This is a genomic window from Xenorhabdus doucetiae, from assembly GCF_000968195.1.
Lineage (GTDB): Bacteria > Pseudomonadota > Gammaproteobacteria > Enterobacterales > Enterobacteriaceae > Xenorhabdus > Xenorhabdus doucetiae.
Genome location: NZ_FO704550.1, coordinates 1,729,308 through 1,786,978, shown reverse-complemented (window position 1 = coordinate 1,786,978; position 57,671 = coordinate 1,729,308). Strand labels below are relative to the sequence as shown.

The following is a 57,671-nucleotide window of genomic DNA, read 5'->3' as shown; positions in this document are numbered from 1 at the left end:
TCCAGTAATACATCGGGAGATGGATAAATTAACGTCGCGCCAACAACAAAACTAGCAAATAAATCCTCCACACTGGGATCGAAATTCAAATCAGTCAGCCCAAGCACTCTATCAGCCGCTGTCAGCGCAGTTTCTTGAATAAACCAATCCAACAGGTTGGCCACTGACTCATTGCGAATAGAAATTCCCTTCGGAGTCCCCGTCGTTCCTGATGTGAAAATGAAATAGAATTCATCTTCAGGTTGTCGGTTAAGCCATAAAATGGGTTTATCTTCGGTTGGCTGTAAAATATTTTCCTCAATATCCAGCAACAAATAATTTGTCCCTGCGCCAAGCTCCTGATTAAACGCAGTCCCACACAAAACAATGTTGCAATTCGCAAAGTCCAATAATTTTTTCTTGCGTTGCAAGGGATCTTTCGGATTGATATAGCAATAGCTGCCACCGCTGAACAAGATCGCCAGTATTGCTTGAGTCGATAACAAGCCCTTCTCAAGATGAACAGCCACTCGGTCCCCAGGAATAAAACCTGATAACCGTAATCGTTCCTGTACCGCACTCATCGCCTTCAGTAATTCACGATTACTGATTTTATGCTGGCCGTCGATCAAACTGATTTCCTGGAGAGACCCGCCAAGGCGTTGATAAATTCCTGTCAGCAGCGAATTAATATCCGGGGTGTGTTCATTGATCTCTCCCATGCTCAACGAGGTTTTTTCCGGCTCTTTTGCATTCAGCTTTAAAAAGAGATCTTCAATCAATGTATCCGTCATGCTGTTAATCAGATCTTCTGCCAAAGATTCAAAGGCATTAAACGCTGTTTTTACCGAGTCCAGCGCGCCCTTAAACATCTCTCCGGTACTTAGTTCCACCAGCCATTGTTCCATGCCGGACACGGTTAATGTCAAACCAAAATGCGTCGTTTCTTCACTGTATAAATCCGTCAGGAATGCACCACAACTGGCATCTTTCAATGACGCATCAATGGGATAGTTATCAAAAACAACAATGGAATCATACAGTTCATCATTTATTCCCGCTTCCTCTCGGATTAACAAAGGCGGCGTTTTTTCATATTGTTGCGCCTGTTGTAAAGCCTGGAAAACAGAACGCAAAGCGGCTTCTGTATTCCACTGACCTTCAAGCGTCAAGATAAGGGGAACGGTATTAATAAATAAACCTAAAGGCTGACGATCAACACCTTGTGTCAAAGCTCTTCCTCTGCCGGAGAACGTGCATCCCAACGAAATCGTTTTCTGGAATGTGAACTTAGCCAGTGTCAATGCCCAACACAGGTAAATAAAACTGGCCGGAGTCACACCCGCACGATGGCAAAGTGACTCGATCGCGACTCTACGCTCCTCGCCCCACAGACTGTTTACACAGAGCCTTTCATTTGTTTTTCTTGCAACTTCATTCTGCTCATCGGCTCGGAACAGGGGTTCTGCCAGTAGTTTTGTCGTTGCAGAAGCTTCTCCGTTAGGCAGGCGCTGAAAAACGTCCCGCCAGTATTCGCGGCTGTGTATCAACGCTTCCGGGCTTAACCCTTGCCAAAGTTGTTGTGAATAACTCCGTGTATCCAAAGGCACAATTTTTTGCTGACGCAATCCTTGTAACCACAGAGAAATCAACAATGAACTGCTCCAGCCATCCATCAGAATATGGTGGAAAGAGAAAGCCAGACTTAACGTTCCCGCATTGACATCATGGAATCCGACAATACGAAAGACTTCTTTATTCAATTCAAAAGGCGTGGCCTTGGAGTATGCCAGCCAATCAAGGCAACGCTGTCTGCATGACAGGTACGGCGTTGTCGAGTCAACACGAACATATTCGAACGGAATGCGAGGCAAGGCGTAGATAATCTGATGAGGAATACGAATACCTTCCCAGACAAAAATCGACCTTAAAGCAGGTTGTGATTGCTGTATATGCTGCCATACCTCAAGCAGCGTTTCTTCATCGGCATTCACCTTCACACTAAACGCCACGCCAATGTGATAAGCGCTATTTCCATCTTTTAAAGCGTGAAACAATAACCCATTCGCCTGAGGTGTTGCTTCCAGCAATTCTTCAAGATAATTATTGTCGAATGTCGTATTCGTTGAATCAATAACCGTTTTCAAAGCGCCCTTAATGAGGGGATCAAATTCCGACTGAGCAAGCTGACAAAGCGGAAAATCGGCAGGAATCAATGGTTGTTCCGAATAATGTTCAACCTGTAGATCTCGCAATACATTATTTTGAGTATCACACCAAGCCAATAGCTTTTCGTTCAATTGTGCTAAGTAATGATGAGCATTATCACTGTCAGCGTCAGGCATACCCAACTGCAATTCAACCAATACACCGCCGGATTCAAGACAATCACGAATCAGGATGTCAAAGTCAGCCGTACTCTTTTCATCCGGATGCCGGAAACCACCCGACAAAGTTTGATCCAAACTGAAATGGCTCCACGTTCTGCTCCCATCTAACCCGAAGCCAATATCGTTAATGCAAATCAATGGTCGTTTTCCGATGTTATTCAGACCGAGTTGCGCTTCCCAGCTCTGCTTATCTTCATACAGACCCGACTTTAAGATCCGTAAAAAAGCGGTTTGGGAACATGGCGCTGATGGTTCTACAGGCACCTCAAGCGTCAACTGATTAAAACCGGTAAACCAACCCACCGCACTTGCCATTTCAGCGTTCCAGGCAGTCGGTATTCCGGCTTCAGAGAATAGACGGCCGTGATTTTCTAACAAAACGACAGGCTGTGAAGGCAATATTCCGTTATCCTGCATAACCTCCATCAAAGCAGCCACAATCAATTGCGAACGTTCAGCCTTAAAACGCTGTTCAATCAACTTAAAATCATGACTACAAATTGACAATGCCAACGTCACAGGAACAGCCGCAGGGTGATGAACGGTGTTAACGCATGGCGCATTGCCCGCACTAGAGGCATGTTCACTTAACCATTTGCCCCACAGGAAGGCACCTTGTTCTTCGGCTGCTGCCTTCACCGTATCGTGCTGGGATGCAGTTTCATGGATGGCTTGATCCAGTTCATCCAATAAGAAAATCCATGAATGCACATCACAAATAAGGTGATGACAGACCCAAATCAGATAATTTTTTTGTGAAACTGCATCAAATACAACTGCCTGTACACTAGGTTGCGCTTCCAGACTCACCTGACTTTGTAGTTGATTCAGCCGGTCTTCAAGCGATTCACCGGATGCCAGCGTTTCACCTTCTGTCAACATATCACTGTCAGGTTTTGACGGTTCGAAATAGAATTCAGTCAACGCCTGATTTGCTCTCAAGGAAAAAATTTTATGCTTTGCTTTAACAGCTGAAATAGCTGCATTTATTTCCTTAACAGAGAGGACAGATTTCAATTCGAGTACCATTCCCTGCTGCAACCGATTGCTATATTTAAAACCTTGTTGCCGGAACCAACTGACGCTGGGTAAGTCTCTAACCCAGTTCGCTTCTGTTTCTTCTGATATTGCCGAATCAGTGGCGTCTTTTTCCGACTGATCAATACAGGCCTTTTCAAGTACAGAGCCTAAAGAATTCAACGTTAACAGTTCACTTGCACTAATTCGGATACCTTCTCTGGTTAACAGTGCGACGAGTCTGATGGCTTTGATCGAGTCGCCTCCCTGCTCTAAAAACGACGTGGTGAAATCGACGGATTGTGGCCAGATAGGTTTCAGAAACTCTGCGTTCAACCAGACAGGAAGCTGATAGCTGCCCGCTACTTTCTGGCCTTGTTCATTAACCGAACTGAACAAAGAAGAACCACTTTCCATCAATTTTGTTTTAGCCGCAACAGCTAAGGCGACTGTGTCAACTTTACCATTGGCATTAATCGGCCAGGGCTGAACAACACAATACAACGTTGGCATCCAGGCATCAGGGATTTTTGCTTTCAAGCGAAGTTGAAATTCAGAATTGTCATGGGGTATAGGTTGGCTACTGCACAAAGCAATTGTTTCATATTTTTCAATGCCATCACTTTCATCAACGACCAATTTCAGTGCTTTCAGCTTCCAACTGTCATTATCGTTCCTATCAAGACTGACCAGTATGTCCTCTACCGCCTTCTCTATTTCCGCCGGATGAATCCGATAACCACGCACCTTAAATTCATCATCAATACGCCCAAGACAATGGAATACACCTTGTTCATCCTGTAACCCTAAGTCGCCGGTGCGGTACCAACGACTAACGTCATCAACACTATGCACAAATTTTTCTGTTGTCTGGGCAGCATTGTTGAGATATCCATCAGCCAGTACAGGGCCTCCAATCCAGATTTCTCCTTTAAATCCACGGGGCATCGTTTGCCCCCACGAATCTTTGACTGCTATCTCTGCTTTGCCCAGCGCCTGACCAATAGGCATCACCGCCGCGTTTATCTTATCGTTTCCGTCAAGATCGCTTTCTTCCCTGCTGATTGAATATATACAGCATCCCACTGTTGTTTCTGTTGGCCCATATTCATTAATCACTTTGCTACCAGCGGGAAAATAACTTAGGGCTTTCTTCACCAAAGAGGTGGATAAGTTTTCTCCGCCTACAATAAACGTTAACGGATGACTTCGCACAGGACTGTTTTCAATCAGCAGTGAGAGGTGTGATGGAGTGCATTTAACGCTGGTTAATGACTCATCAGCGAGCAGGATTTGCAACAGTTCAGGATTATCACGAATATCTTGTTCATGAGCCTGGATAAAACCACCGGATAAAACAGGCACCAGAAGCGTTGTTTGTGTTAAATCGAAACCAAAGGAGGTAAATAAAGGTGCGTTGAAGGGGGTTTCCGCAGCATAAACTTCCTTCGCCGCGAGTGCATAATTTGCCAAAGAAATCGGGGAAATCACCACACCTTTAGGCTCTCCCGTCGAGCCAGAGGTATACAGGATATAAGCAGGGTTATCGTGGATGGGTTCTGTCCCATTTTCTGCACTTGATGCAATTTCAAACCCTGTTTTATCTAAAGCTGTTTTACCTAAGGCTATTTTATCTAATGGAATGGGTAATAAAGGTAAATTCAGCATTTTTGCAATGCTATTGTCCACCTCTGTGTAAATACAAAGAGATGCCCCAGAATTACAGGCAATAGCCGATAATCTGGCTACAGGCATAGTAGGACAAACGGGAACCACGGTAATATTCTCAATCAGACATGCCAGATAAGCGAGGGTGATTTCAGGGGTACGTCTTCCCACAATGAAGACTGGGCCGTGTGTATCATGCCCGTTGAACCTATCACGCAACTTTAACCTGAACTGGTTAATCCATTGCAAACCCTGACGATAAGTCACAACATCAGCCGCCTGTTTGAATAACAGGTTATCGGCATAACACTCAAACGCATTGTATAAATGAACGCCAATCGGCGTTGTTGAAGGCGCTTTCCAAGAATCGGTTTCTTGCCTGTTTTTAATTAATTGTTTCTGTTCCGTTTCTTGTTGTTCTGCTTCTTGTTGTTCTAATACGGCGAAGGCGGCTTCCATTACATAATCAGTGACTATTCGTAAAAATTCGTGACACTGTTCTAATGACCATATCCTGCGGAAATCGGCTTCAAGCTTAAAATCCCCTTCTTCAAAGCGATCGTGAATATGTATTGTCGCGAAAAGTGCCTCTACCGCTTGCATGTGTTCAATCGATACTTCTGCGCCTAAAACATCTTTCCGAAATATACCGGTTTGGTAAGAAACCCCAAAAGCGGGAGTAATCCTCTTCCAATCCTGTGACGCAAACTCACTCCAGCGAGCACCTGGTGCATAACGTGAATGAGCCACAGCTTTTTGCAAATGTTGTTTAAGAGCATGATAGCAATCCACCACGCCCTCACCCGTTTCACGAAATACAGGAATTAAAACAGGTGCCACTGCCATAGCGGCGGAACGTTTCTCTTCACTACTCCAACGGTTGAGCATAGGCGCCTGTAATAAAGCCCCGTTGCCATCTTCAATGACCATTTGCGTATAGGCGACAGCCGCGAAAAACAATCTAAAAATAGAGCCGCCCGATTTTTTAAACTGACGCAAAGTATCGTTGTGGGTTTCACTCAGTTTGTAATGTACACGTCTGGATCGGGGCGTTAATGTACGATAATCACCAATCGGGTACCGACACAATATTTTGTTGGCATTGGATGATTCCGGCCCGTCAGATTTCAGCCCATCAGATCCCCACCCGTTAATCGTGCTGTCACTAAAAATACTCCGCCAATATATTTCATCTCTTTGCCTGCGCCGGGAGTTTTCATAATTTTGTTCTCCTTCAGCATTAACCGAAAATAAAAGAGGTTCCGTATTCGGCTCTGCTTTCTCCAGTGTCCTCATCAGATGTTCTATCAGTACTGAAAACCCTTCACCATCCATAGCAGCATGATGAGCCTTAATAAACCATCCTGTTTGCCCTTGTTGGAAATGCACGGCAAAAATTCGCACCGGCGTCAATGACAAATTTTCTTTTATCAACATTTGGCGGTCTGCCCAACTCTCAAAAGCCTGTTCAGAGTCCGGGTAGTTGCTGAAATCGACTTGGACTACTTCGGAATGGGGTGTTAACCGACGTATGCCATGCCAATGTGTTGCCAAATCATTCATTTCTACATTATCAGTCTCAAAACCGATGTGAAATATATCCATTGAGTTCCGAACAGTTTCAGCTGCTCGCACGAGTCCATTCAGAGGAATGCTTCCATTTAAACGCACTGCAACACCCAAATAAAACGGACAGCCAGTCAGATGAAACGCTTCCATTTTGAAAACAGCTTGCTGTGATCTTGACAACTCAAAAATCGTCTTCTTCATGGTTTAAATACTCGTTTTGGTGAAGAGCAGACACTACCTATGCTTGATGCAATTTCACTATCAGGGTTTAACGATCAAGGTCTAAAGATCAAGGCTTAAGGCGTTTCATTTAATCATCGTAAAAAATGCCCAATACGGTTCCAATAACATCCAGATACACACTGATGAAAATGCAATATTTCAAAAAAATAAAGCAGGGAAATAATAAATCCATCTTGATGGTACAACAGATATATAAAGTTAATACCAGTTATTATCTTTATAAAGGATGGTTTTTATTGCAACTGAGTTTTTTCATCTCCCTTGATATAAATGAAAATTTTTGCTTACCTTAATTAACAATACTGCCAAATAAAACACAAATTATCATTAATGGACTCCATTACCCTGCAATCATAATTTGTTGCTCCCTGACAATTTAATGACACTGACATTTTTTATAACAAACCATCTTGGATTCGCATAGTAAGTGCAATTTCTAAGAAAGGCGGTCAGTTGCTATAGTAGGCATCTTTCTCGCCAAAGGAAAATGCACTATGGCCTATACGCAACTGACCGAAACAGAAAGATACCAGATTTTCGGCTTAAAAGAAGCCGGTTTTACACAACGTTTTATTGCAACGTCGCTTAATCGGGCCCCATCAACAATTAGCCGGGAATTGAGACGAAACCGGGAAGCCGAGAAATATGAACCTGAACAAGCTCAGCGTAAAGCATTAGAACGCCGTCATTCTAAGGTAAAAGCCGTAAAAATCACGCCAGAGATAACAAAGTGGATAAAACAGTTAATTTGGCAAGATTTAAGTCCGGAACAAGTTGTGGGTTATCTCAAGCGGGAAGCGAAAATCTCTTTACATCATGAAACAATTTATCGATTGATTTATAAAGATAAAATAAATGGCGGTGATTTATGGCAACATCTTAGGATAGCGAAAAAACCGTATCGTAAACGCTATGGAAGCCATGAGCACAGAGGAAAAATTAAAAACAGAGTCAGAATTGATAAGCGCCCAAAAATTGTTGATAAAAACAACGTATTGGGGATTGGGAAGGGGAACTATCGTTGGGAAAGAACGTAAAAATGCCTTATTGACTTTAGTTGAAAGAAAATTCTTTATTACAATCATCATTTAAACTTGAAAAAAAAAAAACAAAAGGGGTTGCCAAAGGGGGCAACAAAAATTTTTTAAAATATAAAAACATAAAGTTAAAACAATTACCTTTGATAACGGACTCGAATTTGCCGAACACGAACGGATCGGTAAAAATTTAGAGACAAAAATTTATTTTGCTCATCCGTATTCCCCTTGGGAAAGAGGGATAAATGAGAACATAAATGGATTAATCAGAGATTACTTCCCAAAAGGAACCGATTTTAATAAGGTATCAGAGCGGGAGGTTAACCTTGTGGCAAACCGACTAAATAATCGACCACGTAAGACACGAGATTATAAAACACCGAATGAGTTATTTACAGGAACCCCAACTCATTTACTTCGTTCATTACGGTGTTGCGCTTAATATGCGAATCCAAGCATATTATTTTATCCTTTACCAAAAAAACACATAACTCACTAACCCATCGACTAAAGTCGGTGGGTTAGTGATTAACGGACTGAAAGTCCGAATACGCATCGGCTCAACGATGCGTCAATTATCCAGCCTGAAATTATCATTCGGGTTTGGTTCAAAATGATGCTCCAGATAGGCCTTTATCATCTCTTCCGTTAATTGGCCTACCGTCGCACAAAAATAGCCTCTGCCCCAAAAATGCTGACCCCTGTAACGCTTTTTCAGGTGAGCAAACTCTTCAAACAACTTGTTCGCTGTCCTTCCCTTTATTCGCCTCATGATTTCTGAGGGCGCTAAGGTCGGAGGACAACTCACCAGTACGTGTACATGGTCTTTGCTTACGACTCCTTCTATTATCCTGATTTCAAACGCTTCACATGTCTGACGAACTAACTCTCGTACCCGTAGGCCAACTTCACCTATCAGTACCTTGTATCTGTATTTCGTTACCTACACGAAATGATACTCAATCTGAAATACCGTGTGGCTGCCATATCTGTAATCCATATTGCACCTCTCGTGTAACAGAGTATCACAGCTAAAGCTGACCGACTAAAGTCGGTAGTTTTAACCTTTCATATGGAAAAATAAATCCATTTCTTTCAGCCATAGATTAAATAATCTCAACGGGCTGAAAACATCAAAATAGATGCCATATCCCATAAAAGTGATTATTCAGAATTTTTATGATGGAACCGAAGTTAAATCCTGCGAGCTTGCCAAAACACACGACGCCAATAGACATTATCCAGAGAAGAACGTATGACGCCTTTACTGGTGGATGCGTGAATAAACTGATTATGAGTATCATAAATACCCACATGCAGCCCACTTTTTCCACTGCCCGTTTTGAAAAAAACCAAATCCCCGGGCATCAGATCATCTTTACTGATCCGGGTGCCTATTGCGGTCTGTTCATGGGTTGTCCGGGGAAGCCGGATATTAAAGCGATCATAAAAAGTTCGGTAAACAAAGCCAGAACAATCGATACCGCGTCTGTCCATGCCACCATAGTGATATGGCGTACTATGCCATTGTTCAAGTTGATCTTTTAACTGGGCGATAACCATTATCGGATCAGAGAGAGCGGTTTTCAACGCAGGCGAGTTAGGCTGAGAAACCGGGTTGGTACAACCAATGAGCAAGAAGCTCAGTAATAAACATAGGTGCCTTATTCTTATTGCCATGTGCTTTTCCTCAGCCATTATCTTTCCCTTAACCATCATAGATGGAAACCACAAATTTTACCTAAACCATTATCAATGAGATCGCTTTGTTTCCGGTCTGCTGATTAACCAAACACCCAATAAGATGAAAAAAACACCCAACGTTTTTAACAGGGAGAGCGTTTCATTGAACCAAGGCAATAACGCCGCCATTAAGTAAACAAAAACATAACTCAAGCTGATAATAGGATACGCTTTATTCAATGGCAGGTATTTCAACGCGAAAAACCAACATAACATCGATAGCACATACCCCGCCAATCCTGCCATCATCATCAGCAAAGAATTATGATTTGCCCAAAGCCAACCAATGTCCAGCCAATGCATGGATAACGAAAGTTCCGGCAGACGGGCAACGCCCCATTTCAATAACAACTGCGCAACCGTGATCAGCAAGACACTTACCATGCCCCAAAGGTAACCTTTCATTGACTCAAACTCATCAATAAGATGCCGAACATAATGGCACAAACTCCCATCCAGTGCTTTCGCCCCACCTTTTCCTGGTATAAGAATTGTCCAACTAACGTCACTATGACAAAGTTTATACTAAGCATAGGGTAAGCCATGCTCAGTGGCAAAAATTGCAATAATCGCAACCAAAAGACCATCCCCGTGCCCAACAGAAGAATAGCACCAGACAACCATATCGCCACAGATATCTTTTTATGCGGAGTCTCTTTTTTCTGCCAACAAATAACGGCTTGCTTCTGGCATAATTGCCCCGCGCAAGTGAGTAAGCTCACCAAAATCAATAAGAGGATATTGCTGCTCATGGCTGTTTCTTATAAGTCACAAGCACGAATCTATGGTTACGGCGCACAAAATCTGGCTCCGGCAATTCAGATAGTTCACCTTCTGAGGGTAATAGAAAAACAACCGCTACCTGGCCTTTTTTGCGTGCTTCCGCCAGCCATGCAGGAAATGCTTTTTCTGTGATATAGCGGTATTGGCTATCAGGATAAGCAAGCCCATATTCTAATTCTCCCTGACGATCAAACAGATAAATATCACTGCGTTTTAATTCCCACGCAATCGCCGCCCCCACCCCCACAGATTGTGTCAAAATATATTTACTGTCAGCCAACGCCTTTTCGTTTTGTTGAATAAAATGCTGGGGAAGTTTGGAATTTATGGTACTGTCAGGCAATGCACTGCCTATAGACAGGTTGAGCACAATCGAACAAGCGGCGGCCCATAGCCAATGTTTGCCGTCGTGAATGAAACACAGATAACCTATCCCGCCCCAAGCGCCAAAGGCAATAATGCCCACAATCCATTTCAACCATTCGTCGGGCTGATAAAGTGCGGGAGACTTTACGGTTTCCAGAATAAAAAGTACCAGAATGGCCAGTAACCCGATGAAGACATTCACCAGCCCATTCATTTTTAACACTTTTATGTTGCCATTTTTAACACAATCGACACCATATTTTGCCATCATCACGGCTAAAGGGCCGATGAAAGGTAAAACGTAAGTTGGCAATTTGCCTTTTGCGATACTGAAAAACACCAATGGAACAACAAACCAACAAAACAAGAAAAACATTTCCGGATGACTTTTTTTCTCTTGCCAGCTTTTGAGTAAGGCACCTGGCAATAATCCTAACCACGGGATCACGCCTAAGATCACGATGGGCAGGTAATACCAAATAGGTGCAATATGTTGCGCGTTGTCAGAAGCAAAGCGCTGGATATGTTCTACCCAAAAAAAGTAATGCCAGAAATCCGGCTCACGCAAAGCAATCGCAATCACCCACGGCAGGCTGATCAAAACAGCAAAAATCACGGCAAGGGGGCCAAAACGAACCATTTCCCAAAAGCGTTTCTGGTATATCGTGATGGGTATCATCGCAATCACAGGCAGCGCCAAGGCCAGAAAGCCCTTCGTCATAAACGCCATGCCACAGGTCAACCCCAGCACAGACCATGCCAAAACGCGTTCTCGGATCGTCACTGCCTTAAGCGCCCAAAAGCAGCTCACGATCCCGGCCGTCATCCATAAAGAAAACATCGGATCAAGAACACTATAAGTCCCAATAGAGAAGACGATGAACATGGAAATGTAAATCAGGCTGGAAACAAACGCCGTCTGGCGGCATTGCCACATCATCATGGCCAAACGATATAGAAGCCATGCGCTGATTAGGATACTGAACACGGAACCAAAGCGAACAGCAAAATTATTGTCACCAAAAATCCACTGGCTGAGGTTGTTGATCCAATAGCCTGCCGCGGGTTTTTCAAAATAGCGGAGACCCAAGAAGTGAGGCACAACCCAATCCCCACGTTGCAGCATTTCCCGGCTGATTTCAGCATATCGGGTTTCATCCGGCTGCCATAACAGGCGACTGTCCAGAGGCAGTAAGTAAGTAAGAATAAAAAAAAGAGCCATCAGCGCGGCTCCCACTTTATTCATCCGAGTATTTAACATAACTGTGTTATACCTCTTGTTGGCAACCTAACCAGCCCTCACGACCAGGAAAATCCGAACGAACCACTTTCCCAACAGGAAGCGTACTTCTATCTTCCGGTAACAGATGACTTAATTTACAAAACTGAATATCTTGCTGGTGCAGCATGTCCAGCAATGCCTCAAATTGTGAAGACTTCGACATGCCTTCGACTTCGGTGTGGATCGTATAAACAGGGACCCCGTGATCATTTTTAATCGCGCCAAGGATAAAGTGATTAAAATCTGCATCGCTGACTTGTGTGCCAACAACTTCATCATACGTCGGTAATGTGACAGGAATTTGTACCGTTCCCATTTTTCCATCCGGCAAGAGCGGCCTGAATGGGCGGGTTCCCCGGCAATCGCTGTTGTAATCAAAACCAAAATGTTGTTTAACCGCCAGCACGCGCTCATCTGCCCGCCAACCCGCAACGGCTGAACAGATCACGGCTTTCCCGGTGGCTTTTTCCAAGGCATCAATGCCTAATTTGACTTGTTCTGCTAACTCATCCGCCGACCAACGCCCCACGTTTGCCTGCCAACCCTGATGATCCCAGGCATGTAAACCAATTTCATGACCGGCATCCATAGTTTGTTTCATCAGGTATCCGAGATTTTGGGCGATTTTTTTTCCCGGCCAGGCAGTACCCGCCAGCAAGATATCCAGACCATAGAGAGACGCTGCATTTGATCTCAGCATTTTCCAGAAAAATTTCGGACGCAGCAGGCGCCATAAATGACGCCCCATGTTGTCCGGGCCAACACTGAAAAAAAAGCTGGCTTGAATATGGTGCTTTTGTAAAATCTCAAGCAACCGTGGTACACCTTCCTGAGTCCCCCGGTAGGTATCCACATCAATTCTCAAACCCACTTTCTTCATAGGTTATTCCCGCTCTCTTTCCGGTTTTTTCATTGCCGGTTCTCTCATTGATAGTTAGTTTTTCCCTTTGGATTCTTCAATGGCGCCACGAAGAAAGAAATCCAAGGTTTCATCAATGGTTTGCTTCATATCAATGGTGGGTTGCCAACCTAACAGACGCTCGGCATTTTTAATGCTGGGTTTACGGTGCTCAACATCCTGATAACCTTGCCCATAGTAACTGCTGCTTTCAATTTTCTTGAATCCGGCAAATGGGGGGAAATGCCCGCGTAATTCATGTTTCTCAAAACTGTCCAACAGCATTTCAGCCAACTGGCGAATGCTCGCTTCATTGGTTGGATTACCGATATTGATGATTTGACTGTCACATAGCCCATCCCGGTTTTCGATGATCCGAAACAGCGCTTCAATGCCATCATGAATATCTGTGAAACAACGTTTTTGTTCACCCCCATCGACCAGTTTAATCGGGGAGCCTTCCACCAGGTTCAAAATCAATTGGGTAATCGCCCTTGAACTCCCAATCCGCGCGGAATTGAGGTTATCCAGCCTTGGCCCCATCCAGTTAAATGGACGGAATAAAGTAAATTTCAAGCCCTCTTTTGTGCCATAAGCCCAGATAACGCGATCAAGCAATTGCTTAGAGACCGAATAGATCCAACGCTGTTTATTAATCGGCCCGACAATCAGGCGCGACGTATCTTCATCAAATTCCTTATCATCGCACATCCCGTAAACTTCAGATGTCGATGGGAAAATGATCCGTTTATGGTATTTAACACAATAACGAACAATTTTAAGGTTCTCTTCAAAATCCAGTTCAAAGACGCGCAAAGGATTACGGGTATATTCAATCGGGGTGGCGATTGCCACTAATGGCAGGATGACATCACATTTCTTGATGTGATATTCAATCCATTCCGTATGGATGCTGACATCCCCCTCAATAAAGTGAAAGCGGGGATTGCCAATAAATCGCTCAATCGCCGAAGAGCCAATATCCATCCCGTAAATGTCATAATTGCCATCACTTAACAAGCGTTCAGTCAGGTGATTACCAATGAATCCATTGACGCCCAAAATCAGTACACGTTTACGACGACTGACCTGCGTGGTTGCTTTAGGGCCAACATAACCCCCGGCCACAATGCCCATCTCAAGCGCTAACCGATGACCTTGCACATAAAGCCCGGACTCGCCTTGCCCGCTGATAATTTCTAACGCGCCATCACCACAGGCAATCACAAAGGGATCAGTCGAAATAACGGTGCCGGGACGTTTGTCATGGGACAAGTTAAGCGGCCGTGAACGCCAAATCGTCATTTTACGTTCACCCAGAAAAGTAAATGCGCCGGGGTATGGCTCGGTCACTGCCCTGACCAAGTTATTGATCTCTCTGGCGGATTGATGCCAGACTATTTCGCCATCTTCCGCTGCACGGCGGCCAAAATAAGTGGCCTGATTTTCATCCTGTGGCGTTGATGGATAATGGCCTGATTTTATTTGCGGCAGAATGTCATCCAATAATTCAACTGCCGCTTTGCGTATTTTTCCATGTACGATCAGGGAAGTATCATCTTCATCAATCGGTACGGCCTGTTGCGCGATAATATCGCCTGCATCCGGTTTCTCCAGCATTTTATGCAGTGTGACGCCGGTTGTGGTCTCGCCATTGAGTACTGCCCAGTTAACCGGAGCACGGCCACGATATTTCGGCAACAAAGAGCCATGCAGATTAAATGCGCCCTTTTCCGCCAGAGACAAAATCTCCTGACTCAGCATATGACGGTAGTAAAAAGAGAAAATGACATCGGGTTTCATCTCACGAATGCGTTCAACCCACAGCGGGTGATTGACATTTTCTGGCGCAAACACCGATAAGCCCAAATCAGCGCCAAGACGTGCCACAGAAGAGAAAAAGTGATTTTCATTTGGATCATCGGTATGAGTAAATACCGCCTGAACATCAAAGCCCGCTTTTACTAATGCATTAAGTCCGACACAACCAATATCGTGATAGGCAAAAATAACTGCTTTCATTCGCTTTCTTCCTGATTGTCGTTGGTCTTCTCAACTCCGACCACTTTTTGAATAAAATAACGCGGGCGAGCACGAACATCGTTATATATCCGGCCAATGTATTCACCCAATAATCCCATTGCGACAAACTGTGCCCCGATGAACATGAAAAGAATGGCAAACAGGGTAAACACCCCTTCGGCAGCCCACATGGAGCCAAAGATTAGACGCAGGGCAATCAACAATACCGCCAGCAGGAAACCGGTTATGGCAATGATACTGCCCGCGACACTCAATAATCGCAGTGGTGCCGTTGTTAAGCATGTCAGAAGGTCATACATCAGGTTGATCAGTTTCATAAAACTGTATTTGGAATCGCCAAACTCGCGCTCTGCATGGGCGACATCAATTTCTATCGTTTTACGGGCAAAGGTATTGGCAAGGATGGGAATAAACGTACTGCGTTCATGACATTGAAGCATCGCGCGCACAATGTGGCGTCGGTAGGCGCGCAACATGCAGCCATAATCCCCCATCGAACGCCCCGTCGCCTTGGTGATCATTGCATTGATTATTTTAGACGCGGTTTTACGGAACCAGGAGTCCTGACGATGAGCACGACGTGTTCCCACGACGTCATATCCCTCTTCAGCTTTTTTGACTAAACGGGGAATTTCTTCCGGCGGATTTTGCAAATCCGCATCAAGGGTAATGACCAGATCACCGTCAGCTTGATGGAAGCCCGCCATAATGGCTGAGTGTTGCCCATAATTACGGTTAAGCAAAATCGCAATCACATGATTTTCTGGCAATTCAGCGGCCTGAGTTAAGATCTCGGTAGAGCTATCACGACTGCCATCATCAACCAAAATAACTTCGTATTGCTGTTCCAGTGTTTGGCATGCTGCGAGCGTTCTTTCCAATAACCGGGGTAAACTTTCTTCTTCGTTGTAAACAGGAATAACGACGGAAACTTTTTTAATTTTCTCAAATGTCACTTATTTATGCTCCGAAAGAATTTCAGTTATCGCATCCACGACACGATCGACATCGTCATTGCTCATGTCCGGAAAAAGGGGTAATGAACAAAGTGTTGATGAATTCCACTCAGATACAGGCAGGGAAAGTTGTGGATAACGCTCACGATAATATTTCTGTGTATGTGCGGCTCTGAAATGCAAACCCGTGCCGATATTTCTGTCCTTTAGGCGTGCCATAAAAGTATCACGGTCAATACCGCAGATATTTTTGTCAACACGTACCATAAAAAGATGGTGGGAATGCACATGCTGATATTCAGGCACTTTCAGCATTTGCAAAGGTGAATCAATAAGCGCAGCAGAATACCGCGCTACCAGCGCCCGGCGACGCTCATTCATTGATGCCAGTTTGCCCAGTTGCACAACCGCCATCGCCGCATGAATATCTGACAGGTTGTATTTAAAGCCCGGCTCAATCACTTCTGCCTGTGGTTTCCTGCCCTGAATTTGTCTGTCAAAAGCATCAACCGCTAATCCATGAAATTTTAAACAACGAATTCGTTGGGCAAGTTCATCATCATCTGTAACAAACATGCCGCCTTCGGCACAGGTCATGTTTTTAATGGCATGGAAAGAGAAGATTGCCGTCCCCCGCTCTCCGACCCATTCATTTTTATAACGCGTACCGACAGCATGGGCTGCATCTTCAATCAAGGGGATATTGGCTTTCTGAGCCACGGCGCGAAGCGCGTCAAGATCACAAGGCGCTCCCGCATAATGAACAGGAATAATCGCTTTGGTTTTTGGGGTAATCGCTTGTTTGATTGTTTCTGCGCTGACCATCAAGGTATCACGGTCAACATCAACCATGACAGGTTCAGCACCCAACAAACAAATCATATTGAGGGTGGAAACCCAAGTTTGGGAAGGCGTAATGACTTCATCGCCAGGGCCGATGTTTAGCGCCAACAAAGCCAGATGCATTCCCGCAGTCGCAGAGCATAGGGCAATAGCATGTTTGCACCCAAACATACGAGAAAAATCTTGCTCTAACTGATGGTTTTGCGGGCCTGTCGTGATCCAACCTGAGTGTAGAACTTTCTCTATCGCTTCAATCTCTTCACGGCCAATCGCTGGCCGGGAAAATGGCAAAAAACTCTCCATAACCGCCTTATGCCTTTTGTCCCAAATTGTTTTATAATTGATCGATTCTAAATGATGATTTTTTAACAAAACCTCAACGAAAAACAAATTTCGGTCAACCAAACACCAAAAGCAAACAGCAAGCAATGATTATGGCGGATTTCACTTATAGAAATTATACGCGGCTGACCCTCCATAATTTATAGCTGGTATTTCTGAGATGTCCAATATTTACCCCAAAAAACTCTGATAAATTTTGTTTTGTCATGACATTTTGTGGCATACCAGATACTAACCATTTTGCATGCGAAAGCAGCCAGACTTCTGTCGCCTGTTCATACGTGTGGTCAAGATTAGCTTTCCATTGGACACAATGGGAGATAAAAGATAAGAAAAAGACCGCAAGATGCGGCCTTTTTGTGTATTTATTCTTTGGGTAACGCTTTTTCCACCCTATTTTTCAGTTTTTGCCCAGGGCGAAAAGTGACAACACGGCGAGCCGTAATCGGAATATCTTCGCCTGTTTTCGGATTACGGCCTGGACGTTGATTTTTGTCTCGCAAATCAAAGTTGCCAAATCCAGATAACTTCACTTGCTCCCCATTCTCCAAAGAACGACGCACTTCTTCAAAGAACATTTCTACCAGATCTTTAGCGTCACGCTTGCTAATACCCAGTTTTTCAAACAGATTTTCTGACATTTCAGCTTTAGTAAGCGCCATAAGTTCAGTCCCTCAAGGATGCTTTGAATCGCTGTTCTAATGCAGCAACGCATTTGTTGACGGTCGCAGCAATTTCTTCTTCTTCCAGTGTACGCACGGTATCCTGCAAGATTAAGCTAATAGCAAGGCTCTTGTAGCCTTCCGCGACACCTTTACCACAATACACGTCAAATAAGTTTATGCCAACTATATGATTTATGCCAACTTTCTTACATTCAACCAGAACATCTTCTGCGGCTACATTTTCAGGCACAACAATGGCGATATCACGGCGGTTAGATGGGAAGCGAGAAACTTCCTTCATCTCAGGGATTACGCGGTCTACCAGACAGGTCCATAATAACTCGAATACCACGGTACGGCCGTTTAAGTCAAGTTTACGCTCCAATTCTGGATGAACAACACCTATATAGCCAATGTAATTATTTTCCAGATAAATCCCAGCACTTTGTCCGGGATGTAAAGCAGGATGTTCTTCTGCCTTAAAGGAAATGTTAGATAGTTTACCTGTCAGTTCTAAAACAGATTCTAAATCACCCTTCAAATCAAAGAAATCAACTGGATTTTTTTCAATCGACCAGTGCTCTTCGGAACGGTTTCCTGCAATAACACCAGCAAGCATCAATTCCTGACGAATGCCATGTTCTGCATTTTCATCCGGCACAAAACGTAAGCCTGTCTCAAATAAGCGAACACGGTTTTGCTGGCGGTTTTGGTTATAGGCGACCGTCGTCAATAACCCTGTCAACAGGGATAAGCGCATTGCAGACATATCCGCCGAAATGGGATTAGGCAGGATCAACGCGTCTTCCTGTGGGTGCAGGCATTGCTGAACTTTAGGATCAACGAAGCTATAAGTAATGGCTTCTTGATAACCTCTGTCCACCAGCATGGTTTTCACCCGTTTCAGTGGTAAATCAGCTTCACGATGTGAAGTCATTATCAAATCTGCACGCACTGGCACATCAGGAATGTTGTTATAACCGTAAATACGGGCCACTTCTTCAACAAGATCTTCTTCGATCTGCATATCAAAACGCCAGCTAGGCGCAACCGCCTGCCAATGACCATTCTGGACAGTAACCTGACAACCTAATCGGGTCAGGATATCTGTGACTTGTGCATCAGCAACATGATGACCAATCAAGCGATCCAATTTATTGCGAGTCAGCGTTATTGCTGCTGGTTTTGGTAAGTGGGATTCGCTGGTCGCATCAACGATTTCCCCGGCTTCTCCGCCACAAATGTCGATCAATAACTGAGTGGCATATTCCATCGCTTTACGTTGAAGCTGTGGATCAACACCACGTTCAAAACGGTGGGAAGCATCAGTATGTAAACTATAACGACGAGCACGACCGGTAATGGCCAACGGTGCAAAAAACGCACTCTCCAGCATAATATGCTGTGTTTCTGCATTAACACCAGAATATTCCCCGCCGAAAATCCCTGCCATAGCAAGTGATTGCTTTTCATCAGAAATCACAAGTGTTTCAGCAGAAAGTTCGGCTTCATTACCATCCAGCAGCGTGATTTTTTCGCCTTGCTCAGCAAAGCGAACAATAATTGAACCATTCAGACGTTCCAAATCGAACGCATGCAGTGGTTGGCCTAATTCGAGCAAAACATAATTGGTAATATCAACAACCGGATCGATGGAACGAATACCGCCACGACGCAGTTTTTCACGCATCCACAATGGCGTGGTCGCCTTGACGTTCACGTTCTTGATCACACGCCCCAAATAGCGCGGGCAGGCTTCAGGAGCGTCAACGCGAATCGGGAATGTTGCATCTGTCGTTGGTTTAACCGCTTCTATCTTCGGTTCTGTCATGGACAATTTATTGATAACCGCAACGTCACGGGCAACACCCATGATGCTCAGGCAATCGGCCCGGTTTGGTGTAATGCTGATTTCAATCGCGTTATCGTCCAATTTCATATAATCGCGCAAGTCAGCACCAATCGGGGCATCTGCCGGCAGTTCGATAATGCCATCCTGATCGCTGGCAATACCGAGCTCAGAAAACGAACACAACATGCCTTCTGACGGCTCGCCGCGCAATTTCGCTGCTTTAATTTTAAAATCGCCCGGTAACACCGCGCCGACGGTAGCGACAGCGACACGAAGCCCCTGACGGCAATTAGGTGCACCACAAACAATGTCCAACAGGCGTTCGCCGCCGACATTCACTTTTGTCACACGTAATTTATCTGCATTTGGGTGTTGTCCACACTCAACCACTTCACCCACAAACACACCGTGGAATTGACCGGCCACGTTTTCAACACCATCAACTTCCAAACCCGCCATGGTGATTTGTTCAGACAATGCTTCACTACTAATGGCTGGGTTTGCCCACTCGCGTAACCAGAGTTCACTGAATTTCATGAGATATACCCGCCTTATTTGAATTGTTTAAGGAAACGCAAATCATTTTCGAAGAATGCACGCAAATCTGTAACACCATAACGCAGCATGGTCAGACGTTCCATTCCCATACCAAAGGCAAAACCAGAATAGACTTCTGGATCAATACCCACATTACGCAATACGTTAGGATGCACCATGCCACAACCCAATACTTCTAACCATTTCCCATTCTTACCCATCACATCAACTTCTGCAGAAGGTTCTGTGAACGGGAAATAAGAAGGACGGAAGCGTACCTGCATATCTTCTTCGAAGAAGTTATTCAAAAAATCATGCAATGTGCCTTTCAGGTTGGTAAAGCTGATATTTTTATCAACGATCAGACCCTCTACCTGATGGAACATTGGCGTATGTGTCTGATCGTAATCATTGCGGTATACACGCCCTGGTGCAATGATGCGGATGGGTGGCTGACGCTCTTTCATGGTGCGGATCTGTACCCCAGAAGTCTGGGTACGCAGCAAACGTGTCGCATCAAACCAGAAAGTATCGTGATCAGCACGCGCAGGATGATGAGCAGGAATGTTCAGGGCATCAAAATTATGATAGTCGTCTTCAATTTCTGGACCCGATTCAACTGAAAAGCCCAGCTCGCCAAAGAAAGTTTCAATACGTTCAATCGTGCGGGTAACAGGGTGCAATCCGCCGTTTTCCATACGACGGCCAGGCAATGAAACATCGATTTTTTCTGCGGCCAAACGCACATTCAGAATATCGGCTTCCATCTTTGCCTTGCGCACATTCAATGCTTCTTGCACTTCTTGTTTTGCCTGATTAATAACAGCCCCTGCCGCTGGACGTTCTTCGGCTGGTAAGTCACGCAGCGATGACATTTGGAGGGTTAAATGGCCTTTTTTTCCCAGGTATTCAACTCGCACCAAATCCAACGCGGCAACATCCTGGGCTTCTTCCACGGCTGCTTTTGCTCTTGCAACCAGCTCAGTAAGATGTGACATCGTTTTCCTCTTCCTTTGGCCAGATGGCCTTTAGTTGTTATCGATTATGTCCTCATGCGTTATCGATTAATGAGGCCATAAAAATAAAAAAGCCTCCACACCGGAGGCTCAAGCGCTATTTTTCGTTTCTTTTCTTACGCGCAAAGCCCCCTTATTTCAGGCGCTAAAGTAAAAAAAGAAACGAAAAAAGGCTAATTTCATCATGTTGTTCTTTCCCCTGTATCTCTTTTCTTTTGCAATCACCAATCGTAACCGAATTACGATGTGATTTGATCATATATTATAGTCAGCCACATTTTGGAAAAATGTAAAAGAGGGAGCAAGCTCCCTCTTTTAACCTGACTTATGCCAGAGCGCCCTTCGCTTTTTCTACCAGAGCAGCGAATGCTACTTTGTCGAATACAGCGATATCAGCCAGAATCTTACGGTCGATTTCAATCGAAGCCTTTTTCAGGCCGTTGATGAAACGGCTGTAAGACATGCCGTTCTGACGTGCAGCAGCGTTGATACGAGCAATCCACAGTTGACGGAATTGACGTTTACGCTGACGGCGGTCACGGTAAGCGTACTGACCAGCTTTGATAACAGCCTGGAAAGCAACACGGTAAACGCGCGAACGGGCACCGTAGTAACCTTTCGCTTGTTTCAAAATTTTCTTGTGACGTGCACGGGCAATAACACCACGTTTTACGCGAGCCATATACTTCTCCTATCGTCTCTTCTGAGTTCTAATCTAAAAAAATTGCTTATGCGTATGGCAGACAAGCAACAACCAGGCCCAGATCACCTTTGGAGACCATGCCTTTTGGACGTAAATGACGTTTACGCTTAGTTGATTTTTTAGTCAGAATGTGACGAAGGTTAGCGTGCTTACGCTTGAAACCACCGCTGGCAGTTTTTTTGAAGCGTTTAGCTGCGCCGCGTACTGTTTTAATCTTTGGCATTTTAATTTCCACTTCGCATTGTTGATTACAACGAACCAATCAGGCGAACAGGCTCCAGCCAGATTAACTGGAGCCTGTTACTTGTTTTGCCTGACTATTTCTTCTTAGGAGCGAGCACCATGATCATCTGGCGGCCTTCAACCTTCGATGGGAAGGATTCAACCACAGCCAGTTCACTCAGATCGTCACGGATGCGGTTAAGCATCTCAATACCAATCTGCTGGTGCGCCATTTCACGCCCACGAAAACGCAGGGTGATTTTGGCTTTATCGCCATCTTCCAGAAAACGAATCAGGTTGCGTAGTTTGACCTGATAGTCGCCTTCATCTGTACCAGGACGGAATTTAATTTCCTTGACCTGAATAACTTTTTGTTTCTTTTTCTGTTCTTTGACTGACTTACTCTTCTCATAGAGGAACTTGCCGTAATCCATAATACGACAAACCGGCGGTTCGGCATTTGGGCTGATTTCCACTAAATCAACTCCAGCTTCCTCAGCTTTTTCAAGAGCTTCCCTCAGACTGACAATACCAATCTGTTCGCCATCTAATCCAGTTAAACGAACTTCAGAGGCGCGAATCTCTTCATTAATGCGATTTGGGCGCGCCGGTTGAATTCTTTTTCCGCCTTTAATACCTTATTCCTCCAATTGATGAAGATTACGACTGCGTATTTCTGTCAGCAGTTTCTCTGTAAACTCACTGACATCAATGCTGCCTAAATCCTTGCCTCGGCGTGTACGAACGGACACTTTTCCTGATTCGACTTCTTTGTCGCCACAAACAAGCATGTAAGGCACTCGACGCAGAGTGTGTTCACGGATTTTAAAACCAATCTTCTCGTTTCTCAAGTCTGCTTTTGCACGAATGCCAGCGTCTTGAAGTTTTTTAACCAATTCCTGTACATAATCTGACTGACTATCCGTAATATTCATGATGACGACCTGCTGAGGTGCCAACCATGTTGGGAAAAACCCGGCATATTCTTCTGTCAGGATACCGATAAAGCGTTCCAGCGATCCCAGAACCGCACGGTGAATCATTACAGGAACCTTACGTTCGTTATTTTCACCTACGTACGACGCGCTCAGACGTGCTGGTAGTGAAAAATCGAGTTGCACAGTACCACATTGCCACGCACGATCCAAACAATCATAGAGGGTAAATTCAATTTTAGGGCCATAAAATGCCCCTTCACCCGGCTGATATTCAAATTCAATGTTGTTTTGGGTCAATGCTTCAGCAAGATCCGCTTCTGCCTCATCCCATTGTTTTTCCGTACCAATCCGTTTTTCCGGGCGGGTTGATAATTTAACAACAATCTTCTCAAAGCCAAAGGTTGCGTACACATCATAAATCATTTTGATGCAGCTACTGACTTCTTGCAGAATTTGATCTTCAGTACAGAAAATATGCGCATCATCTTGGGTAAAGCCACGTACACGCATCAAGCCATGTAAAGCGCCTGACGGTTCGTTACGGTGACAACTGCCAAATTCAGCCATGCGCAAAGGCAAGTCACGGTAGGATTTCAATCCTTGGTTGAAAATCTGGACATGGCCTGGGCAGTTCATCGGTTTTACGCAATATTCCCGGTTTTCCGATGAAGTGGTGAACATGTTTTCTTTATAGTTTTCCCAATGCCCTGTTTTTTCCCACAGGATACGGTCCATCATGAATGGGCCTTTGACTTCCTGATATTGGTACTCTTTGAGCTTCAGGCGGACAAACGTTTCCAATTCACGGAAAATTGTCCAGCCATCATTATGCCAAAACGCCATGCCTGGTGCTTCTTCCTGCATATGATACAGGTCAAGCTGCTTACCAATCTTACGGTGATCACGTTTTGCCGCTTCTTCCAGACGCTGTAAATAGGCACTCAGCTGCTTCTTGTCCGCCCATGCCGTACCATAAATACGCTGCAACATTTTGTTGTCGCTATTGCCGCGCCAATATGCCCCTGCCACTTTTTGCAATTTAAAGTGATGGCAGAAACGCATGTTAGGAACATGTGGCCCACGGCACATATCAACGTATTCTTCATGGTGATACAGGCCGGGACGATCATCGTGGCTGATGTTTTCATCCAGAATCTGGATCTTATATTCTTCACCACGAGCCGCAAATGCGTCACGCGCTTCTTGCCAGCTCACTTTTTTCTTAATGACATCGTAGTCTTTTTTAGCAAGCTCCAGCATACGCTTCTCAAGCAGCTCGATATCTTCCTGCGTCAAAGAGCGATCCAAATCAACATCATAATAGAAGCCATTATCAATGATAGGACCGATAGCCATTTTCGTATCCGGCCATAACTGTTTGATGGCATGGCCCAACAGATGTGCACATGAGTGGCGGATAATTTCCAGGCCTTCTTCATTCTTGCTGGTGATAATCGCAAGATTGGCATCCGTTTCGATTAATTCGCAGGCATCCACCAATTCACCATTAACACGGCCAGCGATACACGCTTTTGCCAAACCCGCACCGATATCACGAGCGACATCCATGACAGAAACAGCATGCTCAAATTGACGTTGACTCCCGTCAGGAAGAGTAATTACAGGCATTTAAAATCCTTATATACAGTGGTGACCCACACGAAAGATCACTTGTATTAAATCAAATTCATTATTAAATCAGTACGTTAGGAACAAGTCCTCGCTTCACTCCGCAAGATGTGTACATGTTTAAAGAAATAATTTCAAAAACATCGGGTACATTTGCCCTAACTCGTCCGACATACTATCACACAGAATCGGCGTTAAAATAGCTCTGTGAAAATATATTTACCTCCCATACAAATATTTCACTTAGCAGGAATTTAAAATTGCAATAATGAGAAAAAGAGCTGTATCTATATATTAAGCACCTCCTAATATAGAAACAGCCCAATTTAATTGTGGGAATTAATCACTTGTCATTATTTCATTTTTCCAATAATGACTATATGTCTTTTCATTGTTAACTGGGTCAATGATATAATATTCAAAGTAAATAACCCCTATTCCGCCATCAGTATATCCTTTCACATCATTAAGTTCTGGTGAATCAATTTCAATAATGATTGTCGACAAGTTTTCTCCTGGTTTATCTGGAACATGTGGAGCAACAACTTTAAATATTTTATTAAGGTTCTGATTTACTGATCTAACATACATTCTTAAATATATCTCTTTACCCCAAATGGGATAAGAGTGATCATTCTCATCATTAGTACACATAATTTTTACATACAATTGGTATCCACTGACAGAAGAGTTAGATACATCATTTTGGGTGATATCTTCATTATTGGGTTTTTCATCATCATCAGAGTGTTCAAGTTTAGGATCTTTTTTGATATCAGCATAACTGGAGAAAATCCTGGGCATATTATATATTCTTTTGACACTATCATCAGGTGCGCCCATTCCCTCTCCGACATATTTAACCTCCTGAGCCCCTGAATATATACTATTGCCAAAATCCGGTGCTATCACATAATAGAGCATTGAGTCTGTTTCAGATGGAAAAACTTCTCTTTTCATCACAAATGTATAGTTATAAGCACTTGAATTGTGCGAGACATCGGAAATCTTTTGCACTGGAAATATTAATCCTTCTGGGTCAAAAGAACCATCGTCTTTTTTCTTGTTAAAAAATAAAATTCTATCGGTCAAAGACGCATTAGGATAAGAATCAACCTGTGCGTCAAAAAATTTATCTCCGCCACCATCCAATAAACCTCCAGAGAGTTCAGGAACATATGGCTGTTCAGGTAAATCCTCGTCGCTGAGCGGAAGAATAGAAACCATATATATGGTACCAGAACGATATTCCGCGATCCCTTCGATTTTACTGATTAAATCCATAACAACAGGGGTGTCCATAACCGGATAAACACGGAATTTTACATTTCCATCATTATCACTATTAATAATTATTTCACTTTTACCCTGATAATTTTTGGGCTTGATAATTTGACATTTTTGACCTATTCCACTCGGTTCAGAGGTAATAATGATATTCCTTACAATATCCTCTTCAGCCTCAGAAAAAATATGGACAGGTGTGTTTTTAAGTAATTGACCAGTGGTATCAAATAATGTAGTGCTATAACTGATATAATGATCTTTGTTGTCGTCTATATTGTTATTATCGGGTGTTGCACAAATGCTTTTATTTTTCTTCAATTGGATTGAGCTTTTAACCAAATCCTTTGCATAATATTTTATTACTTTTTCAATTCCTGTGAGAGTAAAATGTATTTCATCTCCTGACGTTATTGAATCACTTCCTTTTACCTTACATGAAACCACCATATTATATGATTTACTATCCTGCTGAATATTAATTGGTTTAATTATTTCTATACTTTCAAAACCCTGAGGGTCTTTTATACCTATATTAAAGGATTGAGAAATTTTTCCTTTAGGTATGAGTTCTATATCGAGATAAAACTGCTGACCTATAATAACATCAGCATGTTTTTCAATAGATAAATTTAAATTATAATCTTCCAAAATCATATCGTTACCTAACATACCTTACCCCTTTTATAATTCTTTATTAATATATTATTAAAAGAAAAATTAATATTTGATAATGATTATTATTCATCTAAGAAATTGAATTACCATATGCCGGTCCAAGTTATACCGTCAGAACAAGCATCTCCGGCAAGTTCTCCTCCTGGTCTTACAGTATAAACATTGGCCTGCCAGATCTTGCCATAAGAAATATCCCCATAATAATTAACTTGAAAATCAAGATAAATATCTCCATTTTCTATATGACCAACATAATTAAAAGGAATGCCAAACAATAATGTTGCTGTATTACCACTATCTGGTTGAGTTGGCATTAATTTCGTTTTAGATTGATAAATCGTATTTGGATAACTGTTTACATATAAATTTAATGTGACTTCGGCACCAAGTGGAATTTTTGTTTTATCTTTATAATCATTCGTTCCTATAATTTTAACGAATAATGCTTCATGATGGGGATTATTACATCTGCTATCCACATCCTTCTCATGAATGGAATCATTGATAATATTTTTGTCGTCATTATAACCGTAACTATTATAAACGGTACAACTATCATAACTTCTCTCTAAGTTATCAATGGGTCGATTATTTCCTCCTCCAGGATATGTTATGCTTTGTGGATATGAAGAGCGAGCCAATCCCAGCTCATTCACAACCGTATAGAAAAAAGGCGTAACTTCATTTTCCTTAAATATGTTATAAGGCAGTGTTATATGACTATTATCTAATTCATTAACATCTCCAACAAAAAATGACTTTTGCACATATTTATTATGTGCAAAAAACAGTATTGTGTCATTTAATTTTGCATCAGGATAATTTTGAATTAAAAGAGTAAAGAAACTCGAACTGGGATTCACCCATAAATTACCATTATCGCCGATGATATCAAGCAGAGGAAGGTTTAGATCCTTTTTATTATTATCGATAATATACACTTTATTTTTTGAAGATATACGGTTTGTTACATTCATTACCATAGAATCAACATGAAATACGACTGATTTTGATTTCTTAGGATAGATATAAAAAATTAATTCTCCATCTGAATCGGAGGTAACAGGGAAATATTTCAGATTAGAAGAATTATTTTTAATTGTAACAGGTGTTGTTTTATCGGCATGATAGATATTAACCAAATCAAAATTGGCATGCTCTTTTTCAAGAATAACGACAGAAACATTAGGCAATGGTTTTCCGTCCTTATCCCGGATTAATGCGACTGCCTTGATATAATCACCATTAGGTGGAGCACTATCATAGTCTAACACTTGGAAAACATCTTTTTCAAAGTATATTGATATGGATTTTTCATCTATTGACAGATTATTTTTCATGTTATTTCCTTATTTATAATTTTACATTGCAATAATTAAAAATCAAAATCCTCTTAATTATTCGATAAAGGATCACACCCATCGTTATCATCGTGAGATTGATTGGGTAATACCGTATTAATTTTGGTACTCCACTCTTTGCTATACGTTTTAGAACCATCACTATTTTCGATATAATAATCGAACGAAAGTGTTCCTAACCCTTGGGAGAATGAAGGCCCCGCTCGGTTAATATCACAGTACGGGATATTAACCGTACAATGGCCTGTTTGTTTTCCCGGATCAGCAGCAGGTGGTAACTGGAATGGATAACTATTATGGGTATTTCTAGAATTTGATGTTTTCACATACACGTTCAAATATCCTTTACTGCCGAGCTGTGGTAAATTTTCGTTACTCTGTTCGCTAGTTCCCGTAATTACCACATAGAGTCCCGCCGTTCCTTTGGCACTTTGACCCGCTTTTCTCTGTTGGTTTATCATACTCAGGATGATGCCATGCCACTCAAAAGTTTCATTTTCTTCACTGTATACATCAATGGGGGGAGTTGCATGGCTGGTATAGACTTTGACTTTGTCGTAAACCCTGCCGTTAGACGAGTCGTTACCAACGTACTTTACTGTAATTGGATAAGATTTTCTTACTTCACCTTCTATAGAAGAAATAAGATAATAAAACTCAACTCGTTTGTTAACTGGTAACTCATTGTATGATAATTTAAAAACTCTGTTTGGCAATTCATTAACACTATTAACTTTATATATAGGTTCAAGTAATGTTGTTTTATTATGCACTCCACTTTTTATAAAAAACAGAATTCCATCTGTAGCATAAGCAGGTTGATAGGAAGGAATTTGAACATGAAAATATTTCGAAGAAGAGGTCAAATCTTGTTTAATTATGTTGCCTTCGCCCATTTCCTGTATCGTTGGGCTACCAAGTTCGAATGGGATTTTATGAGGAGAATTAACAATATATAGAGTATAAGCTTGAGTAAATCCAGTAACGTTAAGTATTGCCGTCGTTAAATCAAGCCTAGCTTGTGTATGTTCTATAGGATAAATACGGAATCTAATTTTTCCTTCTGAATCAGAATAAACGGTAATAAAATCAATCTCATTATAAGATTGAATCTCAATAGGTTGAGGTGTTTTATCATCTGTAGCAAAAACAACTAGATTTAATTTTTTTGGTTGCGAGGAAGATATAACTACAGCAACATTTTTCAATGGATGACCATGAGATCCAGTGATTGTTGAACTAACTAAAGCATATTCACTATTGGGATTATCAATACTATTATCACTCGTTGGCGTCACCATATAGTTTTTATCATAGTCAAACAAAATAGTCTTATCAAAACTGAATTGCTTTGCTGTATAGGTGATATGCAGAGGTGTTACTTCTTGCATATCTGATCCTGAACTAGAAATCGCATGAACACTATAATTTACTGGTTTTTCTGGCAAAACATCACTATTGATATTCAACAGAAATATCGCACTACCTCCAGTTTTATCTTTTATGGGTGTCCACTTAACATAATTTTTCACTTCAATTATCGTTGGATCACTTTTTATTGAAATACTTTGGATATCCTCAATCACTTTTTGATCTGCAACAAGCGTCACTGTCAGATAAACAGATTGGCCAATAATAATATCTGAGCCATCCAATATAGATACACAAAGCTCTCCTGGTAAACAGGATTTTGATAATTTTATTTCATTATTTTCAATGTTCATCTTTTCACCTTTGAATATATAAAAATTTAATTAAATACATACTATTATAATTAAATGAAATTAATATATGGTTAAAACCAGATAAGCTATTTGATGATACTCCAAGTCAAATATATTTACTTGGAGTATATAACATCGGAAACATTAATGTATACCCAATGTTTACAGATACTAATTTATCTGTAAACTAAGATGAGCACCCATAATATTCATCATCATCATATTCATTTGGATCCATAGTATTAATATCAACTTTCCAGGTTTTACTATACGCTTTTTCTCCAGTTGCTTTATCGGTTGTTGTATAATAATTAACATATAACCTTGAAGGATTATAACCATCTATAGGAAGAACTCCTTTAAGGAAACAGAATGGTATAGTAACTACTTGATATTTAATACTCCCATCTTGTTTTAGGTTCGTTAAGTCAAAACCATATTCTTTAGATACAAGGCCATTGGAAGATTTTATACTCACTTTTACTTTACCACTTTGATTAGGTTGCGGTAGATTTCCTATATTAGAAGCACCTGCAACCTTTATCATCACATATAATCCAGCACTATCTTTATTATTGTTACCTTCACCAAAAACTAATCCTTGACTTATCATGTCAAAAATTACGGCAGACGACTCAGAAATGGTGCTGTCTGTATCACTAGCCTTTATGGGAAGGTCTGCATAAGTAGAATATACAGTCACTTTATCATAAATTTCGTTTTTGTTTCCATCTGAAGAATCTTCATCTTGAATATACTTCACATTCAAAGACTCGGAATATCTGGGCTCCCCTTCTTGGGGGATTACCATATAGTATAACCCACCAAGTTTATTAGGTTCTAATTGATCATATGTGAAAGGAAATGGAGTGTCTCCTATTTTATTTATATCTCCAGTCCTATAAGTTGGAGATAATAATATTTTTTCATCTGTTCCATAATATTCAGTAAAAAATGCAAGAATGTCTGTTTCATAGGAATTATCATATTGATTAATTTCTACATTAAAATGATCTCTTCCAACGAGTTTCTTAAGTACTCCACCTTCTTCCATTTCATTTATAAAAGGATTATCCAATTGTCGATTATGAGAGTTATCAGGAAAGATACACATCGATGCTGTATATGTATCTCCTGTTAGATTTTGTATTGCTGCTATAAAATCAATTCTCGCTGGTTTACCTTTTTTAGGGTACGCACGAAATTTTATCTTCCCATTTTCATCACTGTTTAATATAATGGAATATTGGTGATTTCTTTTCTCTATAGGATCAATAAGATTAACATCTCCTTCTGAATCATCAGTTATATTTATCACCTCAGATCCAGGAGACAATTGATTTCGTTGTGTTGAAATAACAACCTGAGTATTTATCGCATTACCAGCAGTATCAAGGACTACTCCTTCATATATACTATAAGTGCTTGTCTTGCTAGTTATTGGGTTATCAGTAGTTGGTAATTTTATAAATTCATTTTCAGTTTTTAATGTAATTATTTCTTTCGGTGGATTTTTACTTATTTTATATGAAATAGGCAAAGAATTAATGTTAACTGGTCTTTCATTTTTATCATAAGCCATAACCTTAAAAGGTATTTCTGTGAGAGATTGATTATTATCGATCGTTAATAACAGTATAGAATGACCATGTTTTTCTTTACTTGTGAAATTTTTTACAAATGGTTTGTATATAACTTGATGAATAGATTTCGACTGATCTTCTATTTTAACTTTAGATATTTCAGATAGTATATTTGGATCATTCGTTTTAATGGTTACTATTAGATAAATGGACTGACCATTAAAAACAGTAGAACCATCCTTAAGCGATACTTCAATAGTAGAAGAACCAACTGGAGTAATAACAGCCCCACTTTTCAATACTTCTTTTTTCTCATTCATGTCATTTCCTTATTAAATAATTTTAGTAGTGTCATATTTAATTGTGAAATCCATGGTTATTAAACGCTATACTTATAACCCTTTGTCAAAATATCAATATAAACATAGAAACTATAATATTCTAATGAAAAAAAGTAATCACACTGAAAATTTATTGCATTTATCAAATTGGTTGCCATTCAGAATGTATATCGAAAATTTATGTTTTAATCAACAATTAATACACATAAAAAAACACACAACTATTATAAGTTATGATATTCCATAATTAGGTGTGGAATGACAAGTCTATTTAAACCACAGTGAAACTCTATTTACAAATACCCTAATAATATTATTATTGGTAGTAATTATAAAATCCAGATTAGTTATTAAGCACTCAAGAGAAATTAATTGCAAATTGGTTACCATAACCGCCCAATAACGTATTTAATTCATTCTCCATTGTCTCCTGAGTCCAAGTGATAAAACGTCGCCAATGGTATTTGGCTTGTTTCCAGACGATTTCAATCAAATTCAGCTCTGGGCTGTAGGCGGGAAGGTAGAATAAAAACAGGTTGTGTTCTCGTAACCAGCTATTTCTGATTTTTTCTTCAATCCCGTGATGGATACGCGCATTACCCAACACTAAAAATGTCAGGCGGTTGTCCCCCCTGTTGGGCGAGCTGCTCTAAAAAATCAATCACGTCATCTCGCGTGATACTGCCTGACGTTGTCTGGTAAAACAGCGTGTTATCCGTGTAATTTAACGCCCCCAGAACTGACCGCCTGTCATGCTCTTGAGGCTCAGTTTCATGGGGCTTACCCCGTGGACTCCATCCATATTGCACCGGAGGAGATGCGGCAAAACCCGCCTCATCAAAATAGACCAAACGGTAATGGCCTAACTGTGCTCCAGCCTTAATTTTATTCAGCAAGGCGGATTTGTTAGCAAACTCCGTTTCGTTACGCTTTTTTTAAGCGATAGACGGGTGCGTTTATAGGTGAGCCCCTGCTTTTTCAGGGTATTTGCCAGCGTTTCAAGCGTACAAGGCAGGGGCCCATGCTTTGCCTCAACGCACTGGGCTATCCGTGCGAGAGTTAGGGACTCTGCACAGGCAGCTTCGACCGCAGTGGCAATCATTTCAGGCGTCATAGCGAGATACCGGCCTCCAGCATGACCGCCTAATAATCCCGCTATCCCTGAATTGTGCCACATGTGAACCCAATTATAGATAACCCGGAGACTGCATCCTATTTCAGCGGTGATCTGGGACGGCTTGCTCCCTCTGGCAAGCATGAGCAAACCCGTTCCTCGCGTACGGATATCCCGGTGGGGATGATTCAAAGCGAGTTGTTGCAATGTTATTCGTTCAGGCTCAGAAAGTATTATCTTCGATTTCATAAGGACAGGCAGAAAATCAGGTTATCGTGTTATCGATTGTAACAGTAATGCAGATAGTTTATCTGATTAACTTAACATACCTAAAGAAATTTTCATAATAGTGATCGTTCGCAATCTTGTCTCCCGCACCTCACGGGACAAGATTTATTCCTATCATTTCGAAACGCTATTTAGCTAACATTATATACACACAGTAGATATCCTGACTGATTACCACTGACTTTTTGGTCACTGTGGAGGTCAAATAAATACTTAGTTGAACCTCCCGGATTAGTTGGAACAATAATTGAAACTTTTCCAGAAGGATCAAAAATATCTAATATTCCCCAATTAAAACTGTGCGGAAATTCCTTCGTTAAAGAAGTATTCCCATCAAACAAATCAATATCACTAACATTTTTTATCGCATTAGTTGGATCACCATTAGTACAGTCTTCATTAGAAGAAGTTGTAATCAAGTTGTTTGAAGAATTGGATAAAAAAAACTTTTTTATATTAAAATCATAACCATACCTATACTTAGCATTATTGTCTTTTTTAACGGTCATTTTCAAAGTTATTTTTCCAGATGGAATCAGGAAACTAATCACCCCCTTATCAGGCGAGTCAAGTTGACCAATATCAGCAATATCACCACCTGTAACCGTAACATTATCGCCAACTTTGGAAATCGGTTCTCCCGTTAATTTATCTACCAATTGTCCTTTCAATCCCTTGAACGCGTTATAAGGCCTATTTTGTTCTCTAAATATAATTCCATCAGGTTTTTTATCACTGAATACCTTAATCCATGCGTCTGTCTGAGTCACTGGCTCAAAAGCAACCGGCCCAGCTTCCTTAGAAGAAGTTTTCCCTCCATCCGGTGCCGATAAGATTACCTTCAAGCCATCAGTAACCTGACCACTATTAATATCACCAATACCAACATTACTGGTTAATGTAGCCGTAAGTTGACCGTTTTTGACTATATTATCACTTTTAATTTCCCACTCAGGCTTACCATTATAGGTATTAGGCTTAAGATCAAAATCCCACTTAACGTTTTCTACCTCATGCCCGTCAGGTAGCGGAGTACCGTCTGCCCTAACAACTTTTGCCGTATAAGTATAAGACGCATTGCCATTACCTTCTTTGAGTGTTTTAGTAGGATCAAAATCAGTAGTAAGACTAACTATCTTTACACTTTCTGGCTTAAATTCTACAGAATCAGCACATTCTTCTGTTACTGGAATTGCAACCGAATTTTGGTCAACAACAGCAAGGCACACGACTGCACCTTTCACTACAGGGCTTTTCTGCTTGCTCATCAGGTCAACTTGCAATGTTCCATCAGGTTTCACTGTCATTTCCCCTGCCTCTGACAACCAAGTATCTTGCGCATTCCCCTGTGCCACAGGCTTCAACTGCCATTTAAATTTAATCTCTTGCCCTGTATAAGGCTTACCATCAGCACCCAGCACAATCGCCGTATAGTGGTAAGCGTCTTGAGAATTCTTATCTGCATCCGGAGGAACTGTTCCCGTTGTTGGGGTAAATGTTGGTTTTTGAATGGTTGGCCATTTAAATTCCACATCTACAGATTTCTTTGTTGCAATACCTTCCACTGCGGCCTCTATCGTAACAGTTTTAGCCTGAGTACTGGTCAATGTTGTAGTCGCGTAACCCTGAGCATTGGTTGTACTGCTTGTTGGGTTTAGTGTTACGCCATTCTTATCGGACGTTATCGTCCAGTTAACGGTCTTATTCGCCTCCGGATTTTTACCCGTAGCATCATTCACTCTGACCGTCAGGGTAGAAATTTTATTCACCAATAGAGGACTTGCTGGTTTGACGTCTATCGCCGATATCTGTTCCGGTTTGAAATCTACCGCCTTTGCTTGAACGGGCTTGTGGTTTCCAATCGTGAGTGAAACGACAACCCCGTTGAATGCCTTATTACTGGTTAAGGTTGCGCTTAATTTCCCGTCTCCCTTTATTTCCATATCGGATTGATCCAAATTAAGCTCGCCAGCCCCTTGTGGAGAATCGATATTCCATACCGCATTCGTTATTTTTGTATTTTGAACAGGTTTTCCATCAACCCCGACAATAACCGCCGTATAGGTATATTTTTGCTGGCCATCTGCCGTTAAAGTCCCTGACGGATCAACCTGAATATCCCCTTTAATGTGATAATCTTGGGTAACTACAATATCCGCAGTAAAAGACACAGGATGTTCTGCTGGCACCGGTTTTTGGTTGCCAATTGCCAGTGAAACCAAGACATCCTTGATTGCCACCGTACTGGCCAAGGTTGCGGTTGCCGTTAATTTTCCCTCTTCATCTGTTGTAACATCGCCATTTGATGGATGCCAAATCAGTCCGGCTTGATCCTTATCTTTGCTCCAGTTCACATCAGCAATTTTCTGACTTTTCGCTGGGTTATTATTGTCATCTAAAATAACTGCACTGTAGGTGTAAGTTTGAGAACCATCGGCGATGAGTGACGGTACTGCCGGAGAAACGGTGACTTTACCCACATGAAAACTAGCGGGTTTTTCATCAAAACTGACCTCACCCACAAATTGCGGCGGTTGACCATCCAGTTGCAGGTACACTTTGACACCTTTATGTGGCTGAGTACTAATTAAGGTAGGCTTACGTTTAAAATGCCCATTCTCATCAATTTCAACTGCGTCTGATTGCTCCCAGTCAATAAACTGTAAGCCAGAATCCGCGCCGGTTTTCGGATCGGTTAGCCACTGAACGTGGTTAATAGTGGTATTTTTTATCGGTGTTCTATGGGCTGTATCAAAAGTAATCACCGGATTAAACGTATACCCGTCTTTTTTATCCCCCGTCGCCGACAATGGTCCTGCTGGGGTGAAGTTAGGTTCTTCCCGTTTTTGCAGCATAAAGGGGCGGACAATCACGCGCATTTCAACGGGTACTGATTTTTGGTTATTTTCCAGTTCAGCAAGGGCATAAATGGGGTAATTGTTATTTTGGTTGTCGCCGGATAAATATTTCGGCAGGGTGACGGTGATGGTATTACCGACACGGGAAGAGAGTTTGCCACCATGCTTGGCAAAATCTTCGTTCGTTGCCCAATGAATCTGCTTAACGGCAGTATTGGAAGATAACTTAACCGTAATATCGTGCTGCTCCTGACTATAACCCGTGATTGTTTCCGGTAAGAAGAGTTGAACGATGGGAATTTTCTGGTGATCAAGCACAATATTATTATTTCGTTCCACCAAATCATAACGGCTGCCCGCCAGTGTACGCATTGAGGCCACGTTTTCAGGTGATAATTGCACATTCAGGGGGACACCTAATTTATAACTTAAATTCGCCAAGAACTGGGTTTCACTGTGCCCGCTTCCCCCTTGTTTATAATCCACACCCAGAGTGAAGAGTGGGACAGGCGTATAAGTCAGCCCCAGTTTAGCCAGATTGGGGTTTTTCTGTTTAGTATCACGATTGAATAAGGTCACGTTGTCGCCAAAATATTGCTCATAGGCCAGTTTGGCTCCCAGATTTGGGTAAGCGGGCAAGAAGAATTCCCCATTAATGTCATAACCGTTGGCAGGGCGTTCATGGAAATCCTTAAAATTCCGTGAGTTTTGCCAATTACTTAAACGGTAATAGCTATTGGCGGAAAATTTAATATAGTCTCCCCATATTTCTCCCCCCAAGCCCAGACGCTGATTTTTACCCGTAAGATCGTAGTCATAAAAGGTATTCAGGCCATACATCCAGTCCTGATAAAAATAACGCCCGCCTAATCCCACGTTAATGGTATTTCGGCTGTCTTTGTTGCGATAACCCAGTTGAGAAAAAAACAGCCAATCGACTTTATTGTCATAAAGTGGCAATAATAAAGCGAGTGAATTATTTTTTAGAGTTCCTTTTCTATCCAGCCCAAAGTTAATTTTGGCTGTCCCAAATTGGGATAGCCATTTTTGTGTTTCGGAAGAGATGGTGCTGTTAAATTTGCCCACGGCGTAGGATTTGGCTTGTTCTGCCAGTTCTGAAGGTGAAGATGACAGGATATTGCCTGCCATTTGGATGTTTTTAGCGATAACACTTGGCGTATTAGGATATGATGCTTGGTTGTCTTTTCCAGAACTATTTTCTTTATGCGCATTCGAGTTCAGATATTTTTTACTTGATTCATTAACTCGAATGTCTACATTATCTTTCTTATCTGTTTCTGGCATGTATATTTTTGCAGATGCTAGATCTCCATCCGCAAATGAGTGCGTTATCGTATAAGGTATCAATAATGTGTAAAGAAAAAAGAATACAAATATACCCTTGCCAATATGTGATAACATATAAAAACACCTTAGATATTTTGATGTTAACTGAAATTTATGGCTACACTCACACCCACTCATTAAAATAGTTCGGATCTACTCCTATTGTGATACTAGCTGTATATTTTATTTTTGCGTTATTAAAAATAGTTATTGTGTGATAACTATTTTTAATAATGTATAATTTAAGATACTGATTATTTTAGGCAAGTCTTTACCTAGCCAAAAATAAAAACAAACCTCGTTAGGCTAAACGAGGTTTGTTAGAGACCAGAATCACTTATTTATATTTTACTATATATGTTATAGAACTCTCCTTAATATATGGGAGAATCTATATTTATTTCCATATATATCACCTACGGCGTAATCAATCAGAACCAACTGCCCCCGGTTTTCTTGTGCCCAATCAGAAGGAATATCTATTATTACCTGCTGTACATTGTCAACTCTTTGATAATTCGTCTGCCTCATTGTTTGACCTACCAAGCGAATCTCAACTGTTTGATCTAGTGTCATATCAGGATAACTTATAATTACTTGAATCGAGCCATCATAGAAATTGTAGTTAAGATTTGGCGCGGGTAAATCAAGATATTGCCCTTCAATCTCAAGGCTGAAAGCGCCTGAGTACCCAATATAGTTGTCGGACGTTCTTTCTACCGCAAACCGTATTTGCACTGTATCGCCTATATTGTCAATAAACTCCAGACGAGGAATATAGAATGTCAGCGGCGTAACTTCATTTACTGTCTGAGTTGGCGTTGAGTATGTAATATCTTTTCGACGCCCTTGCCACAAAACCTTGACAGTATGACCTGGAGCCATTCCCTCATAAACCGGTACATTGACTTTTAATTGATCTAACCGATAATAATCACCTTTTGTCAGCAGGTTACCTTGATTTCCTGTCGCTTCTGGAACACTGGGGAGACTATCAGATAAATTCGATGAATCTGAAAATACAAGATTAATATTCACCGCTGGTGAATCTCGTTCGTTCCCATGACTAATTATTTTATATTGGGCTTGATAAGATCCATATCGCGTGATTTCATCCACAGGAAATAGTAACGAATAGGGAGAAAAATCCTGTTTATCTGGAGTGATATAGTATGGAGTCGATGTTATAACACTACCATCATTAAAACGAAGATAACCAACGATTTCATCGCCAATTTCTTCATCAACATACTTTCCAACATTCATTAATAAATATCTATTCCCCATTACATGAACATCATGCATATTAATGGTATCCGTCCCATTTGCCTGAGGAAACACAGGTGGAGAGAGTTCTATTTTTGCTAAGTTTGTCATTGAATACCTCTTTATGATTTTTCTGCATTAGGATTTTTAATATTTTCGACAGCATTAACAACAGGAACTAAAATTACAAATAAAAATCTTGGATAAGTAAAGTTATCTTTTATATTACCATCTTATATTTTTTAGCTCTAATAAAATGATAAATATAGGTGAGATTTCAAACGTAATACCATTTATAAATCATATAATTGAATATTGTCATTAAAACATATTTAATATTCACCAACCTCAAAGGTTTCATATTTTTTCATCACTGCTATTAATATAAGAGCGCTATATAAAATGCCCTTTCCATAAAATTAATTCAAATCACTTTTTTCTATCGGCTGATAATTATTTTTTATTGAGCAGATTATTTTATTCAGGACATAATTTAAGCTAAAAATTATCAAGGGTATCTTTAATTAAATAATAATAATTAATATGGCTTCTAAAATATTTATTTCAAAATTGTAATATTTATGATTTACAAAGAACTATTGAATTATTCCAAACGCACGATAAGCATTTTTCACTTTCCATAAATAACGTGAAGCCTGTGGTGCGGGATGATTATTTTGCACATATTGATAGAACTCATTGGGTGTCATTCGATTAATTTTATTAATTGCTAACGTCCGGTTTGAATCAAACGTTCGCAATAATGCGCCTGCACCATTTACATAAGCGACTATCGTTGCATAATACAGCGTTTCCGGATTGGAAATACCTTCTAAATGCTGTTTTCTCAAGATGCTAATATACGCTGTACCAAGATCAATGTTGGTTTCAGGATCTTTCAACTCACGTACCGTTGGTTGCCCTGATTTTCCTTTCATTCTATAAGCATCCCGCCCGGCCGTGGACGCTTTGATCTGCATTAAGCCAACCGCATTCGATTTACTGATAACCTCTGGACGAAAACCAGATTCTACCTGAATAATCGCTTTGATAAGGGTTTCATCAATACCATAACGTTTTGCAGCTTTCTGAATAAAACTATCAAATGGTGTTGGTTCAGATTTCTTGGAAAGTTTAAGAGAACCAAAAACTGCATTATTGCTATCAGGCATACGCTTTGCTGTCGTTGGCCTATTAACATCCGATTGATGACCTTGTTGGCCTGCACATCCCGTCAGTAACAATACCAGCGCAATAGAGACGAATTTTAATTTCACACAACTTCCCCTAACTCAGATCAACCCGATAAAGCATATATAATTTTATTGTTAAACTAAAAATATTTTTTATTGTTTATCAAAATAAATCTCTTTGTTAATCATGGTTAACTCTGGACAAAATGCTGATTTTTTGTTCGCATGAGTCTGTCACTGCGATATCGATCAACAGAAATTTAAGGAGTATCTACGAATCTATTATCAATTTCATCCGCTATCTCCTTGACTTTATGCAAATGGTACTGATAATCATTATCAATAATTAAGTCTATGACAAGTAAGGTTTATCACAATGGACAAAAAACACTCGCTTTCTGCTTTTCCGATATTCAGCCTGGTTATTGCTTTGTTCACTATGACTTTATTCAGTCAGCAAGCGTATGCAGATAAAAAATTCAGGGTGGTGACGACATTTACTATTATTCAAGATATAGCGCAAAATGTCGCAGGGGATGCCGCAATTGTTGAGTCAATCACAAAGCCCGGTGCAGAAATCCACGATTACCAACCCACTCCCAAAGATATCATCAAAGCACAGCGTGCAGACCTGATCCTCTGGAATGGCTTGAATTTAGAACGCTGGTTCGAACGCTTTTTTGAAAATATGGCCGATATACCTGCTGCGGTGATAACCGAAGGTATTACGCCTTTGCCGATTCGTGAGGGGCCTTATAATAAAAACCCTAATCCACATGCCTGGATGTCACCAAAAAATGCGCTGATTTATATCGAAAATATCCGTAAAGCGTTTGTCAAACACGATCCAGAGAATGCTGAAATTTATAATCGCAATGCCAAAGCTTATGCAGAAAAAATAGCGCAACTGGATGCGCCTCTTAGAGAACGCCTTTCTCGCATTCCTGAGGAACAACGTTGGCTGGTAACCAGTGAAGGCGCTTTCAGCTATCTCACACAAGATTATGGTTTCAAGGAAGTCTACTTATGGCCGATCAATGCTGAAGAACAAGGCTCCCCTCAACAGGTTCGCCGTGTCATTGATACGGTAAGAGCCAATAAAATCCCGGTTGTCTTCAGTGAAAGTACGGTTTCAGATAAACCAGCAAAACAAGTCAGTAAAGAAACAGGTGCCCGTTATGGCGGAGTGCTTTATGTAGACTCTCTTTCCACTCAAAAAGGACCTGTTCCAACTTATATTGATCTACTTAACACCACTGTAGACACGATTGCAAAAGGATTTAATCAATGAATCGCTCATCGTTAAACCGCCCACCCTCATTTGGGCAGCCCCATTTAATTGTGGATAGCGCCACTGTCACTTATAACAATGGCCACACGGCTATTTACGATGCCAGTTTTAATATTACCGGTGGCACAATTTGTGCGCTGGTTGGCATGAATGGCAGCGGAAAATCCACATTATTCAAAACAATCATGGGATTAGTCACGCCTTCACAAGGAAAAGTGACCCTCAACGATCAACCTATCAAAGCCGCATTAAAACAAAATATCATCGCCTATGTTCCTCAAACTGAAGATGTAGATTGGAACTTTCCGGTTCTGGTTTCCGATGTTGTGATGATGGGGCGTTATGGGAAAATGGGATTCTTGCGCCGCCCCAGTAAACGTGATCATGACATTGTCAATAAAGCCCTTGAACGGGTTGGGCTGGCAGAACTGCGTGATCGCCAAATTGGTGAACTTTCAGGTGGTCAGAAAAAACGCGCATTTTTAGCCCGCGCATTGGCTCAAGAAGGGAGAGTTTTACTGCTGGATGAACCTTTTACTGGCGTGGACGTTAAAACAGAAAATGCCATTATTGATTTACTTCGTGACTTACGTGACGAAGGACATCTGGTCTTAGTATCAACGCATAACCTCGGCAGCGTCCCTGAATTTTGTGATCACGTTATTTTGATCAACCGAACGGTGCTCGCAAGTGGCCGAACAGAAAACACGTTTACTCAAAAAAATCTGGAAATGACCTTCGGTGGTGTCTTACGCCATATTAATCTTTCCGGCCCTGAATTACATGAGGATGACGATCCACGCTCGCTGACCGTCATTACTGATGATGAACGTGCTGCCGTCTTTTATGGACATAATCATCATATCCCACCACGGCAAAGTCCAAAGCAAAAGGAAAACCAGCCATGATGGAGCTACTTTTACAGCCATTCAGTTACAACTATATGGTGAAAGCGATGTGGGTGAGTTCCATTGTTGGAGCTGTTTGTGCATTCTTATCCGCTTATCTGATGCTAAAAGGTTGGTCTCTGATGGGAGACGCTCTCTCCCACTCCGTTGTACCTGGCGTAGCCGGTGCATATGCTCTCGGTTTACCTTATGCGGGGGGGGCTTTTTTTACGGGAATGCTCGCCGCCCTGTCAATGACACTGGTGCGTCATATCACTCGGTTACGTGAAGATGCGGTGATCGGTTTTATATTCTCTACTTTTTTTGCCGTCGGATTATTGATCGTTTCTTTAAACCCTACATCTGTGAATGTACAAACAATTATTTTGGGCAATATCTTGGGAATTTCTGATGAAGATGTTTTACAAGTTGAAATCATTATCGCCGTTTCTTTTATTATCTTAATGGTACTTTGGAAAGATTTGTTGGTTGTTTTCTTTGATGAAACTCATGCACGTTCTATTGGATTATCACCGTTACGGTTGAAAATCATTTTCTTCACTTTATTAAGTGCCTGTACTGTTGCTGCATTACAGACAGTAGGCGCTATTTTAGTTATCGCAATGGTCGTCACACCGGGTGCAACGGCTTATTTATTAACCGATAGGTTTAAGCACTTGTTAGTTATTTCTGTTGCCATCGGTTCACTCACAAGTGGTATCGGCGCCTATCTGAGTTATTTTCTCAATGGTGCAACTGGCGGTGTCATTGTTACCATGCAAACAGTCATTTTCTTACTTGCGTTTTTCTTTGCCCCCAAACATGGCATGTTAGCCTCCCGCAGACGAGCCAGAAAGGAATCTCTGGCGTTGATTCAGGAGCAACTCTCATGAACACATTTATTGAATTAATGACTGAACCTTTTATGCATGAATTTATGCGCCGAGCTATCTTTGCTGCCATGATGGTGGGAGCTGTTTGCGCAGTTCTCTCCTGTTACTTGGTTTTAAAAGGCTGGTCGCTGATGGGAGATGCCATTTCCCATGCGGTTTTACCGGGTATCGTGCTTGCTTTTGTAGCAGGGATACCCCTTGCAATAGGAGCGTTCCTTTCCGGTATATTTTGTGCATTTGCCACTGGGTATCTAAAAGAGCATAGCAGAATCAAAGAAGATACTGTTATGGGGATTGTTTTCTCAGGGATGTTTGCATTTGGGTTAGTGCTGTTTACTCGTATTGATACGGATCAACACCTGACACACATTTTATTCGGCAGCATACTCGGCATTACTCAACATGAATTGCTGCAAACACTGTGCATCGCAGGGATTACACTGGCTATTGTGTTGTTAAAAAGAAAAGATTTCATGCTCTATTGCTTTGATCCCAATCAGGCACGAGTAGTTGGTCTTCCCGTAAGACTTCTCCATTACGGATTATTATCGCTGTTGGCGCTAACCATTGTCGCATCCTTGCAAGCCGTCGGCATCATCCTCGTCATTGCGATGTTAATCTCACCTGGCATTATTGCTTTTATACTGTGCCGAAGTTTTGATCGCATGCTCATTGTGGCCATGGTTGCTTCTATATCATCCAGCGTGCTTGGAACGATCATCAGCTTCCATATTGATGGTGAAACCGGCCCCTGTATCGTCATTATTCAAGCCATTTTCTTTACTATTGCACTTATTTATGACCAAATAAAATTAGCTTGCAAGAAAGCCAACAAAGGATCGTTTGAAAAAATACTCTCCCAAACGACATCAATTCCAGAAAAATTAAACTAAAAAGAATAAAGTGCCATATCAAATTTGAGATATGGCCTTATTAATTTCCATTAAAATCCCTTTTAGCCTGTTCAAATGTTACATCTGTCTGTAATATAAGCACAGAAACTGTCAACTTAATGAGGTGAACCATGTGGCAAGCAGTGAACCGTCTATTAAGTGAGCATTTTGGTGACGCTGAAATTCGCGATAAAACGGAATTGACAGGGGGAGATATTCACCATGCCTGGTACATTAAATATGGTGAACAAGCTGTTTTTATCAAATCCAACATGAAAGAAATGCTGCCAATCTTTAAGGCAGAAGCAGAACAACTGGATTTACTGGCTCGCAGCAAAACAATCCGTGTTCCTGACGTTTATGGTGTCGGTCATGACCGCAACTCTAGTTTCCTGTTGCTGGAACATTTACCTATAAAACCCTTTAACCCACATAGTGCGTATCTTTTCGGTCAACACCTTGCAAGGCTACATCAATGGAGTGAACAACCTAAATTTGGTTTTGATTTTGATAACATGCTCGCAACCACCATACAGCCTAACGGGTGGCAAAAACGCTGGAATCACTTTTACGCCGAAAAACGCATTGGATGGCAATTGCAACTTGCCGCTGATAAAGGCATGGTATTTGGGGATATTAGCCAAATTGTCGAAATGATCGGTGATAAATTACATAACCATCACCCTCAACCTTCTCTCCTGCACGGCGATCTATGGCCAATGAACTGTGCATCATTGAACGATAATTGTGCAGTCACTTTTGATCCTGCCTGCTATTGGGGAGACCGTGAATGTGATCTGGCAATGTTGCCTCTTTACCCAGATCTTCCTTTACAAATATTTGATGGTTATCAGAGTGTCTGGCCATTGCCTAAAGATTTCCTTGAGCGCCAACCTATTTACCAACTCTATTATTTATTAAATAGATGTAATCTTTTCGGAGGCGATCATTTTATCTTAGTACAAAAGATAATTGATAATCTTTTATCCGAACAGGCATAAAAAACTTTGTTAATGTGGTAGTTAGAATTCATTACATTAAAAATATGAATTTATTTTAACCAAAGCACTGTATGGTGCGTCCTTGCATAGTCATTAACTATTATTTAATTACATTACCACTCCCCAAAATTTAAATAAGAAATAAGCAATTGCACCGATAATGATAGGTGATATGTAAAGGATAAAAATCTGGCTGAATAAAGAATGACGGGGGAATTTAATTTTAGCTTCTAATTGTTCTTTGGTTATTCCACTTTCCTTCGCAAGTTCAAGGAGCATTTGATCTTCAATGCGCTCTTTGATGAATTTAAATTGACGATACATTCTCAAACCGGACGCACTCATTGCCAAACCAACAAACATCAGAATATAAATAACAAGAAAACTGATATTTTCCCCTGTGATCCCAGTAAGACGAGCTGGATTTGGTGAATGCTTCCAGAAAAAATCCAAAAATGGTGTATTAAATTTAATCATTTCTGTCATCATCCTGAGAAAATCATTTAATACCGCGTTAATACCATCACCTTTAACACCATTACCTTCAACACCATGTTGCCATGCGATCAGATTAACCACTGAGGCAAAAGTTGATAATAAAGACGGTACAAAAATAATCCAGCCCAAGATCCGTTTAGCAATAGCTACATATCCAGCTTGTTGATACGTCATGACATTCTCCATTGGCATAAATCATTTTATTTTTACTCAATGATAGTTCATAAGGAACCAACTTTAATCCTATTAGGAGAATAATTATCTTGTCTTTCCCATAAAAGTATTTCAGCTTTGTTAGCATCCATAACGAGATTTAATTTACTGAAATTGTTACAATTAAATCTCATTAATCACTGTTATTATCGTGGAGAGACTTGGGATGTCATTTCGTTTATCTATAGAAGCCGCCATTTTCCAATCCCTGTTGCACTATACATGACATGGCAGCGCAAACATTAATCGCCATATTAGTTAATAACAAATTTTTCCTACTTACCCTCTATCATCCTTGTGCAAAACCCTCTATACTGCCTAACTGTATGTATAAACAGCAATTAACATAAATAATTAGTATAAATCGTTATGACAGCAGAAGGACATCTTCTTTTTTCCGTTGCTAGCCTTGTATTGGCTCACCAACTAGAAATCACACCTGAAATAGCACAGGGAGATTGGTTACATATGCTTCCCGGTGTACTTCTGGCTTCATTGTTACCGGATATCGACCATCCAAGCTCAACGTTGGGCAGATTATTCCGCTTTATATCTATTCCAATAGCACGGTTATGTGGACATCGTGGCTTTACGCACAGTTTATTAGCGCTGCTCGTGGGGGTTACTCTATTCCAGACTGAAATACCTTCTGATTGGCCTATTCCAACTGATTTTGTTCATGCAATGATTATCGGTTATATCAGCCATCTTATTGCTGATATGCTGACGCCTGCCGGTATTCCACTCTTATGGCCACTGAGAATACGTTTTTGTTTCCCTATCCTTAGAGGTAAGGAGCGTAAAAAAGGCGAACGTTTCATTGCCGTATTGGTTATGGTGATCGCTATAATCCTTCCACAACATATCAACTTTTCATTTACTCACTATTTCGACAAATTACAATTTAACAAATTATCGTTTGATAAATTACCTATTGATAAGCTACAGAATTTCTACAAATAGCTGATCAATTCACATGCAGTCAATACCGTAACCCCATTTTAAAATGGGGTTATTAGTTAAAACCAAATAGAAAATCAACAGAAACACATTAGGATATATAACTAATCAAACTAGTTAGTGAAAAATGATTATATAAAATTCCATTTAATTATAAGTAAGCAACTTCTTATACTGATAATATTCTCCCTTAAACATTTCATGGTATGTATTCGATAGATTTCAAATTGAAATACAACTTACAAATCAGAGGATTAAGAGAAAATAGAATACACTTTTCTCATCATCCAGAACGATTACATATCATGCAAAAAAATATATATCACATATAAGTTTTGGAGACTAGGGATGAATTTACCACTCATCATCAACGTGCTCGTTTTTGTAGCACTGCTTGTTTTATTAGCAAAAACAAGTTCAAATCAATGGAGCTTGTCCAAAAAAGTGCTTGTAGCTCTAGTCGTAGGTGTCGTTTTTGGGCTGGCATTAAATATCATTTATGGAACAGATAACCCTACCGTGAAAGAATCCATTAAGTGGTTCAATATTGTCGGTAATGGTTATGTACAATTACTACAAATGGTTATCATGCCATTGGTTTTCGCTTCCATCCTAAGCGCCGTTGCACGCTTACATAAAGCCTCTTCCTTAGGGAAAATCAGCTTTCTTACCATTGGTACATTATTGTTCACTACCGCAATTTCCGCTTTAATCGGCATATTAATTGCCAATTTATTTGGGCTAAGTGCAACTGGACTCATTCAAGGCACTCAAGAAACAGCTCGTTTATTAGCAATCGAAAGCAATTATATTGGCAAAGTTGCAGACATGAGCGTGCCTCAAATCATTCTTTCTTTTATCCCCAAAAATCCCTTTGCTGATCTGACAGGAGCGCGGCCTACTTCCATTATTAGTGTTGTCATTTTTGCGACGTTCTTAGGCATTGCCGCATTACAAATGCTAAAAGATGATCATGAACGCGGTAATCGGGCTCTCGTTGCCATTGATACAATGCAGGCATGGGCAATGAAACTGGTTAGGTTGGTTATGCGCCTCACACCCTATGGCGTAATGGCGCTAATGACCAAAGTTGTTGCCAGTTCCAATATCCATGATATTACTCAATTAGGTAATTTTGTTGTTGCTTCTTACATCGCGCTTGGCCTGATGTTCGTTGTACATGGTGGGCTTTTGGCATTCACGGGAATTAATCCCCTGAAATTCTTTAAAAAAGCAGGCCCTGTACTGACATTTGCATTTACCAGCCGTTCAAGCGCGGCAAGTATCCCTTTGAATGTTGAGACACAAACTCGCCGCCTCGGTGTACCTGAGTCCATTGCCAGCTTCTCTGCTTCTTTTGGTGCGACTATTGGACAAAATGGTTGTGCGGGTATTTATCCGGCCATGCTGGCAGTGATGGTGGCGCCAACTGTAGGTATTGATCCCTTTGATCCTGTGTGGATTGCGACACTTGTGGGAATTGTGACTATCAGCTCTGCCGGTGTTGCTGGCGTTGGTGGTGGAGCAACATTTGCAGCCTTGATTGTTCTGCCTGCCATGGGACTCCCTGTCACCTTAGTGGCACTGCTAATTTCTGTTGAACCTCTGATTGACATGGGACGTACCGCATTAAATGTTAATGGTGCGATGACAGCAGGGACAATCACCAGTCAATTGATGGGAAAAACCAATAAAGAAGTGTTTTCGCAAGATGAAAAAGTGGTATTAAACCAGTCTTAATTCAAAAGAGATTAAAATAGGATCAACTAATAAAGCCGAGGGTCATGATAAACCTCGGCTTTGTATTTTATCGCATTATTTTAGGTATTCACCGCTGCGAAGCGCTTCAATACGCTTGTCCAATGGCGGATGGGACAAGAACAATTCACTGAAACTCTTCGATTTGCCATTAATACAGAATGCCATCATTCTCCCCTCTTCCTGAGGTTCATAGCTGGTCTTAAGACGTTGCAACGCAGCAATCATCTTTTCGCGTCCAACCAATTTTGCTGACCCTGCATCTGCATGGAATTCACGGTAACGGGAGAACCACATGGTAATAATACTTGCCAGAATACCAAATACGATCTCCAACACCATGGAGAGCACCATGTAGACAATGGGATTGCCATTACTGCTGCTCTCACTTTCATCATCGTTGCTGGAAAGGAAACTTGCAGCAGCCTGTGCAATGATACGTGAAATGAAGATAACGAATGTATTTACGATACCCTGCAATAATGTCATGGTCACCATATCACCATTAGCGATATGGCTAATTTCATGTGCAATGACGGCCTCAGCCTCATCACGGCTCATATTGTTCAGTAACCCTGTACTAACCGCAACCAGTGAAGCATTACGACGTGCCCCTGTTGCAAATGCGTTAATATCCAAGGCATCATAGATAGCCACCTGTGGCATAGTAATTCCAACCTGATCTGCCTGACGACGTACGGTTTCCATCAACCAGGCTTCAGTTTCGTTGGAAGGTTTTTCAATAATTTGCCCACCAACAGAACGCAGCGCCATCCATTTCGACATTAACAAAGAAATGAACGCTCCACCAAAACCAAACAAACCAGCCATAATCATGAGGCCAGCAACACTGCTCCGCTGAACACCTGTAAGTGAAAGTATTATTCCAAACACCACCATAACAGCAAGGTTTGTGAGAAGGAACAAGGCGATTCTCATCATATAAATTTGCTTCCTTTAATGATCAAACAGTTCAACTAAGAGTTAAGCCATAAAATGGGGATTATCCCAATAGTATTCAAGTTTTTTAAGATGTTAAACGATAGAAAAAACATAACTTTACAATATGACAAAAGGCCGACTATCAAGCCGACCTTTTATCTATAGCGAATATTAAAACTATTTCGTTGCAGCCAATTCAGCGGACTGGTGCGCAAAATCCAGTGCAATTTTTACAGATTCATCTAAGTAAGGGTCTGGACCTTTATAATCTTTTGATAAATCATCAAATGACTTGAGCAGCTTTTTACCTTCCCGTTTAAAACGTTCATTAATATGATTCAATTTGATTGTTTCATATTCTTTGTTTTCTTTTTCTCTTTGAGCATAGTTCAAGGAGAAAACACCGTTACGTTCTTTGATGACTTTCTGGTAAGCAATCTCTTGTTTGATATATTTAAACTCAGGATCATTAGCAATCCGTTGATTATGCAGTTTAGTCAGTAACGGCGTTAACGCTGAAATCACTTTCAAGGAAGTATAAGGCGCGGGCTGAATGCTGTCCCAAGGTAACGCATTATCCTCTTGGCTTTCCCCTGTTTCAGAAGGTACTTCCCCTGTCGGCATAACGATATCAGGCGTTACCCCTTTAAGCTGAGTACTGCCGCCATTTATCCGATAAAATTTCTGGATAGTGTATTGCACAGAACCAATCTCTGGCCACTCAGGCCGCAGCATCTGGTCATAAATACGATTCAAAGGGCGGTATTGCTGAACAGTACCTTTACCGAAGGAAGGCTCTCCCACAATTAACCCGCGACCATAATCTTGCATCGCTGCCGCAAAAATTTCAGACGCAGAAGCGCTTCTATTATCAATCAAAACGACCAGAGGTCCTTTATAATATATTGCCTCATCCGTATCTGCTTCCACTTTAACTCTACCAGTATTGTCCCGAATCTGAACAACAGGCCCCGTAGGAATAAATAAGCCAGATAACGATACAGCTTCTGTCAACGCGCCACCACCATTGCCACGCAAGTCAATGATAATCGAGGAAATACCTTGTTTGGTAAGTTTCTGCAACTGTACTTTTACATCGTTAGTTAAGCCGACATAGAAACTGGGTATATCCAGGACACCCACTTTCTCCTTCCCTACGGTTTTCACCGACATCTTGACAGCCTTATCTTCAAGACGGATATTCTCACGGGTTAAGGTAATAATGTGGTTTTTTACCCCCTTCGCACTTGGAATGATTTCAAGGCGGACTTTACTCCCCTTCGGCCCTTTGATAAGAGCAACAACATCTTCCAAACGCCATCCAACAACATCGACAATTGGCTTGCCTACTTGCCCAACACCGATGATCTTATCCCCAACTTTCAATAAATGGCTTTTAGCCGCAGGGCCGCCTGCAAGCAATGAATTAATGGAAATATACTCATCATCATATTGCAAAACAGCACCGATACCTTCAAGAGACAAACTCATCTCTGAATTAAACTGTTCTGTATCACGCGGCGAGAGATAACTAGTGTGTGGGTCTATTTCACGAGCAAAAGCCATCATGATATTTTGAAAAACATCTTCACTCTTGGTTTGTGTGAGGCGTTTCAACAACGTCCGATAACGCTTGGTCAGAATTTCTTTGATTTCTTTATCATTTTTGCCGGATAACTTAAGGTTTATCCAATCAGATTTTATTTTAGCATCCCAAAGTTTATCCAACTCCTCAACACTCTTTGGCCACGGTGCTTTAGTACGGTCAGCTTCGATTTTGTCATAGCCGTTTAAATCAACAGGTTGATCTAAATGAGCAAGGACATATTGATAACGTTCAAAACGACGCTTTTGCATCAGATTAAAGAGGTCATAAGGAAGTTTTAGCTCGCCATTTTCAAGCTCTTTTCCTAACTCGCCTTTTTGGACCGCGAACTGCGCGATATCAGATGCCAAAAAAACATTGTGCCCATAATCCAATTGATTCAGGTAACGATCAAAAATTTTTCCTGAGAAATCCACATCCAGATAAAACTGGCGATAATGGGAACGAAGAAAGCGGGAAGCAATCCGCTTACTTACTGTGGGATGTTGTGGTTCCGGCTTTAGATCTGGCAACTGGCTCAGATTAATAACAGCAGTATTGTGACTACTAGTGACATTGGCGTTGGTAGCATGGCCACCATTAGCGACATTGCCATTAATAGTGTCTGCATAACCTATACTAGAAAATGATAGACCTAAAACGAAAGCCAAAATAATGAGTTTGTTCATGCCCAAGTTGGCCTCCGTATCAGAACTTTAAGTGTTCTGCGCGTACAATCATTGCTAAACCAGTAGGTAACTGCACCCTTACACCATCTTTTGCAATTTCAAGCACAGATGCGTTCACTAGGCTCTTTCCTACATTGACTTTGATTGTCTGACCGACTGTCAAAGAGGATACGTCAGTGACTGAAGTTAATTCAGGTTGTGCAATTTTCTTGATGGTTTTGTCTGCTGGTTTACGCGATTGTTGCTGACGGTCTTGCGAACGTGCTGGACGTTTTTCATCATCGCCTGATCTCTTTTGACGGCGAGGAACCGGCTTCTTATTCACAGGACGATCATTTTTCTTGTCAGATACGTTTTCAGCTTCACGTTTCTTGGCACGCTGCTCGGCGCGTTGAGCCTGTACCCGTGCTTTCGCTTCCGCCAGTTGTTGACGCGCATGTTCAATATGTTCAACTTCCAGCTCACCACACATGTTCCCGTCAAGGTCAACACGCTGAGCGCCCTCCTTTACACCATAGAGATAGCGCCAACTGGAAGTATACAAACGCAGGGCAGAACGGAGCTGTGTTTTACTTAAACACTCTTCCTCCTGAATGCGTTCAACGATGTCCTGAAAGATCCCAATCTTCAAAGGACGTGCTTCACCTTCTGCTACAAAGCAAAGCGGGAAGCGCTCAGCCAAGAAAGCAATGACTTCTTTACTACTGTTCAACTTAGGTTGATTTTCCATGAAATTTCCTGATTACAACGGTTTTGCCAACCAGCGCAGGCATGAACAGGCGACATTATAATAGCGTTGCTGATAAATGCCACGTTATACGTATGTTAAGTTACGTTCTGTTGTAGATATTTTGACACAACACATTGTCCCAAATGGTTACAAAGCCTGATAACTAGCGCTTTCAAGCCATTTTCATCATGCTCGTCAAACCGATCAAAAACCGTGCTATCAATATCCAAAACACCAATAACATGCCCATTGATTACCAAAGGAAGCACAATTTCAGCATTACTGGTGGCATCGCAGGCTATATGACCAGAGAAAGTATGCACATCGGAAATACGCTGTATACTCTTATTTGCAACAGCCGTTCCACATACACCTTTTCCTATTGGAATGCGAACGCAAGCGTTCTTGCCCTGAAATGGCCCTAATATTAGGGTATCATTATCTACTAAATAAAAGCCAACCCAATTAACATGATCCAAACGTTCGTATAACAATGCACTTGTGTTAGCAAGAGAAGCAATAAAGTCGCACTCCCCTGATAGCAGTGCTATCAAGCTATCTGCTAGTTCTTGATAAAACTGATTCTTATCCATAAGCCCCTACACAATAGATGTAAATCAAACAAAATATTAACAATGGTTTTACACAAGGTTTTTGCCATATCTAACAGACTATTTCTGAACGTGATCTGTCACTATGACTTGAAATTTCTTTCAGAATACCGTTTCTCTTCCTGAATTTAAATTTTCTTTAATTATTTTTACCAGTATTCACTTATAAAATTTAGGGCGATATCACAGCTTAATTAAAAGATGGCCTGACTTACATTCAGGATTGTGCCTTTGTTCATATTTTTATGATAAATAAAAAAAGGCCGAGTTCACTCCTCTACTCGGCCTAGGGAAAAATGGCTCTATCAAAGAGCCTTGCGCTAAAAGTTACCATTGAGACGTAGAACAACTTACCATTTAAAGCGTAGTTGACATGCAATGATTTACCAAGTTTTAGCCATTATCGGTTGAATGGGACAGGGTCACATAAAGTCAATGCGGCTTGCTGAAATGGCTCAATACTCATTTTTTGGTTGGGATGTTCAGGATCATTTAAAAGGATAGTATCTAATGATGATGCAATAACTTTATTGGATTTCATCAGTTGTATCGCTTGATCATTCAACGGATACTGCATCAGTGTACTAGGATTTATCACAAACAACGCGCCACCTGACCGACAATCAAGCATAACCTCTTCGCGGGTAAATGCCCATTGTTTGCCAAACTGTAGTTTACTAATCGTTTTTATCGGTGCAGCGACTCCCTGAAAAGAGAGAAGCAAAAAAGCCAGCGCCCAAAATACTCGTTTCATTATCATTCCCCTGATAGATACATGTCGTGATTTTATCGCTAATTTTCCTGTTTATGTACTCAGATTTGCCTCAATCGTTCAAAGATCACACAGGAGGTTGCGTTGCAAAAATCGCTACGCATAACAATGCCGTTGTACCCAGAATCATTTCCAGCCAGCTATTGATGATCAATTGCTGATAACTTCCTTTCTGCTTTAACGTTGGCACTAAGATATAGCGATTAATCAAAGCCAAAAGTACCATTCCAATAACCATAATTATTTTTAGCCATAACATGGATTGATATTCAGAAAGTGTTCGATTGAAAATAGGCCAACCCGGAATGAGAATCACACTACTGATAATTCCCGTCACAATCACCAGAAACACAGCAAAATGCCCATAAAGAGAGAATTTTCTCATGGCTGTTATGCTATGTGAATAGAGGTCAACCGCGATATTTTCGCGATGAGAGGATAAGTTTGTTTCTGATGTCTGCCTTAAGCGCAAAAATTGTAGACACAATAAAAATGGCCACAATCCACCAAACCAGTAACCTGCGCTCAATAAATGGATAACTTGATTGGCTTGAAGAAACAATCCTAGACTCCCTTCATACATCGCCGCATGTCCAATGAAGGCATGGCTGGTGAGTAGAATGATTGAGCAACCCAACAACAGGAAATTTCTGGCCTTGATATTGGAAAGGAACAATCCGCCGACCGCAAAAGCAGCGATCAATAACTGCCATTTCCATACTTGCCCAAAAGAGGTTCCTAACACCGCTAACCAGATATCCAGAGCATAAACATCGTGCCAGCCATCCCCCATCAATCCAGCCTGTGCAATAAACCAGACGATTGAGGTTATGAAAGCCAGCACAGTGCTGATTAAAACTCCCACTTTCAGCCGTTCTCTCATTAACGCCGAGAAATGACCAGAAACCAGCATGACCGTGAATAAGCTCAGGCCAAACATCAACATCACAACCACAAAATGAGAGAAACGGCAAAATACGTATAGCGCCTCTAGGGAAATCATTATCTTACAGTGAAACTATAAACGCCTTTGGTTTTATGACCATCGACGGAGAGCACACTCCAGTCAACACGGTATTTTCCTGCAACAAGTTGCCCTTCAACTGGCAGGATTAATTGAGTTTTGGTTTCAGGATCAAGCGCCAATTTACCTGTTTTAACCGCACTCTTTTCTGGACCAATCAATTTTACCTGACTGAACCCAAGTTCAATACGTTCTGAGAAGCTCAAGGTGATGGCTTGTGGGGCAGTTTCAATCGTTGTGTTTTCTGCGGGAGTCTGATCTTTCAAATGTGCATGAGCCAAAGCCTGCTGGCAAGACATGCCGACAAACAGAACCACAAGAGCAGATAATTTGGTCCAGAATGAACGGATGTTAAGAATAGACATATAGATAACCCTTTAATATGTAGATGAATTTTTTATACTTGAAGGGAGATTCTATACCAAAAAATCTGTTTAATCTGCGGTAATTGGCGAGTAATGTCCTGACCTGTGAGGCACTACGCAAAAATGGGGATATTAGGGAGATAAAGAGAGAGCCGTAACTCCCATTTCACCGCGCATAAAAAAACACACGGAGAAATGGGAACTACGGTGAAAAACAATTCAATCAGGCGTGTGCTGGTGCCATAGATAATCCCTTAAGATCTTTATCCAGCAAAAACAGCGATTTTCCGCTTTCACCCACCATATCCAATTTATCCAGGATAGATTTGAACAGTTTCTCTTCTTCGTGCTGTTCAGCAACATACCACTGTAAGAAATTAAAGGTGGAGTAATCTTGTGTTGTCATCGCGACATGAGCGAGCTTATTGATCTCTTCTGTGATCAGTTTTTCATGCTCATAAGTTTGATTGAACACATCTGAGATAGACTTGAATTCAACAGGAGGAGCCTGAATAGCACCCAATACAGGCATTGAACCCGTGTCGCCCAAATAATCAAACAAACGTTGCATATGTTGCATTTCTTCCTGCGAATGGGTTCTTAAAAACGCAGCGGCACCTTCATATCCCTTATCACTACACCATGCACTCATTTGCAAGTATAAATTCGCAGAGTAAAATTCCAGATTTAATTGTTCGTTTAATTTTTTGATCATTTCTTGTTTTAACATCGGCCGATTCTCCTAATTATTCGTTAAACTCGGCGTATTATGCCAATTAAAACCGCATAAGACAAAAATAAAATTAAAATATTTAACACATTGATAATAAACAATTTATTTATAAAAAACCAACAAGAATAAATCTCATTAAATATAAGAAAATAAGAATTAGTCTTGGATTCGCATAGTAAGTGCAATTTCTAAGAAAGGCGGTCAGTTGCTATAGTAGGCATCTTTCTCGCCAAAGGAAAATGCACTATGGCCTATACGCAACTGACCGAAACAGAAAGATACCAGATTTTCGGCTTAAAAGAAGCCGGTTTTACACAACGTTTTATTGCAACGTCGCTTAATCGGGCCCCATCAACAATTAGCCGGGAATTGAGACGAAACCGGGAAGCCGAGAAATATGAACCTGAACAAGCTCAGCGTAAAGCATTAGAACGCCGTCATTCTAAGGTAAAAGCCGTAAAAATCACGCCAGAGATAACAAAGTGGATAAAACAGTTAATTTGGCAAGATTTAAGTCCGGAACAAGTTGTGGGTTATCTCAAGCGGGAAGCGAAAATCTCTTTACATCATGAAACAATTTATCGATTGATTTATAAAGATAAAATAAATGGCGGTGATTTATGGCAACATCTTAGGATAGCGAAAAAACCGTATCGTAAACGCTATGGAAGCCATGAGCACAGAGGAAAAATTAAAAACAGAGTCAGTATTGATAAGCGCCCAAAAATTGTTGATAAAAAGCAGCGTATTGGGGATTGGGAAGGGGAAACTATCGTTGGCAAAGATCGTAAAAATGCCTTATTGATTTTAGTTGAACGAAAAATCGTATTTTACGATCATCATTTAAACTTGAAGATAAAACAAGCAGAAGGTGGTGCAAAAGGGGCGACAAGACCTTTTTTCGAATAAAAAACCTAAAAGTTAAAAACAATTACCTTTTGATAAACGGACTCGAATTTGCCGAACACGAACGGATCGGTAAAAATTTAGAGACAAAAATTTATTTTGCTCATCCGTATTCCCCTTGGGAAAGAGGGATAAATGAGAACATAAATGGATTAATCAGAGATTACTTCCCAAAAGGAACCGATTTTAATAAGGTATCAGAGCGGGAGGTTAACCTTGTGGCAAACCGACTAAATAATCGACCACGTAAGACACGAGATTATAAAACACCGAATGAGTTATTTACAGGAACCCCAACTCATTTACTTCGTTCATTACGGTGTTGCGCTTAATATGCGAATCCAAGAGTTTTATTTAATTAAATTTTTATGCAAAAAAACATTTTTAATAAAAATGAGAATTGATGTTATTTATATTTATCAAGGTGCTTTTTTGTCCTTTTTAAACAACTTGCCAAACAAGAAAGAGTCGATTAATTTTCTTTCCAGAGAAATAAAAAATACGTTTTCAGAGAGGCCAGTATGGAACATAACTTAGCCAAGTTATCTAAAGATGAGATGGATAAGGTCAATGTTGATTTAGCAGCATCCGGTGTTGCTTTTAAAGAACGCTATAACATGCCTGTGATCCCTGACACCGTTGAGCAATCACAACCCTCACACCTGCGGGAATATTTCCAGCAGCGCTTGCAGCACTACCGCCAGCAATCAAGGTTACTGTCACGTCTGCCTTATGAGCCGAAAAGTCGTTGACAGGATGATAAGGTAAAAAGGATAACCACCTCTTTGCGGGTGGTTATCTCCGCTATTTTCCAGCAAATTTATCCGTCGCCTTGATGAGTTGGTGTAAAATGCCCGCTTCATCAAAAGAATGGCCAGCGCCTTCCACAATATGCAGTTCAGCCTCCGGCCAGGCTTTTGCCAAATCCCACGCATTCTGTACCTGACAGGCCATATCATAGCGCCCATGAATAATCACTGCGGGGATATGCCTGATCACATCAATGTGGTTCAGTAATTGCTGCGTTTCATCCATAAAACCATTATTGATAAAGTAATGATTTTCAATACGCGCAAATGCCAAAGCAAAATTCTCTTCGGAGAAAGAATCTGAGTTTTCAGAAGGCAACAATGTTACTGTTTCGCCTTCCCAGAGACTCCAT

At 41.1% G+C, this 57,671-nt stretch carries 45 protein-coding genes, 3 pseudogenes and 1 other annotated feature (2 of these 49 cut by a window edge); of the genes and pseudogenes, 10 read left to right on the top strand and 38 right to left on the bottom strand.

Translation table 11 applies throughout. The features are described from left to right. Positions 1 to 6,773: the 5' portion of an AMP-binding protein gene (locus tag XDD1_RS08255; RefSeq protein ID WP_231854503.1), read on the bottom strand. 1,219 nt of this gene lie to the left of the window's left edge; only the first 6,773 of its 7,992 coding nucleotides appear in the window; the start codon lies at positions 6,771 to 6,773; the stop codon falls past the left edge of the window. A 587-nt stretch (positions 6,774 to 7,360) separates the two neighbouring features. Here XDD1_RS08255 and XDD1_RS08245 point away from each other — a divergent pair. Continuing rightward, a pseudogene (locus XDD1_RS08245) lies at positions 7,361 to 8,345 on the top strand (IS30 family transposase). Positions 8,346 to 8,474: 129 nt separating this feature from the next. On the opposite strand, the pseudogene tnpA reads toward XDD1_RS08245, so the two are convergent. The 27 genes and pseudogenes from tnpA to XDD1_RS08115 all read right to left on the bottom strand — a co-directional run bounded on the left by tnpA (position 8,475) and on the right by XDD1_RS08115 (position 39,842). After that, positions 8,475 to 8,903: pseudogene (tnpA, locus tag XDD1_RS08240) on the bottom strand (IS200/IS605 family transposase). A 194-nt stretch (positions 8,904 to 9,097) separates the two neighbouring features. Next, positions 9,098 to 9,583 (bottom strand): C40 family peptidase, encoded by a 486-nt coding sequence (locus tag XDD1_RS08235; RefSeq protein WP_045973406.1) that lies wholly within the window; start codon positions 9,581 to 9,583, stop codon positions 9,098 to 9,100. A 72-nt stretch (positions 9,584 to 9,655) separates the two neighbouring features. Continuing rightward, entirely contained in the window at positions 9,656 to 10,051 is a 396-nt protein-coding gene (gene arnF / locus XDD1_RS08230; RefSeq protein WP_045970270.1) for a 4-amino-4-deoxy-L-arabinose-phosphoundecaprenol flippase subunit ArnF, read from the bottom strand. Then, entirely contained in the window at positions 10,048 to 10,398 is a 351-nt protein-coding gene (gene arnE, locus XDD1_RS08225) for a 4-amino-4-deoxy-L-arabinose-phosphoundecaprenol flippase subunit ArnE (protein WP_045970267.1), read from the bottom strand. Before arnE ends, arnF begins: the two co-directional genes overlap by 4 nt. Further along, entirely contained in the window at positions 10,395 to 12,056 is a 1,662-nt protein-coding gene (gene arnT, locus XDD1_RS08220) for a lipid IV(A) 4-amino-4-deoxy-L-arabinosyltransferase (RefSeq protein ID WP_045970265.1), read from the bottom strand. The genes arnE and arnT overlap by 4 nt, the downstream gene beginning before the upstream one ends. Positions 12,057 to 12,063: 7 nt before the next feature. Then, positions 12,064 to 12,957 (bottom strand): 4-deoxy-4-formamido-L-arabinose-phosphoundecaprenol deformylase, encoded by an 894-nt coding sequence (arnD, locus tag XDD1_RS08215; RefSeq protein ID WP_045970263.1) that lies wholly within the window; start codon positions 12,955 to 12,957, stop codon positions 12,064 to 12,066. Between the two features lie 54 nt (positions 12,958 to 13,011). Then, positions 13,012 to 14,997: a bifunctional UDP-4-amino-4-deoxy-L-arabinose formyltransferase/UDP-glucuronic acid oxidase ArnA gene (arnA, locus tag XDD1_RS08210; RefSeq protein WP_045970261.1), complete on the bottom strand. Its 1,986-nt coding sequence runs from the start codon at positions 14,995 to 14,997 to the stop codon at positions 13,012 to 13,014. After that, on the bottom strand, positions 14,994 to 15,974 hold the full coding sequence (arnC, locus tag XDD1_RS08205) for an undecaprenyl-phosphate 4-deoxy-4-formamido-L-arabinose transferase (RefSeq protein ID WP_045970259.1): 981 nt from the start codon (positions 15,972 to 15,974) through the stop codon (positions 14,994 to 14,996). Before arnC ends, arnA begins: the two co-directional genes overlap by 4 nt. Further along, positions 15,975 to 17,120 (bottom strand): UDP-4-amino-4-deoxy-L-arabinose aminotransferase, encoded by a 1,146-nt coding sequence (gene arnB / locus XDD1_RS08200; protein ID WP_045970258.1) that lies wholly within the window; start codon positions 17,118 to 17,120, stop codon positions 15,975 to 15,977. Positions 17,121 to 17,524: 404 nt separating this feature from the next. Further along, positions 17,525 to 17,821 carry an integration host factor subunit alpha gene (gene ihfA / locus XDD1_RS08195; RefSeq protein WP_038233943.1) on the bottom strand — a complete coding sequence of 99 codons (297 nt, stop codon included), beginning with the start codon at positions 17,819 to 17,821 and terminating at the stop codon, positions 17,525 to 17,527. 4 nt (positions 17,822 to 17,825) lie between these two features. After that, positions 17,826 to 20,213, bottom strand: coding sequence for a phenylalanine--tRNA ligase subunit beta (gene pheT / locus XDD1_RS08190; protein ID WP_045970254.1), 2,388 nt, complete (start codon positions 20,211 to 20,213; stop codon positions 17,826 to 17,828). 14 nt (positions 20,214 to 20,227) lie between these two features. Continuing rightward, on the bottom strand, positions 20,228 to 21,211 hold the full coding sequence (gene pheS / locus XDD1_RS08185) for a phenylalanine--tRNA ligase subunit alpha (RefSeq protein WP_045970252.1): 984 nt from the start codon (positions 21,209 to 21,211) through the stop codon (positions 20,228 to 20,230). 82 nt (positions 21,212 to 21,293) lie between these two features. Then, positions 21,294 to 21,416 (bottom strand) — a sequence feature (Phe leader region). After that, positions 21,368 to 21,412, bottom strand: coding sequence for a pheST operon leader peptide PheM (gene pheM, locus XDD1_RS20370; RefSeq protein WP_198688755.1), 45 nt, complete (start codon positions 21,410 to 21,412; stop codon positions 21,368 to 21,370). It overlaps the preceding feature by 45 nt. A gap of 138 nt (positions 21,417 to 21,554) precedes the next feature. Further along, the gene (gene rplT / locus XDD1_RS08180) at positions 21,555 to 21,911 is read right to left on the bottom strand and encodes a 50S ribosomal protein L20 (RefSeq protein ID WP_010847342.1); all 357 of its coding nucleotides are present in this window, start codon (positions 21,909 to 21,911) and stop codon (positions 21,555 to 21,557) included. Between the two features lie 46 nt (positions 21,912 to 21,957). Then, entirely contained in the window at positions 21,958 to 22,155 is a 198-nt protein-coding gene (rpmI, locus tag XDD1_RS08175; RefSeq protein WP_006118955.1) for a 50S ribosomal protein L35, read from the bottom strand. Between the two features lie 94 nt (positions 22,156 to 22,249). Further along, positions 22,250 to 22,789 carry a translation initiation factor IF-3 gene (gene infC / locus XDD1_RS08170; protein ID WP_071827254.1) on the bottom strand — a complete coding sequence of 180 codons (540 nt, stop codon included), beginning with the start codon at positions 22,787 to 22,789 and terminating at the stop codon, positions 22,250 to 22,252. Between the two features lie 3 nt (positions 22,790 to 22,792). Further along, positions 22,793 to 24,721: a threonine--tRNA ligase gene (thrS, locus tag XDD1_RS08165; protein WP_045970248.1), complete on the bottom strand. Its 1,929-nt coding sequence runs from the start codon at positions 24,719 to 24,721 to the stop codon at positions 22,793 to 22,795. A 339-nt stretch (positions 24,722 to 25,060) separates the two neighbouring features. Then, positions 25,061 to 26,677, bottom strand: a complete 1,617-nt coding sequence (locus XDD1_RS08160; RefSeq protein WP_045970246.1) for a hypothetical protein — start codon at positions 26,675 to 26,677, stop codon at positions 25,061 to 25,063. Between the two features lie 89 nt (positions 26,678 to 26,766). Then, complete coding sequence (locus XDD1_RS08155; protein WP_045970244.1) at positions 26,767 to 28,023, bottom strand: hypothetical protein; 1,257 nt, start codon at positions 28,021 to 28,023, stop codon at positions 26,767 to 26,769. 53 nt (positions 28,024 to 28,076) lie between these two features. Beyond that, complete coding sequence (locus XDD1_RS08150) at positions 28,077 to 29,768, bottom strand: hypothetical protein (protein WP_045970242.1); 1,692 nt, start codon at positions 29,766 to 29,768, stop codon at positions 28,077 to 28,079. 187 nt (positions 29,769 to 29,955) lie between these two features. Beyond that, positions 29,956 to 31,671 carry a hypothetical protein gene (locus tag XDD1_RS08145; protein ID WP_045970240.1) on the bottom strand — a complete coding sequence of 572 codons (1,716 nt, stop codon included), beginning with the start codon at positions 31,669 to 31,671 and terminating at the stop codon, positions 29,956 to 29,958. A 379-nt stretch (positions 31,672 to 32,050) separates the two neighbouring features. Further along, a complete protein-coding gene (locus XDD1_RS20210; RefSeq protein WP_071827253.1) occupies positions 32,051 to 32,299 on the bottom strand; it encodes a transposase in 249 nt (82 codons plus the stop codon). After that, a complete protein-coding gene (locus XDD1_RS20205) occupies positions 32,289 to 32,588 on the bottom strand; it encodes a transposase (protein ID WP_052705662.1) in 300 nt (99 codons plus the stop codon). The genes XDD1_RS20210 and XDD1_RS20205 overlap by 11 nt, the downstream gene beginning before the upstream one ends. Continuing rightward, positions 32,582 to 33,055, bottom strand: coding sequence for a helix-turn-helix domain-containing protein (locus XDD1_RS08130; protein ID WP_045970238.1), 474 nt, complete (start codon positions 33,053 to 33,055; stop codon positions 32,582 to 32,584). Before XDD1_RS08130 ends, XDD1_RS20205 begins: the two co-directional genes overlap by 7 nt. 170 nt (positions 33,056 to 33,225) lie before the next feature. Beyond that, a complete protein-coding gene (locus tag XDD1_RS08125) occupies positions 33,226 to 37,374 on the bottom strand; it encodes an inverse autotransporter beta domain-containing protein (RefSeq protein ID WP_045970236.1) in 4,149 nt (1,382 codons plus the stop codon). A 285-nt stretch (positions 37,375 to 37,659) separates the two neighbouring features. Beyond that, entirely contained in the window at positions 37,660 to 38,676 is a 1,017-nt protein-coding gene (locus XDD1_RS08120) for a hypothetical protein (RefSeq protein ID WP_045970234.1), read from the bottom strand. 485 nt (positions 38,677 to 39,161) lie between these two features. Further along, positions 39,162 to 39,842: a transglycosylase SLT domain-containing protein gene (locus tag XDD1_RS08115; RefSeq protein WP_045970232.1), complete on the bottom strand. Its 681-nt coding sequence runs from the start codon at positions 39,840 to 39,842 to the stop codon at positions 39,162 to 39,164. A 292-nt stretch (positions 39,843 to 40,134) separates the two neighbouring features. Here XDD1_RS08115 and XDD1_RS08110 point away from each other — a divergent pair, with 292 nt between their 5' ends. The 5 genes from XDD1_RS08110 to XDD1_RS08090 all read left to right on the top strand — a co-directional run bounded on the left by XDD1_RS08110 (position 40,135) and on the right by XDD1_RS08090 (position 44,723). Beyond that, positions 40,135 to 41,049 (top strand): metal ABC transporter substrate-binding protein, encoded by a 915-nt coding sequence (locus tag XDD1_RS08110; protein ID WP_045970230.1) that lies wholly within the window; start codon positions 40,135 to 40,137, stop codon positions 41,047 to 41,049. Beyond that, positions 41,046 to 41,957, top strand: coding sequence for a manganese/iron ABC transporter ATP-binding protein (locus tag XDD1_RS08105; protein ID WP_045970228.1), 912 nt, complete (start codon positions 41,046 to 41,048; stop codon positions 41,955 to 41,957). Before XDD1_RS08110 ends, XDD1_RS08105 begins: the two co-directional genes overlap by 4 nt. After that, on the top strand, positions 41,954 to 42,829 hold the full coding sequence (locus XDD1_RS08100; RefSeq protein ID WP_045970226.1) for a metal ABC transporter permease: 876 nt from the start codon (positions 41,954 to 41,956) through the stop codon (positions 42,827 to 42,829). Before XDD1_RS08105 ends, XDD1_RS08100 begins: the two co-directional genes overlap by 4 nt. Next, positions 42,826 to 43,722, top strand: a complete 897-nt coding sequence (locus XDD1_RS08095) for a metal ABC transporter permease (protein ID WP_045970224.1) — start codon at positions 42,826 to 42,828, stop codon at positions 43,720 to 43,722. The genes XDD1_RS08100 and XDD1_RS08095 overlap by 4 nt, the downstream gene beginning before the upstream one ends. 131 nt (positions 43,723 to 43,853) lie before the next feature. After that, positions 43,854 to 44,723 carry a fructosamine kinase family protein gene (locus XDD1_RS08090; RefSeq protein WP_045970222.1) on the top strand — a complete coding sequence of 290 codons (870 nt, stop codon included), beginning with the start codon at positions 43,854 to 43,856 and terminating at the stop codon, positions 44,721 to 44,723. 108 nt (positions 44,724 to 44,831) lie between these two features. Here the strand turns inward: XDD1_RS08090 and XDD1_RS08085 are convergent, their stop codons facing one another. Then, positions 44,832 to 45,395, bottom strand: a complete 564-nt coding sequence (locus tag XDD1_RS08085) for a YniB family protein (RefSeq protein WP_045970220.1) — start codon at positions 45,393 to 45,395, stop codon at positions 44,832 to 44,834. A gap of 408 nt (positions 45,396 to 45,803) precedes the next feature. On the opposite strand from XDD1_RS08085, the gene XDD1_RS08080 reads away from it, so the two are divergent. Together XDD1_RS08080 and XDD1_RS08075 are read left to right on the top strand one after the other, a co-directional pair. Further along, positions 45,804 to 46,397 (top strand): metal-dependent hydrolase, encoded by a 594-nt coding sequence (locus tag XDD1_RS08080; RefSeq protein WP_045970218.1) that lies wholly within the window; start codon positions 45,804 to 45,806, stop codon positions 46,395 to 46,397. A 345-nt stretch (positions 46,398 to 46,742) separates the two neighbouring features. Next, positions 46,743 to 48,134, top strand: a complete 1,392-nt coding sequence (locus XDD1_RS08075) for an L-cystine transporter (RefSeq protein ID WP_045970216.1) — start codon at positions 46,743 to 46,745, stop codon at positions 48,132 to 48,134. Between the two features lie 75 nt (positions 48,135 to 48,209). On the opposite strand, the gene htpX is transcribed toward XDD1_RS08075, so the two are convergent. The 8 genes from htpX to ftnA form a co-directional block, all read right to left on the bottom strand. Continuing rightward, positions 48,210 to 49,094: a protease HtpX gene (gene htpX / locus XDD1_RS08070; RefSeq protein WP_045970214.1), complete on the bottom strand. Its 885-nt coding sequence runs from the start codon at positions 49,092 to 49,094 to the stop codon at positions 48,210 to 48,212. A gap of 177 nt (positions 49,095 to 49,271) precedes the next feature. Continuing rightward, positions 49,272 to 51,368, bottom strand: coding sequence for a carboxy terminal-processing peptidase (gene prc / locus XDD1_RS08065; protein WP_045970212.1), 2,097 nt, complete (start codon positions 51,366 to 51,368; stop codon positions 49,272 to 49,274). Between the two features lie 19 nt (positions 51,369 to 51,387). Beyond that, positions 51,388 to 52,098 carry an RNA chaperone ProQ gene (gene proQ, locus XDD1_RS08060; protein ID WP_045970210.1) on the bottom strand — a complete coding sequence of 237 codons (711 nt, stop codon included), beginning with the start codon at positions 52,096 to 52,098 and terminating at the stop codon, positions 51,388 to 51,390. Between the two features lie 95 nt (positions 52,099 to 52,193). Further along, complete coding sequence (locus XDD1_RS08055) at positions 52,194 to 52,691, bottom strand: GAF domain-containing protein (protein ID WP_045970208.1); 498 nt, start codon at positions 52,689 to 52,691, stop codon at positions 52,194 to 52,196. A 418-nt stretch (positions 52,692 to 53,109) separates the two neighbouring features. Further along, positions 53,110 to 53,463 carry a YebY family protein gene (locus tag XDD1_RS08050; protein WP_045970206.1) on the bottom strand — a complete coding sequence of 118 codons (354 nt, stop codon included), beginning with the start codon at positions 53,461 to 53,463 and terminating at the stop codon, positions 53,110 to 53,112. Positions 53,464 to 53,548: 85 nt separating this feature from the next. Further along, the gene (gene copD, locus XDD1_RS08045; RefSeq protein ID WP_045970204.1) at positions 53,549 to 54,484 is read right to left on the bottom strand and encodes a copper homeostasis membrane protein CopD; all 936 of its coding nucleotides are present in this window, start codon (positions 54,482 to 54,484) and stop codon (positions 53,549 to 53,551) included. Beyond that, positions 54,484 to 54,870, bottom strand: coding sequence for a copper homeostasis periplasmic binding protein CopC (copC, locus tag XDD1_RS08040; protein ID WP_045970202.1), 387 nt, complete (start codon positions 54,868 to 54,870; stop codon positions 54,484 to 54,486). The genes copD and copC overlap by 1 nt, the downstream gene beginning before the upstream one ends. Before the next feature lie 223 nt (positions 54,871 to 55,093). After that, the gene (gene ftnA / locus XDD1_RS08035; RefSeq protein WP_045970200.1) at positions 55,094 to 55,600 is read right to left on the bottom strand and encodes a non-heme ferritin; all 507 of its coding nucleotides are present in this window, start codon (positions 55,598 to 55,600) and stop codon (positions 55,094 to 55,096) included. A 249-nt stretch (positions 55,601 to 55,849) separates the two neighbouring features. Here ftnA and XDD1_RS08030 point away from each other — a divergent pair. Further along, positions 55,850 to 56,841: pseudogene (locus XDD1_RS08030) on the top strand (IS30 family transposase). A gap of 189 nt (positions 56,842 to 57,030) precedes the next feature. After that, complete coding sequence (locus XDD1_RS08020) at positions 57,031 to 57,261, top strand: DNA polymerase III subunit theta (protein ID WP_045970196.1); 231 nt, start codon at positions 57,031 to 57,033, stop codon at positions 57,259 to 57,261. 52 nt (positions 57,262 to 57,313) lie between these two features. On the opposite strand, the gene pip is transcribed toward XDD1_RS08020, so the two are convergent. Then, a protein-coding gene (pip, locus tag XDD1_RS08015; RefSeq protein ID WP_045970194.1) for a prolyl aminopeptidase crosses the window boundary here: on the bottom strand, positions 57,314 to 57,671 show its final stretch. It continues 596 nt past the right edge of the window; the window shows 358 of its 954 coding nt (coding positions 597-954); its start codon lies off the right edge, out of view; the stop codon is at positions 57,314 to 57,316.

Bases quoted from the DNA above. Each gene is read 5' to 3' on its own strand.
- XDD1_RS08130 (WP_045970238.1), bottom strand. From the start codon at position 33,055: ATGAAATCGAAGATAATACTTTCTGAGCCTGAACGAATAACATTGCAA.
- ihfA (WP_038233943.1), bottom strand. From the start codon at position 17,821: ATGGCGCTTACTAAAGCTGAAATGTCAGAAAATCTGTTTGAAAAACTG.
- arnD (WP_045970263.1), bottom strand. From the start codon at position 12,957: ATGAAGAAAGTGGGTTTGAGAATTGATGTGGATACCTACCGGGGGACT.
- XDD1_RS08105 (WP_045970228.1), top strand. From the start codon at position 41,046: ATGAATCGCTCATCGTTAAACCGCCCACCCTCATTTGGGCAGCCCCAT.
- arnA (WP_045970261.1), bottom strand. From the start codon at position 14,997: ATGAAAGCAGTTATTTTTGCCTATCACGATATTGGTTGTGTCGGACTT.
- prc (WP_045970212.1), bottom strand. From the start codon at position 51,368: ATGAACAAACTCATTATTTTGGCTTTCGTTTTAGGTCTATCATTTTCT.
- XDD1_RS08120 (WP_045970234.1), bottom strand. From the start codon at position 38,676: ATGACAAACTTAGCAAAAATAGAACTCTCTCCACCTGTGTTTCCTCAG.
- XDD1_RS08150 (WP_045970242.1), bottom strand. From the start codon at position 29,768: ATGAACATTGAAAATAATGAAATAAAATTATCAAAATCCTGTTTACCA.
- arnT (WP_045970265.1), bottom strand. From the start codon at position 12,056: ATGTTAAATACTCGGATGAATAAAGTGGGAGCCGCGCTGATGGCTCTT.
- copC (WP_045970202.1), bottom strand. From the start codon at position 54,870: ATGTCTATTCTTAACATCCGTTCATTCTGGACCAAATTATCTGCTCTT.
- copD (WP_045970204.1), bottom strand. From the start codon at position 54,484: ATGATTTCCCTAGAGGCGCTATACGTATTTTGCCGTTTCTCTCATTTT.
- XDD1_RS08050 (WP_045970206.1), bottom strand. From the start codon at position 53,463: ATGAAACGAGTATTTTGGGCGCTGGCTTTTTTGCTTCTCTCTTTTCAG.
- htpX (WP_045970214.1), bottom strand. From the start codon at position 49,094: ATGATGAGAATCGCCTTGTTCCTTCTCACAAACCTTGCTGTTATGGTG.
- arnF (WP_045970270.1), bottom strand. From the start codon at position 10,051: ATGAAAGGTTACCTTTGGGGCATGGTAAGTGTCTTGCTGATCACGGTT.
- pheS (WP_045970252.1), bottom strand. From the start codon at position 21,211: ATGTCACATCTTACTGAGCTGGTTGCAAGAGCAAAAGCAGCCGTGGAA.
- XDD1_RS08110 (WP_045970230.1), top strand. From the start codon at position 40,135: ATGGACAAAAAACACTCGCTTTCTGCTTTTCCGATATTCAGCCTGGTT.
- XDD1_RS08155 (WP_045970244.1), bottom strand. From the start codon at position 28,023: ATGAAAAATAATCTGTCAATAGATGAAAAATCCATATCAATATACTTT.
- XDD1_RS08090 (WP_045970222.1), top strand. From the start codon at position 43,854: ATGTGGCAAGCAGTGAACCGTCTATTAAGTGAGCATTTTGGTGACGCT.
- XDD1_RS08125 (WP_045970236.1), bottom strand. From the start codon at position 37,374: ATGTTATCACATATTGGCAAGGGTATATTTGTATTCTTTTTTCTTTAC.
- XDD1_RS08095 (WP_045970224.1), top strand. From the start codon at position 42,826: ATGAACACATTTATTGAATTAATGACTGAACCTTTTATGCATGAATTT.
- rplT (WP_010847342.1), bottom strand. From the start codon at position 21,911: ATGGCTCGCGTAAAACGTGGTGTTATTGCCCGTGCACGTCACAAGAAA.
- pheT (WP_045970254.1), bottom strand. From the start codon at position 20,213: ATGAAATTCAGTGAACTCTGGTTACGCGAGTGGGCAAACCCAGCCATT.
- proQ (WP_045970210.1), bottom strand. From the start codon at position 52,098: ATGGAAAATCAACCTAAGTTGAACAGTAGTAAAGAAGTCATTGCTTTC.
- XDD1_RS08075 (WP_045970216.1), top strand. From the start codon at position 46,743: ATGAATTTACCACTCATCATCAACGTGCTCGTTTTTGTAGCACTGCTT.
- arnB (WP_045970258.1), bottom strand. From the start codon at position 17,120: ATGGAGAGTTTTTTGCCATTTTCCCGGCCAGCGATTGGCCGTGAAGAG.
- ftnA (WP_045970200.1), bottom strand. From the start codon at position 55,600: ATGTTAAAACAAGAAATGATCAAAAAATTAAACGAACAATTAAATCTG.
- XDD1_RS08085 (WP_045970220.1), bottom strand. From the start codon at position 45,395: ATGACGTATCAACAAGCTGGATATGTAGCTATTGCTAAACGGATCTTG.
- XDD1_RS08235 (WP_045973406.1), bottom strand. From the start codon at position 9,583: ATGGCAATAAGAATAAGGCACCTATGTTTATTACTGAGCTTCTTGCTC.
- XDD1_RS08100 (WP_045970226.1), top strand. From the start codon at position 41,954: ATGATGGAGCTACTTTTACAGCCATTCAGTTACAACTATATGGTGAAA.
- XDD1_RS08055 (WP_045970208.1), bottom strand. From the start codon at position 52,691: ATGGATAAGAATCAGTTTTATCAAGAACTAGCAGATAGCTTGATAGCA.
- XDD1_RS08145 (WP_045970240.1), bottom strand. From the start codon at position 31,671: ATGAATGAGAAAAAAGAAGTATTGAAAAGTGGGGCTGTTATTACTCCA.
- rpmI (WP_006118955.1), bottom strand. From the start codon at position 22,155: ATGCCAAAGATTAAAACAGTACGCGGCGCAGCTAAACGCTTCAAAAAA.
- thrS (WP_045970248.1), bottom strand. From the start codon at position 24,721: ATGCCTGTAATTACTCTTCCTGACGGGAGTCAACGTCAATTTGAGCAT.
- arnE (WP_045970267.1), bottom strand. From the start codon at position 10,398: ATGAGCAGCAATATCCTCTTATTGATTTTGGTGAGCTTACTCACTTGC.
- XDD1_RS08020 (WP_045970196.1), top strand. From the start codon at position 57,031: ATGGAACATAACTTAGCCAAGTTATCTAAAGATGAGATGGATAAGGTC.
- XDD1_RS08080 (WP_045970218.1), top strand. From the start codon at position 45,804: ATGACAGCAGAAGGACATCTTCTTTTTTCCGTTGCTAGCCTTGTATTG.
- XDD1_RS08160 (WP_045970246.1), bottom strand. From the start codon at position 26,677: ATGTTAGGTAACGATATGATTTTGGAAGATTATAATTTAAATTTATCT.